The 51,381-nt window shown below is 38.7% G+C and carries 49 protein-coding genes and 2 pseudogenes; 35 read left to right on the top strand and 16 right to left on the bottom strand.

From position 1 onward, the window contains the following. The first annotated feature begins 494 nt into the window (after positions 1–494). The 12 genes from FS608_RS20505 to FS608_RS20450 all read left to right on the top strand — a co-directional run bounded on the left by FS608_RS20505 (position 495) and on the right by FS608_RS20450 (position 13,315). Positions 495–995, top strand: coding sequence for a protease inhibitor I9 family protein (locus FS608_RS20505; protein ID WP_144554432.1), 501 nt, complete (start codon positions 495–497; stop codon positions 993–995). Between the two features lie 84 nt (positions 996–1,079). Then, complete coding sequence (locus tag FS608_RS20500) at positions 1,080–2,621, top strand: spore germination protein (RefSeq protein ID WP_144554431.1); 1,542 nt, start codon at positions 1,080–1,082, stop codon at positions 2,619–2,621. A gap of 7 nt (positions 2,622–2,628) precedes the next feature. Next, on the top strand, positions 2,629–3,738 hold the full coding sequence (locus tag FS608_RS20495; protein ID WP_144554430.1) for a GerAB/ArcD/ProY family transporter: 1,110 nt from the start codon (positions 2,629–2,631) through the stop codon (positions 3,736–3,738). Next, on the top strand, positions 3,713–4,960 hold the full coding sequence (locus FS608_RS20490) for a Ger(x)C family spore germination protein (RefSeq protein ID WP_144554429.1): 1,248 nt from the start codon (positions 3,713–3,715) through the stop codon (positions 4,958–4,960). Before FS608_RS20495 ends, FS608_RS20490 begins: the two co-directional genes overlap by 26 nt. Positions 4,961–5,372: 412 nt before the next feature. Further along, entirely contained in the window at positions 5,373–6,527 is a 1,155-nt protein-coding gene (locus FS608_RS20485) for an ROK family protein (RefSeq protein ID WP_395947798.1), read from the top strand. A 30-nt stretch (positions 6,528–6,557) separates the two neighbouring features. Then, positions 6,558–7,526, top strand: a complete 969-nt coding sequence (locus FS608_RS20480) for a 2-hydroxyacid dehydrogenase (protein WP_144554427.1) — start codon at positions 6,558–6,560, stop codon at positions 7,524–7,526. A gap of 303 nt (positions 7,527–7,829) precedes the next feature. Further along, the gene (locus FS608_RS20475) at positions 7,830–8,537 is read left to right on the top strand and encodes a CAP domain-containing protein (protein WP_144554449.1); all 708 of its coding nucleotides are present in this window, start codon (positions 7,830–7,832) and stop codon (positions 8,535–8,537) included. A gap of 124 nt (positions 8,538–8,661) precedes the next feature. Then, positions 8,662–9,324 carry a hypothetical protein gene (locus FS608_RS20470; RefSeq protein ID WP_144554426.1) on the top strand — a complete coding sequence of 221 codons (663 nt, stop codon included), beginning with the start codon at positions 8,662–8,664 and terminating at the stop codon, positions 9,322–9,324. After that, positions 9,324–11,027 (top strand): GMC family oxidoreductase N-terminal domain-containing protein, encoded by a 1,704-nt coding sequence (locus tag FS608_RS20465; protein WP_144554425.1) that lies wholly within the window; start codon positions 9,324–9,326, stop codon positions 11,025–11,027. The genes FS608_RS20470 and FS608_RS20465 overlap by 1 nt, the downstream gene beginning before the upstream one ends. A gap of 54 nt (positions 11,028–11,081) precedes the next feature. Further along, positions 11,082–11,609 carry a DUF3231 family protein gene (locus tag FS608_RS20460; protein WP_144554424.1) on the top strand — a complete coding sequence of 176 codons (528 nt, stop codon included), beginning with the start codon at positions 11,082–11,084 and terminating at the stop codon, positions 11,607–11,609. 159 nt (positions 11,610–11,768) lie between these two features. Beyond that, a complete protein-coding gene (locus tag FS608_RS20455; protein ID WP_260871752.1) occupies positions 11,769–12,284 on the top strand; it encodes a TetR/AcrR family transcriptional regulator in 516 nt (171 codons plus the stop codon). A gap of 125 nt (positions 12,285–12,409) precedes the next feature. Continuing rightward, a complete protein-coding gene (locus FS608_RS20450) occupies positions 12,410–13,315 on the top strand; it encodes a hypothetical protein (RefSeq protein ID WP_186328830.1) in 906 nt (301 codons plus the stop codon). Positions 13,316–13,623: 308 nt separating this feature from the next. Here FS608_RS20450 and FS608_RS20445 read toward each other — a convergent pair whose 3' ends face one another. Continuing rightward, on the bottom strand, positions 13,624–14,103 hold the full coding sequence (locus tag FS608_RS20445) for a GyrI-like domain-containing protein (RefSeq protein WP_144554423.1): 480 nt from the start codon (positions 14,101–14,103) through the stop codon (positions 13,624–13,626). 506 nt (positions 14,104–14,609) lie between these two features. On the opposite strand from FS608_RS20445, the gene FS608_RS20440 reads away from it, so the two are divergent. Beyond that, positions 14,610–14,924, top strand: coding sequence for a hypothetical protein (locus tag FS608_RS20440; RefSeq protein ID WP_144554422.1), 315 nt, complete (start codon positions 14,610–14,612; stop codon positions 14,922–14,924). Between the two features lie 12 nt (positions 14,925–14,936). On the opposite strand, the pseudogene FS608_RS20435 reads toward FS608_RS20440, so the two are convergent. Further along, positions 14,937–15,954 (bottom strand): annotated as a pseudogene (locus tag FS608_RS20435) (S66 family peptidase). A gap of 204 nt (positions 15,955–16,158) precedes the next feature. Between FS608_RS20435 and kduI the strand changes: the two are divergent. From kduI to FS608_RS20415, 4 genes are all read left to right on the top strand, one after another. Continuing rightward, positions 16,159–16,989 carry a 5-dehydro-4-deoxy-D-glucuronate isomerase gene (gene kduI, locus FS608_RS20430; RefSeq protein ID WP_144554421.1) on the top strand — a complete coding sequence of 277 codons (831 nt, stop codon included), beginning with the start codon at positions 16,159–16,161 and terminating at the stop codon, positions 16,987–16,989. A 47-nt stretch (positions 16,990–17,036) separates the two neighbouring features. Continuing rightward, on the top strand, positions 17,037–17,813 hold the full coding sequence (gene kduD, locus FS608_RS20425; protein WP_144554420.1) for a 2-dehydro-3-deoxy-D-gluconate 5-dehydrogenase KduD: 777 nt from the start codon (positions 17,037–17,039) through the stop codon (positions 17,811–17,813). A gap of 169 nt (positions 17,814–17,982) precedes the next feature. Continuing rightward, the gene (gene kdgT, locus FS608_RS20420) at positions 17,983–18,975 is read left to right on the top strand and encodes a 2-keto-3-deoxygluconate transporter (protein WP_144554419.1); all 993 of its coding nucleotides are present in this window, start codon (positions 17,983–17,985) and stop codon (positions 18,973–18,975) included. Positions 18,976–19,036: 61 nt separating this feature from the next. After that, complete coding sequence (locus FS608_RS20415) at positions 19,037–19,987, top strand: sugar kinase (RefSeq protein WP_144554418.1); 951 nt, start codon at positions 19,037–19,039, stop codon at positions 19,985–19,987. 68 nt (positions 19,988–20,055) lie between these two features. Here the strand turns inward: FS608_RS20415 and FS608_RS20410 are convergent, their stop codons facing one another. Beyond that, a complete protein-coding gene (locus FS608_RS20410; protein WP_144554417.1) occupies positions 20,056–20,820 on the bottom strand; it encodes an IclR family transcriptional regulator in 765 nt (254 codons plus the stop codon). Positions 20,821–20,983: 163 nt separating this feature from the next. Here FS608_RS20410 and FS608_RS20405 point away from each other — a divergent pair, with 163 nt between their 5' ends. The 3 genes from FS608_RS20405 (at position 20,984) to FS608_RS20395 (ending at position 25,901) form a co-directional block, all read left to right on the top strand. Continuing rightward, positions 20,984–21,631, top strand: coding sequence for a bifunctional 4-hydroxy-2-oxoglutarate aldolase/2-dehydro-3-deoxy-phosphogluconate aldolase (locus FS608_RS20405; RefSeq protein WP_144554416.1), 648 nt, complete (start codon positions 20,984–20,986; stop codon positions 21,629–21,631). Positions 21,632–21,717: 86 nt separating this feature from the next. Continuing rightward, complete coding sequence (locus FS608_RS20400) at positions 21,718–22,560, top strand: aldo/keto reductase (RefSeq protein ID WP_144554415.1); 843 nt, start codon at positions 21,718–21,720, stop codon at positions 22,558–22,560. 137 nt (positions 22,561–22,697) lie between these two features. Further along, complete coding sequence (locus FS608_RS20395; RefSeq protein ID WP_144554414.1) at positions 22,698–25,901, top strand: DEAD/DEAH box helicase; 3,204 nt, start codon at positions 22,698–22,700, stop codon at positions 25,899–25,901. Positions 25,902–25,938: 37 nt separating this feature from the next. Here the strand turns inward: FS608_RS20395 and FS608_RS20390 are convergent, their stop codons facing one another. Both FS608_RS20390 and FS608_RS20385 read right to left on the bottom strand, forming a co-directional pair. Further along, positions 25,939–26,220: a YggT family protein gene (locus FS608_RS20390; RefSeq protein ID WP_144554413.1), complete on the bottom strand. Its 282-nt coding sequence runs from the start codon at positions 26,218–26,220 to the stop codon at positions 25,939–25,941. A 107-nt stretch (positions 26,221–26,327) separates the two neighbouring features. Further along, complete coding sequence (locus FS608_RS20385) at positions 26,328–26,900, bottom strand: HAD-IA family hydrolase (protein ID WP_144554412.1); 573 nt, start codon at positions 26,898–26,900, stop codon at positions 26,328–26,330. Positions 26,901–27,053: 153 nt separating this feature from the next. On the opposite strand from FS608_RS20385, the gene FS608_RS20380 reads away from it, so the two are divergent. Further along, complete coding sequence (locus FS608_RS20380; RefSeq protein ID WP_144554411.1) at positions 27,054–27,242, top strand: hypothetical protein; 189 nt, start codon at positions 27,054–27,056, stop codon at positions 27,240–27,242. A 174-nt stretch (positions 27,243–27,416) separates the two neighbouring features. On the opposite strand, the gene FS608_RS20375 is transcribed toward FS608_RS20380, so the two are convergent. After that, positions 27,417–28,226, bottom strand: a complete 810-nt coding sequence (locus tag FS608_RS20375; RefSeq protein ID WP_144554410.1) for an alpha/beta fold hydrolase — start codon at positions 28,224–28,226, stop codon at positions 27,417–27,419. A gap of 368 nt (positions 28,227–28,594) precedes the next feature. On the opposite strand from FS608_RS20375, the gene FS608_RS20370 reads away from it, so the two are divergent. From FS608_RS20370 to FS608_RS20330, 9 genes are all read left to right on the top strand, one after another. Further along, positions 28,595–29,842, top strand: coding sequence for a cation:dicarboxylate symporter family transporter (locus tag FS608_RS20370; protein ID WP_144554409.1), 1,248 nt, complete (start codon positions 28,595–28,597; stop codon positions 29,840–29,842). 197 nt (positions 29,843–30,039) lie between these two features. Then, on the top strand, positions 30,040–31,053 hold the full coding sequence (locus FS608_RS20365) for a glutathione S-transferase family protein (RefSeq protein ID WP_144554408.1): 1,014 nt from the start codon (positions 30,040–30,042) through the stop codon (positions 31,051–31,053). A 30-nt stretch (positions 31,054–31,083) separates the two neighbouring features. Then, positions 31,084–31,587 carry a GNAT family N-acetyltransferase gene (locus FS608_RS20360; protein ID WP_144554407.1) on the top strand — a complete coding sequence of 168 codons (504 nt, stop codon included), beginning with the start codon at positions 31,084–31,086 and terminating at the stop codon, positions 31,585–31,587. 290 nt (positions 31,588–31,877) lie between these two features. After that, positions 31,878–32,048, top strand: coding sequence for a YezD family protein (locus tag FS608_RS20355; protein ID WP_186328829.1), 171 nt, complete (start codon positions 31,878–31,880; stop codon positions 32,046–32,048). Between the two features lie 193 nt (positions 32,049–32,241). Next, a complete protein-coding gene (locus FS608_RS20350) occupies positions 32,242–33,312 on the top strand; it encodes a sulfate ABC transporter substrate-binding protein (protein ID WP_144554406.1) in 1,071 nt (356 codons plus the stop codon). Between the two features lie 83 nt (positions 33,313–33,395). Further along, on the top strand, positions 33,396–34,229 hold the full coding sequence (cysT, locus tag FS608_RS20345) for a sulfate ABC transporter permease subunit CysT (protein ID WP_144554405.1): 834 nt from the start codon (positions 33,396–33,398) through the stop codon (positions 34,227–34,229). 288 nt (positions 34,230–34,517) lie between these two features. Beyond that, positions 34,518–35,405, top strand: a complete 888-nt coding sequence (gene cysW, locus FS608_RS20340) for a sulfate ABC transporter permease subunit CysW (RefSeq protein WP_144554404.1) — start codon at positions 34,518–34,520, stop codon at positions 35,403–35,405. A 1-nt stretch (position 35,406) separates the two neighbouring features. Next, a complete protein-coding gene (locus FS608_RS20335) occupies positions 35,407–36,477 on the top strand; it encodes a sulfate/molybdate ABC transporter ATP-binding protein (protein WP_144554403.1) in 1,071 nt (356 codons plus the stop codon). Positions 36,478–36,553: 76 nt separating this feature from the next. Further along, positions 36,554–37,039 carry an HIT family protein gene (locus tag FS608_RS20330; RefSeq protein WP_144554402.1) on the top strand — a complete coding sequence of 162 codons (486 nt, stop codon included), beginning with the start codon at positions 36,554–36,556 and terminating at the stop codon, positions 37,037–37,039. A 21-nt stretch (positions 37,040–37,060) separates the two neighbouring features. Here FS608_RS20330 and FS608_RS20325 read toward each other — a convergent pair whose 3' ends face one another. The 6 genes from FS608_RS20325 to FS608_RS20300 all read right to left on the bottom strand — a co-directional run bounded on the left by FS608_RS20325 (position 37,061) and on the right by FS608_RS20300 (position 43,756). Beyond that, positions 37,061–37,369, bottom strand: a complete 309-nt coding sequence (locus FS608_RS20325) for a hypothetical protein (protein ID WP_144554401.1) — start codon at positions 37,367–37,369, stop codon at positions 37,061–37,063. A 134-nt stretch (positions 37,370–37,503) separates the two neighbouring features. Next, complete coding sequence (gnd, locus tag FS608_RS20320; RefSeq protein WP_144554400.1) at positions 37,504–38,907, bottom strand: decarboxylating NADP(+)-dependent phosphogluconate dehydrogenase; 1,404 nt, start codon at positions 38,905–38,907, stop codon at positions 37,504–37,506. 67 nt (positions 38,908–38,974) lie between these two features. After that, the gene (locus FS608_RS20315; RefSeq protein WP_144554399.1) at positions 38,975–40,321 is read right to left on the bottom strand and encodes a GntP family permease; all 1,347 of its coding nucleotides are present in this window, start codon (positions 40,319–40,321) and stop codon (positions 38,975–38,977) included. Between the two features lie 25 nt (positions 40,322–40,346). Beyond that, the gene (gene gntK / locus FS608_RS20310; RefSeq protein ID WP_144554398.1) at positions 40,347–41,891 is read right to left on the bottom strand and encodes a gluconokinase; all 1,545 of its coding nucleotides are present in this window, start codon (positions 41,889–41,891) and stop codon (positions 40,347–40,349) included. Next, complete coding sequence (locus tag FS608_RS20305; RefSeq protein ID WP_144554397.1) at positions 41,891–42,610, bottom strand: GntR family transcriptional regulator; 720 nt, start codon at positions 42,608–42,610, stop codon at positions 41,891–41,893. Before FS608_RS20305 ends, gntK begins: the two co-directional genes overlap by 1 nt. Before the next feature lie 297 nt (positions 42,611–42,907). Further along, the gene (locus FS608_RS20300) at positions 42,908–43,756 is read right to left on the bottom strand and encodes a hypothetical protein (RefSeq protein ID WP_144554396.1); all 849 of its coding nucleotides are present in this window, start codon (positions 43,754–43,756) and stop codon (positions 42,908–42,910) included. 136 nt (positions 43,757–43,892) lie between these two features. Here FS608_RS20300 and FS608_RS20295 point away from each other — a divergent pair, with 136 nt between their 5' ends. Then, positions 43,893–44,561 carry a hypothetical protein gene (locus FS608_RS20295; protein WP_144554395.1) on the top strand — a complete coding sequence of 223 codons (669 nt, stop codon included), beginning with the start codon at positions 43,893–43,895 and terminating at the stop codon, positions 44,559–44,561. A 24-nt stretch (positions 44,562–44,585) separates the two neighbouring features. Here FS608_RS20295 and FS608_RS20290 read toward each other — a convergent pair whose 3' ends face one another. Next, positions 44,586–44,927, bottom strand: coding sequence for a YqzG/YhdC family protein (locus tag FS608_RS20290; RefSeq protein ID WP_144554394.1), 342 nt, complete (start codon positions 44,925–44,927; stop codon positions 44,586–44,588). 110 nt (positions 44,928–45,037) lie between these two features. Between FS608_RS20290 and FS608_RS30445 the strand changes: the two are divergent. Together FS608_RS30445 and FS608_RS20285 are read left to right on the top strand one after the other, a co-directional pair. Continuing rightward, positions 45,038–45,559: pseudogene (locus tag FS608_RS30445) on the top strand (GNAT family N-acetyltransferase); the annotation flags it as partial. A gap of 9 nt (positions 45,560–45,568) precedes the next feature. Next, a complete protein-coding gene (locus FS608_RS20285; RefSeq protein ID WP_144554446.1) occupies positions 45,569–46,159 on the top strand; it encodes a GNAT family N-acetyltransferase in 591 nt (196 codons plus the stop codon). Between the two features lie 68 nt (positions 46,160–46,227). On the opposite strand, the gene FS608_RS20280 is transcribed toward FS608_RS20285, so the two are convergent. Beyond that, positions 46,228–46,458, bottom strand: coding sequence for a hypothetical protein (locus FS608_RS20280; RefSeq protein ID WP_144554393.1), 231 nt, complete (start codon positions 46,456–46,458; stop codon positions 46,228–46,230). A gap of 157 nt (positions 46,459–46,615) precedes the next feature. On the opposite strand from FS608_RS20280, the gene FS608_RS20275 reads away from it, so the two are divergent. Then, complete coding sequence (locus FS608_RS20275) at positions 46,616–47,071, top strand: DUF2269 family protein (RefSeq protein WP_144554445.1); 456 nt, start codon at positions 46,616–46,618, stop codon at positions 47,069–47,071. A gap of 79 nt (positions 47,072–47,150) precedes the next feature. Here the strand turns inward: FS608_RS20275 and FS608_RS20270 are convergent, their stop codons facing one another. Beyond that, positions 47,151–47,903, bottom strand: coding sequence for an alpha/beta hydrolase (locus FS608_RS20270; protein WP_144554444.1), 753 nt, complete (start codon positions 47,901–47,903; stop codon positions 47,151–47,153). Positions 47,904–48,437: 534 nt separating this feature from the next. Here FS608_RS20270 and FS608_RS20265 point away from each other — a divergent pair. Next, on the top strand, positions 48,438–49,682 hold the full coding sequence (locus FS608_RS20265; RefSeq protein WP_260871751.1) for an MFS transporter: 1,245 nt from the start codon (positions 48,438–48,440) through the stop codon (positions 49,680–49,682). A gap of 47 nt (positions 49,683–49,729) precedes the next feature. Here FS608_RS20265 and FS608_RS20260 read toward each other — a convergent pair whose 3' ends face one another. After that, a complete protein-coding gene (locus FS608_RS20260; RefSeq protein ID WP_144554392.1) occupies positions 49,730–51,241 on the bottom strand; it encodes an ATP-binding protein in 1,512 nt (503 codons plus the stop codon). Positions 51,242–51,381 lie beyond the last annotated feature (140 nt).

Raw genomic sequence — 51,381 nt, 5'->3', positions numbered from 1 at the left:
GTACACAAAAAATAAATCAGCTGCTTAACATTGTTTTTCATCAGGAATGAATTTACACATAATAATGGGCTTGACTAGATTTTGCTTTGCATAAGCGGAAAATCTCCCCTTATTTACCCCAAAACGAGCTCCATTCTGCATTTAACCGGAAAATCTCCGCTTATTCTACTTTCGCTGGTTACTCGATTAAAGACAAGACATCTTATTTAAAAAGAAGTGAGTTCCAAGAGAACCTCAATTTGCTGTATTACAGAGAGGTTTTATATACCAATAACGATGCCAATATGACTGTCCGAAACCATTTATAACGAACGGCAGGGTTCATTTTTTTGGAAAAATGAATATTTATCCCCACAGAAGAGGATACAACAGCTTTAATTGTGCTCTACTCGCCCCAACTACTCATTCCTCAATACCATGCGCCTATAAACCATCATAAAAGGTGAATACTAAAAGGTAAAATTCACTTTTTTTTCAAAGGAGCCCCAAAAATAATGAAGAAGTATCTTAGTAGAGCCATTTTAGCAGTGGTTATCCTAGCTATCATTTGTGGATGTAGTAAAAACAATCATCCCAAGGTTAAGCGAGAAGAGGTGAAAGAAACAATGAATCCTTCCGTCTATGTCGATCCTGCGGTTGACCTCTCAAGCGACCAAATCATTTCGGTTATCGTTGAATTTAAACCAAAACCAGCTAAAGTAGCCGTTATAGAAGCAGAAGCAAAGGGAATTCCTTTCACATTGGCGGAAGCGGAGAAACAGGTAGAAGAAAGTCATTTAATGTTTCAAAAGGAACTGCACGAGATATTCGATAAGAATCAGATTCCCTATACCGTTCGGAACAAATATACGACCGCCCTAAACGGTGTGTCGATGGAACTACCCGCAAATGAAATCAAAAGGTTGGCAGAATCCTCGTCAGTCATCTCAAAAGTATCTGTAAATCGAAAAGTCAAACTAAATCCACCACCCATTTTACCTTTTGAACAACTATGAAAATATAGTTGCGGTATTCTCATGATATATACATAAAGACCCCTAAAACTGGAAAACAATATAAAAATTAGGGGGTGGTTCATTTTGAAGAAAAAAATCTTAAAGACGTTTTTTAAGAAACTCAATGAAGAACCACAATTTAGCGAACAGTCCAATACACAGGATATTGAACTAAAAAAACAAGATATTAGCAGTAGTTATGATCAAAATTTAGCGACATTTAAGTCCATTTTTAGTGTACCTAAGAATATCGATGTCAAGGTACGCGAGTTTACGATCGGTTCACTTGATCTCCGTGCATTTATCATTTATATAAGTTCGATGGTCGATGTACAGAGCATTCAAGAAGGCATCCTGGAAAAATTAATTGGTAACGATCAGCCGTCAGGTAAGATTCAAAATATCACTTCCTACCCAACCGAAAGAACAGCAACAAATATTGGAGTAATTACAGAATTTATTACAGGTGGAGTCACCGCACTCTTTGTGGATGGCGATACTCAATGCCACTTATTTGAAACGACGAAAATTACAGGCCGTTCCATTGAGAAATCCGATAATGAAGTGATTGTAAAAGGGGCAAAGGAATCTTTTAACGAAAAGGTAATGGATAATATTGCCTTACTTCGTAAAAAGATAAGAAATGAAAACCTTATTGTTGAGGCTAAGGTTATTACGAAACGATCCAGAAACGATGTATTTTTGGTTTATGAAAAAGACCTAGTAAATGATGAATTGCTTCAAACGATTAAAGATAAGTTAGATTCGCTCGAAACGGATAGGATTCTTGATCTAAGTATTTTAGAGCAGTATCTAGAAGATCGACCAAGGTCATTATTTCCATCCATATTATATACAGAACGTCCTGACCGGGCCACCTCCTTCATCGAGGAAGGTCACATCGTTTTATTAATGACAAATTCTCCAAGTTGTCTGATACTGCCAGCCACCTTTTGGTCAATGTTTCATTCGCCGGAAGATCATTACCTACGCACACCCTATGGTAATTTCATCAGGTTTTTGCGATTTCAAGCTTTGTTTGTCGCCATGTTTGCTTCGCCCTTATATATTGCGATTACAAATTATCATGTGGGGATGATCCCGCCCGATTTGTTAATGGCCATTGCCGGGACAAGGGAACGTGTCCCTTTTCCATCAACCGTTGAAATCTTAATGATGGAGATCGCCTTTGAACTCATTCGAGAAGCGGGACTACGTGTACCAACCCCTATTGGGCCAACGATTGGGATTGTCGGTGCATTAATTTTAGGACAGGCTGCTGTTCAAGCGAATATTATTAGTCCGATTGTCATCATTGTTATTGCCTTAAGTGGCTTAAGCTCTTTTATTATCAGTGATGTGAGCATGAATTTTGCTATTCGCATTTCGCGCTTTTTATTTATTTTTGCGGCAACCTTTATGGGGATTTACGGCGCAGTAGCTCTATTTATACCGGGACTCTTTTATTTAGCTTCATTAAAATCATTTGGCATTCCTTACTTTGCACCCATGACGCCACATTTCACCTCTTCAAAAGACTTAATTATTCGTCATGTTCCTATGAAAGAAAGGTTTCGCCCAGGGTATTTAAATCCAAAGGATACTGTCAAACAAAGAAAGGGATAAAAAACATATGAAGCAGCAACCTGGAAAAATTGGTATCCGTGAATATATGTCCATCGTCATTTTAATGGTTGGTGCGAAAATAACTGAAGACACACCAACTGCTCTGTTTCTAAAGGCCCAAAACGCAGCATGGATTATCCCAATCATAACGGCCGGAATCTCTTTTATCCCGCTCTTTTTATTAATAAAGACCATGTCGTTGTATCAAAACAAAAATCTATTTTCTGTTATTCAAAAATTACTCGGAAAATACCTAGGATTTTTTGTCTGTTTTTTCATATTTATCATCAATTCCTTTTCTATTTCGTTCGATTCAAGAACGTATCCATCGATCATAAAGACGTTTTATTTTAATAGGACACCTATGGTCATCATCTATACCCTCTTAATGGGCGTTTGTGCATATGGTGCGAAGAAGGGGATTCAGCATATCGGATCGGTTGCCTATCTGGTTGTTTACTACGCAGTACTATTCTTGTTTCTTTCGTTCGTTTTAAGTACTCAAGATAGCAGTATTCAATCCCTTTTCCCCATTTGGGGTCCTGGAAAACTTGAAATATTGAAGCAAAGCTCACTAAGTCTATCTCTTTTTTCTGAATTTTTTCTGTTTGCCTTGATTATACCGTCTATCGCCTCATACCAAGATTTTCGAAAGGGTACGTGGATTGCCTTAGTTTACGTCTGCATCCAACTGAGTGTGGGTATTATTATTTTCATCTGTATGTTTGATTCATCCTTAAAAGGAATTGGCTATCCATTCCACACAGCGATTCGTTTTATTTCAATTGGAACTTTCTTTCCGAATATCGAAATTATATTTTTCGTCACATGGTTAATGGCGGCATTTATTCGTTTCACAGCATTATTGTACATAAATGCACTTATGTTCGGTCAGTTATTTAAAATTAAAGACTTTGAATTCCTAATTCCAGCCCTGGCAACGCTTTATTTATTAATTGGATCCATTCCGGAATCACCTTATGATCTCAGTCTCCAACTGAAACCGATTTTAAGAAGTTTTACAGGACCTACATTTTTGATTATTTCGATCACTTTATGGCTGGTTGCACTGCTAAAGGGAGAATTTAAACATGAAAAAAACAGAGGCAGTATGTAAAACATTGTTGTTTTTCGTCATTGTTTGTTTGTTGACAGGCTGTTGGGATCGTCAAGAAATTGAAGACAAAGCCTACGTGATCGGACTAGGATTAGATCGCTCCAAAGAAGAAGGGAAAATCAAAGTCACCATGTTACTTGCCAATCCGGAAGTAGGCAGTATGCAAGGTGGTGGCGGGTCAACCGAAAAGCCGCGGGAAATTGTCTCGTTTGATGCCAATGATTTCATTGCGGCGAAAGCTACAGGCAATTCCATCATCTCCCGGGATATTAGTTATGAACTATTAAATATTATTGTTGTCTCCGAGGAATATGCACATGACAAAGATTTTATTATGAAGTTTTACGACGTCTTAAAGGATAAAGACATTCGTTTAGATTGTCATTTAGCCATATCTAAAGAAAAGGCAAGTGAGTATTTTATTAGTAATCGGCCGAAAATGGAAACAAGACCACATAAATACTTTCAATTCATGGTTAATCACGGAATTGAAAATGGGTTCATCCCAGATTCCACCCTCTTTAAATTTTTTAAAACATTGGAAAGAGGGACTGATTTATATTTGGCGATGTACACAACAGCCAATAAGGAAAAGAATCCCGAAATAAGAAGTGAAGATGAATACATGGCAGGACAATTGAATGCTACAGGCGAAGTGGGTACTACACAGTTTATTGGGTCAGCTGTCTTCAAGAATGGTGTGATGATTAATACGCTAAACGGTCAAGAAACACGTAATATCAATATTCTAGATGATTCAACGAACATCCATGATATATTGGTTGATATACCTGATCCTTTTTCGGACGACCAGTTGCAGTTTGCAGCAAGAATCATGAAAACAGAAAATAATAAAGTGAAGATGGACTTAAAGGGGCAAAGGCCAAAAATTTTTATAACCATCCCTTTAAAGATAGAAATCATATCAAACCCATCAATGGTTAACTATACTGAGGAAAAAAATCAACAAATAGTAAAAAAACAAATAGCCGCTCATATAAAAACACTGAACGAAAAATTATTAAAAAAGACACAAACAAAATTTAAGGGTGCACCCTATCCATTATCCATGTATGCCCGAAAATACTTTGGGACGATTCAGGAATATAAAAAGTTCAATTGGGGAAAATCATATCAGAAAGCGGACATTCATGTGAAAGTAGATGTCGAAATTGTTGATTATGGTAAAAGAACAAAAAAACCTCCAAAGGTAGGGGTGTAGTTGCGATTATTTATCTACGTTAGTCTGTTTTTAATTACTGTGTATACCATAGGATTCGGCGTTTCCTTGTGGAGGGAAAAACAAAAAATGGGTGCAATGGCCATATTTTTTCTTTCTCTTTGCTTAATCGTCCTGCCTTTCTTCTCGATCCTTTAAAACTAATTTCAATTGGCAACACCGAGGGCTGATATTCAGTCCTTTTTTATTACGATAAAGTAACAGATTATTAGTTTGTTGTTTGGATAAACAAAATAACATATAATGTATCTCAAAAAAATTAATGGTTTTCATCAATCACATATTTTGAATTATTTAAGTATAATTCCCCAGAAAGTTGATTTATAATGGAATAATACTATAAAAATAATTGATACTTAATTTACGCATTATACAAATGGGGTGCAAACTATTGATGATAGCGGATCAAATATTAGTGAAAAAAATGAACCAAAAGGTATTATTGAATGAAATTGTTTCCAATTCTCCAATCTCGAGAGCGAGATTATCTGAAATAACAGGATTAAATAAATCGACTGTATCTTCCCAAGTAAATACTTTAATAGAAAAGAAGCTGATTTTTGAAATCGGACAAGGGCAATCCAGCGGCGGGAGAAAGCCTGTGATGCTTGTTTTTAATAAAAATGCGGGTTATTCAATCGGCATAGATATTGGTGTTGATTCTATCATTGGAATTCTAACAGATTTAAAAGGAAACATCGTTGTTAATCAATACCATCATCTAGAGAAACCTTCTCTTGATACCAACAAAGAGATATTGTTTTCAATGATTAAGGAACTAAGCAATCAAATCCCTGAATCTCCTTATGGTTTAATTGGCATCGGGATCTGTGTTCCAGGTCTGGTCAGTACAGAGCAAAAGGTCATTTTTACTCCTAACGTCGACTGGAATTATCAACTTGACTTAAAAGCTGATATTGAAAGGGAATTTCAAGTACCTGTTTTTATTGAAAATGAAGCCAATGCTGGTGCCTATGGGGAAAAAGTCTTCGGGGCAGCTAAAAATTACGAAAACTTAATTTACGTGAGTGTCGGGACGGGAATCGGGATTGGAATTGTCATTAATCATGATATATATCGAGGGGTCAATGGGTTCGCGGGTGAAATGGGCCATTTAACCATCGACTATAATGGACTCAAATGCAGTTGTGGCAATAAAGGGTGCTGGGAACTATACGCCTCTGAAAAAGCATTACTCCATACCTTTCAGCAAAACAATCGTGTCAATTCTAGTCAGGAACTAATCCATCTGGCCAACCAAAATGATCCAGAAATATTAATGGCATTACAAAACTTCGGCTTTTACCTTGGAATTGGAATGACAAGTATCTTAAATACATTTAACCCACAAGCCATTATTATTCGAAATGACATTGTTGAAGCTCTGCCTATGGTTATGAACTCAATTAGAAATTCTATTTCATCAAGAAGTAATGACCAGCTTAACAACAGTCAGGAATTATTTCTCTCTTCCTTAGGAAAAAATGCTCCTGCTTTAGGGATGTCTTCGATTGTTATTGAACATTTCTTAGAAATGTTTACATCTTAAAACAGGTACATGTGAAAGGTGGAGGTAAGTTTGAAAAAAACGATTTATATTACGAGAAAGCTACCCGGAGAAATTGTCGATAAACTTTCAAGTCAATTTCATGTAAAGATGTGGTCTGAAGAAAATGTTCCCGTTCCAAGGGATGTGTTATTAAATGAAATTGAAGAGATAGACGGGCTGATCTGTCTATTAACAGAAAAGATAGACGAAGAGGTCCTAAGTAATGCGAAACAGTTGCAGGTCATTAGTAATATTGCGGTTGGCTATAATAATATCGATATTCAAACGGCAACGGAGAAGGGAATCATCGTAACTAACACACCTGGTGTATTAACCGAAACGACAGCGGATTTAACGTTTGCCCTGCTAATGGCAGCAGCTAGAAGAGTCGTGGAGGGATCGGATTATTTACGCAGTGGGGAATGGGGCGCCTGGTCCCTCATGCAAATGACTGGACAGGATATTTATGGTGCCACCTTGGGGATTATTGGATTTGGGAGAATTGGCGAAGCCCTGGTTAAGCGGGCGCAGGGGTTTGATATGAACATTCTCTATCATAATCGGACACGGAAATTGGAAAAAGAAGAACAGCTAGGAATTCACTACAGAGAAATGAAGGACTTGTTACAGCAATCAGATTTTGTTTGCCTGCTGCTGCCGTACAGTCCTGAAGTTCACCACTTGATCAGTAAAGAAGAATTGTCACTTATGAAAAAAGATGCCATTCTGATCAATACAGCAAGAGGGGGCATTGTCGATGAAGAAGCATTATATCATTCATTGAAGAATGAAGAGATTTGGGGAGCTGGACTGGATGTGTTTGAACAAGAACCCGTATCATTGGACCACCCCCTATTGTCCCTGCCAAATGTGGTAACACTCCCGCACATTGGAAGTGCAAGTGTGAAAACAAGAATGAAGATGGCACATTTAGCTTCCGATAATATGATGAGTGTATTAACAGGCGGTGAAGCCCTTACTCCAGTTAATACTAAATAGTAAAATACGATACTTTTCTGAAATATTTGTTAAGAAGGATGTAAGTTGTAAGAGGTGTCAATATTGTTTGTTTTTATAATTATTGGTAATTATTCCGTTATTTAGTAGGTGTTGTAAAGAGAATCGTTTTTTCTTGATAGAGAAAGAGACTTAGAGTATCAGGAGTTAGCATGAAATGAAGTTTCTAATAGAATGGATCATACATTCTGCTGTAAAATCCTTCCTCAAATATGACAAAAATCATGTGTTACGATGAATTTGTGGAAAAACGGCAAATTGTCGAAATAGGAGGAAGAATCAATGATGAAGAAAAAAGCAATTCTTACTGTTGCAGCTGCAGCGGCATTAATGATGTCAAATCCGGTCTTAAATAAAGCCCATGCGTCCACTAATAGCCCGTCGGTACAGGAAAAAGTCTATGTATACCAAGGGACAAATTTGAATGAGCTTAATAGTGTCATTGAGAAATATCTTGCTAGTTTAGGATTTACATTTTCACAAAATACTGTAAAGCAGCCAACTCAGACTCAACCAAATCAAACGGTCGAAACACAGGAGCCTGCTCAAACCGCGCCACAGCCTGTCCAGCAGCAACCGGCACCTGTCACGAATACAGCCCAAACTACTAGTACCTTAAGTGCTTATGAGCAAAAAGTAGTTGATTTAACCAATCAAGAACGAGCTAAAAATGGCTTACCGGCCCTTAAAGTAGATGTAACACTTAGCAAAATGGCTCATGAAAAATCACGTGATATGTCTGCAAATGGCTACTTTAGCCATACAAGCCCAACATACGGTTCACCATTTGATATGATGAAAAAGTATGGGATTTCCTATCGTTATGCAGGTGAAAATATTGCCATGGGACAGCGAACCCCTGAAGAAGTCGTCAAAGCTTGGATGAATAGTGAAGGACACCGTAAGAATATCCTCAGCCCGAACTATAATTATATTGGGGTAGGATATGTCTCGCAGGGTAATTATTGGACACAGGAATTTATCGGTAAATAATAAGTGCTTGAGGCTTGAGGATGAATTGTCCTCAGGCTTTTTTCATGACATAGAAAAACAGAAACATAAATATTAATAGGAAGTGTATGTGATCATTCTTCAATCCTAAAAGGGGATGTTGAAAATGGCGGAACCAAACGGTATTGAGCGAACCAAAAATCAATATATCAAGTCGACATTTCAAGCACTAGTTCAGGCGATAATTCCACCCCATTTTAGATATAATTCAAAAGGAACTATTCAAGTCGCAGGGGCACTGGAATTAGATGTATATGAATATATCATTTGGATATTGGATCATTCCATTGCTCTCCCGGTTAAAGCGCAATTAAATTTGGCAGATGGCAAGTCCATGTCGAAAGCTACTGCTGAATTATTAGACTCAGGCGCTGCTCAATTAATCCGGACAGGGCAGATCCAATATCCACTTAATGTACATACATTCGCTGGTGGAGGTCCATTTTCAGCACTTTCTCCGATAGACAGGTTGAGGGCGATTACCCATATAGAAAAGCTTGAAATTAATCTTGAAACCTTGAGTATTCCATACAAAAATAACCCAGAACTTGTTCGAATTATGATAGATGCACTAAATGAACTCCCTATGTTTGGCATGTATTCGGAATGGACAGCGTATGGAACCACACGACTATTTTCTCCTGAGTACAGAAGGGTGGAATATTTTCCACATGGATGGTTACAGACCCAATATCCAGGTCCTTCTTTTGGATATCGTGATTTTCGTGGATTCTTAGCAACCATTCAACACAAGAAGGTGAATGACTAATGACCAAGCAGGACGTGATTGTAATTGGTGCTGGCGGCGGCGGAGCCGTGATAGCAAAGGAACTGGGAGAAATGGGATTAAAGGTGTTGGTTTTAGAAGCAGGTCCTTGGTACGGGAACAAAAAGTGGCCTAATCCAAATAGACAGCCTGGAGCGGAATCTAGTTCGACACCAGATGATTTGGATGTCCAGCTATATAAACAATTGTTGAACAAGTATGAAATGAATATGAATGATTTAGTATCAGGGAGGTTTCGTTGGGGCCCCGCGGATCGCAGTCGCCCACAATGGTATCGGCATGCTAATCAGAAGGGCGTCATTTGGCAATGTTCCGGTGTTGGGGGAACCACACAGACCTATACAGCTAATTGTCCCCGGGCATATCCCAGCGCCATAGACAATGTCTGGCCCCTAACTTATCAGGAACTTATTCCTTATTATGAAAAGGTTGAATCGACACTACCGGTTAACTTTGCCGCTACTACGGCAAAGGAAGAATTATTTTATTATGGTGCGAGGAAGGCTGGGTGGGATTTAATTCCTACACTGGATGTGACCGTTCCAGGGTATAGGCCGCAGCCTAATGCTATTTTGCCGCCTAATGATCACCTTAAAAATCCGAACATCTCTGTAGAGGATCTATCCTGGATGGAAGGATGCACGCTTTCGGGTCATTGTATCAACGGTTGTCCGCATGGACCTTCTGTAGATAGAATGGCCAAACGCTCCACAAATGTTAGTTATATTCCGCTAGCCTTAAAGACAGGAAATGTTTGTATAAGACCCAATGCCTTTGCTATAAAAATTTTAACAGAAAATACCCCTGCTAAAGGGCTGCATGCTGTTGGAGTAAAAATAAGGGATACCTGGACGGGGGAGCAGGAAGAGCTGAGGGCAGAAATCGTAGTGATGGCGTCTGGATGCATTGAAAGTCCGCGGCTTTGGTTAAATTCAGGACTGCCTGAGAATCCTTGGGTTGGAAGAGGATTGGTTAATCATTATATGGATTGGTTATCAGGAATCTTTGATGAAAAGGAATTGATTCCAATACTCGGAACTTCAGATATTAATCCCTTTGTAGGAAATACTTGCGGGGCAAGGCTAGATTATCCTGGATTTGGGACGCTGCAGACAGTTGGGATGAGCCCAGGATTAACTGCCTCTTTTTATGGGGTGAGTGAGTCCGGATATTCTTTCTTAAACCCGCCTAGTATAGACGATTCATGGGATATCAAGGGGCGTCTTTTTGGATATGATTTAAAAGAAGCCATGGATTCCTACCGTATAACGTTGAATATTTTAGTAAGTACAGATGATGAAGTTGATCAGCGAAATGGAATTACTCTCGACCCAGTACTGAGTGATGAAAATGGTTCAGTGCCTGTTGTGACCTATAAGCCTGCCAAAGCATCCAGAAGAAAACGAAACCACCTAGTTAAGATAGCGGCAGATTTGTTACGAAAAGCTGGCGCTAAAAAAATAATATGGACAAATTGGCCGGCCGGAATGATGATTCATATGGAAAGTACGATGCGAATCGGTTTTGTTGTTGATCAGAATTGCGAAGCATTTCAAGTAAACAGGTTATATATCGCGGACAACAGCGTCCATTATAATAGTTTAGGCGGAGTTAATCCTACCCTTACGACACAGGCTTTAGCTACCCGTACAGCAGAGAAACTATTTAATAAGTATTTTACTTAGCATGCTTGGAAATCCTACTTTTAAATAAATCAAAGTTTGGTGGGATCTTTAAACATGAAATTATTTGACTTAATTCAAGATGTTTTTGAACCATTTATGGACGGCGAAAAAAGACCATTAAATGTCATGGAGGTTTCCAACCTATGGTTTTTTCTATTAGGAACGGAAACGACGATGCGTAATGAGGAAATCGGTTACAATCTAGCTCAAGATCCGGAATTAAAGCAAATTTTAAAGGATATCAGAGAAACCGTTCATATTCCGATTAGAGACGAGCTGCAAGAGTTTCTCATGCAAGAAGGGGTTCCTTTTCCTCAAACTACACCGGAAAAACCGGTTGGAGATTTTAAGAGTATACCTGAAGGTGCTAAATTAAACGATGAAGAGATGGCTAACTTAATGTCTTACAATCTTGCTATGGGGGTTAATTATGCTTCCAGAGGACTTACTGAATCTATTCGTGCGGATGTTGGTTTAATTTTTTCAAAAATTATCTTGAAAAAAACTATGGCTGGCTTAACGGTAAAACAGTATTTGGATCGGCACGAGTGGCTGCGTATTCCGCCTTATTACAAAGCTTAGTTAATCTAGGGTATTAATAAATAAGATTTTCTAACCTACAAAGATAGTCAATTTGTAGGTTTTTAATATTTTTTAACCTATTGACATAAACAAAAGTTTTAATTAATATTTATTTATTAATCAATAAATAAATTAATGTTGAAAAGGATGGTAGCAGTAGTGGCAGTACGAGAAGATAAAAAAGAACTCATAATCGAAAATGCAGTAGGTGTCTTCGCAGAAAGGGGGTATTATAAAGCAACAACGGCAATGGTGGCAAAGGCTGCAGGAGTGACACAGCCCTATGTATTTCATTTTTTTGAAAACAAGGAAGAATTATTCAAAGCTGTTATTGATCGTGCATTTAGCCGCATTTATGAAACTTTTGCTGAAATTCAAGCGCCTGCCGATCAATTAATTGAAACGATGGGGCATGCATTTGAACAAATTATTCAAACACATCGTGATGAGGTATTGATAGTTATGCAGGCACATGCCATATCAGATACCGGGATTCGCGAACACGTCAGAAATTTATTTGTAACCATTTTTGAATCGCTCACTTTAAAATTTGAAAATGCAGGGATTCCAAATGCCAAAGCGACAGCCTCTCAGTTTATTGGCACAGGTTTATTAATTACACTTGCAGAAGTATTAAATTTGCCTCAATTAACACCAGGAAAAGATAATTGTTAAAATGGAGCTTACACGCTCTCTTTTTTTACAATTATATTTATTGACTAATAAATAAATATAATGAAAATTTTTTAGGGATTTATTTATTGATTGATAAATAAATTATTTGAAAGAAGGGACTATATATGTTGATGGGTAATCGAAATGAAGTTGGACCGTCTTATAAGGTTTTTGAAGGAGAAAGAGGTCTAGTCCTTATTGGTATAATCGGATTTATTCTTTCGGCAGGCATCGCTTTTTATATAAATTTCCAAGGACCGATTAAGTCGCCGGAAGGCAATTTGAGGGATGCCTTTTCCTTTAATGCCGCAATTGGCATGTTTATGCTGTCGATGGCTGCGCTTTTACCGCTTACAAGATTTAAAGCAGGGAAGCGGAAAGCGGTGCGGTGGTCATTTATCATAGCAAGCTTATATTCTTATACTATTGAAACGGTTCAGAACTTCAGAGGAATTAGTCCTAGATTTTCACGAGAAGGAACAGTTGTTGATATGCTGGCTGGAATGTTGTTTGGGGTTGTTTCGTTAGTACTGGTCTCCTTAGCAATTGTCCTTACGATTCATTTTTTACGAATGAAACGACCTTTTGAACGCCCCTTGCTTATCATGGGGATTCGATATGCCTTAATATCTGTTCTTTCAGCTAATTTTGCTGGTCTATGGATGATTGTCCTTCAAGACCGCCTAACAGGGGATGGAGGAAATGTCATTGTCCTGCATGGGGCTGGATTTCACGCGCTGCAAACATTAATCTTGCCTGCTTGGCTTTTGGAAAAAGCTCAGGTGAGGGATCGTGTAAAAAGGCGGCTGATTCATTCTGGGTGTATCGCTTGGATGCTCACAATCCTTTTGATAGGCATCCAAACTGCATTAGGGCGTACAGTATTTGAACTGACTCCATTACCCATTCTCGGCATCCTGTCATTACTCGTTTGGTTTGGAACGTTAATCATCACATATGTATTTTGGATAAATCAAAGGAAGGCTAACTTGTTATCCTCAAATCAGCTTCCCCTAATGAAAGGAAAGTAAATAATGAATCTCCTGTGTAATCCTCTTGTCCAAAGTGGTTTTAACTACAGTTAAGGGAGCATCATTTTAAACTGGTGCTCTTTCCTCAGTATCGGCTCCGCCTACGCCAAATACCATGATAGCCACGCATGCTATCCCCTCTAATCTGTACTATAACTCTCTATTGTTAATAAAATATGAACTAGATGTTAATCATCCATTAATTTATTGGCAAATAAACTAACCAAACGATTGATTAAATCGCCAGAATCATTGGTATATATGGCTTTGGGAAACTAACCAAACGTTTGATTAGAAAAAGTAACGTATCATTTTAAAGGAATCCAAATTTCGGAGTAGTAATCAGCGCTCCAAGGATCACCAGCGGAATAGACTTCTAAATCTAGCGTCCCTGCGTGTTTGTACTGGCTGGAGGGGAACCATTCTGTGTAAATTTGTTTCCATACTTTTTGAATTGCATCGGGCATTGCACCGTGCACTTCAAATACCGCCCACTTTGAAGCGGGTATCTCGAGATTCATTAAGCCTTCAAGAGTGGCACCAGTATGTTCCGTAGCAATCCAGTAATCCATTAATGGTGTCTGCGTGCCTCGTTTATCGACACATACTCCAAGGACACCCTTAATTTCCCCGTTATTCAACTTGATTAATAAATCTGTGGTTCCATCTTGATGAACATCAGTCCACATTTTTGGGATTTCTGTTAAGTTTTCACCATTCTCACATGAAATCTCCCGCTTGATTCCGACTACTTGGAAACTTTCTCTTTGTATGATTTTATATTTCATAGATTCAGCTCCTTTCATTGGTGGGTATGTGACTATATGATTATTCATAGTATAACAACTATACATTATGAATGCCTGTCAATTTCAAACCTTTAAATTAGGTAAAAGTTATTTTTAGAAATTGGCTCTGTTATAACTTAATGTTGATTTCACTGTGTTTGAAAAATAAACGGAAAAATTCCGTTTAAATTGGGAAATAGCCATATTTCCTTAAAAATAAAGGAAGTTTTTCCGTTTATACTATCCAAATCTTTGGATTTTGTCTTATTTAGAGCAGATAACCGGAATTTCTCCGCTTATATCTGCTTCTTAAGCTTCCTCTATACACATTAGCCGGAAATTCTCCGCCTATGAATTCTTATACCTGCACGAAAATCAACAATGAATAATAACCAAGCCTAGAAATTAAAAGTGAAGGAAAGATATTCTTCAAAGGAAATTTCCGCTCCATTTAAACAGCAAGGAGAGAAGATTAGTCGATACGTTACGTATAGGAAGCAGCAAATTTGTGGAATGACTGCTTAGATCTCCATTGGTGGCTATATGATGCCTATCAGGTTTGGACAAGTGCATCTGAAAAAAAGCAATGGTACAATGCCACCACCCATAAATTACATTCGCAAACGATTCAAGCAATCATTGAGTTACATGAAGAAACGTGCAAAAGAACAAGAGAGCTGCGGACAAAAGGTAAGAAACAGTGGCGTTATCCTTGGAAATACAAAAAATTTTTTTCGTTAAATAACCAGTCTTTTATGTGGATAAGATTAACTTCTTTTTATAAATTGGGGCTGCCATTCTGGCAGCCCTTTTTTGCCTAGTTTCCGGTTAAATTATGTTCGGAAAATCTGTTTAACCACTCCAATACCTTCTGAGACATCTGCCTCCGCATATGCCCCATTGATGAAGGTGATTTGTGGTGGAAGGTGCCCGCAATCAATATCATAAATTATTGGTAATTCAAGTTCATTAGCAAGGTCTTGATAAACATCTTCCACCGTATAGTTTTCAACAGGCTTATTGGCATCACTCCGGCCAAACATTAGTCCGGAACAGTTTTCAAACCAACCAGCTAATTTCATTTGGACCAAGGATCTCCGCAAATCAGCAGTATTCATTTCACAATTCTCTAAATACCAAATGATGGGCTCTCCATTTATATGTTTTTTCCTAAAAGAATCTACATCACCGAATGGTGTCCCGATAAGATGCCTAATAATGTCAATACACCCGCCGAGCAAGCGTCCTTCAATCTTAACAGGTTGGTTACCAACAACTTTCCAAACAGTTTGTTCGGTTAAATGAAAGATACAGGGTGAGGGATTCGCATGCTGCCATTCTTTCTGATAGTGGTCAGAGGAATACTGAGTAACTGACTCCCCCATGTTCGTTGCTAAAACAGGCACCCACATGGCTGTTGTTTCATCCATCAATTCTCCTCTTAAATCTACGAGATTTGTCCCATGAGCGGTAGCGATACCTGTTTTCAAGGTAATCGCAAGCAATAGAGCACTTACCATCAGAATAGCCTAAAACCCACTTCTTATTAATATTTTCAAAGTCTATATGTTCGAGAATCTCGATTAACAATTCCCCGCCCCAAGGTGGAATGATAATGTCAATGGCACTGTTCCCCATCATTGAATTAAATTCAGCTGCACGGATTAAAGCTGGAGCTGATTTAGCCTTGTCTTGGGTCCACGTTGTTTCTCCGCAAATCACCGTGAATCCTCTCTGCTCCAGCCGGCTGCATGCTTGTTTAATGACTTCATGTAATGGTGCGGGCACACCTGAAGAAGGTGCGGTTACTCCAATGGCAGCTCCCTTTTTTAAATTCGGATAGGTAATCATAATAAAAATCCCCCAAAAATACTTTTACATGATTTTACCAAAAGTCTTGGTAATATTCATCAAAATATAAAATTCATTTTTTTGTCAAATTACTACTAGCGATTTGAAGATGAAAACGCTATAATTAAATTATGAAACATCGTACCACAATGTGGAACAGAAAAATCCAAGATAAGACCAATTAAATATAAGGAAGTGGATATTGTGGAAACAAGGTACTCAACACACCCAGACCATGCAAAGACATTTACAACCGAGGAACTTCGCAAACACTATCTAATTGAAGAATTATTTGTGCCAGGCGAAATCAAACTCGTGTATACGATGGAAGACCGTGCCATTGTTGGTGGCATCACACCGATGGGAGAGACGATTTCTTTAAAAGGATATGATCAAATCAAAGCTGATTACTTCTTAGAGCGCAGAGAAGTTGGCATTTTCAATGTCGGGGGAAGCGGGAAGATTACCGTTGATGGCGAGACATATGAAATGGAAAACAAAGATTGCTTATATGTTGGATTAGGAAAGAAAGAGTTACTGTTCACGAGTGAATCCACTGTAAGTCCAGCAAAGTATTATTTATTCTCTGCACCAGCTCATAAAGAGTATCCTGTTCAACACGTAGCCTTTAAGGATATTGAAGGTGATCGATTAGGGTCACTTGAAAATGCAAATGATCGAGTGATTCGCCGCATGATACATAATGAGGGAATCCAAAGCTGCCAAGTTGTGATGGGCTTGACGCAATTAAATACGGGAAGCGTATGGAATTCGATGCCAACTCATACACATGACCGCAGAATGGAAGTCTACCTATATATTGATTTGGATGAAAATGCAAGAATGTTCCATATGATGGGCGAGCCAACAGAAACACGTCATCTTGTGATGAAGAACGAACAAGCAGTCATTTCACCGCCATGGTCGATTCATTGCGGCAGTGCAACTAGTAATTATACTTTTATCTGGGCAATGGCAGGAGAAAATAAAACCTATAACGATATGGATCAAGTAACCATGGACCAATTGAGATAACTTGTAAACTGCAAAATTAGAAGACATAAAAGAAGAGGTGTATAGAAATGAGTTTAAGAGATTTTTCACTAGATTTTTTTACAATAACAGGTAAGGTTGCGATTGTGACAGGAGGAAATACCGGTCTTGGCCAAGGGTATGCAATCGCCTTAGCGAAAGCAGGAGCAGATTTATTTATTGTTTCCCACGATACCAATTGGGATGAAACGAGAGCTCTGATTGAAGAGACTGGGCGCACAGTTCACTTTCATCAGGCCGACTTAACGGTAAGGGAAAATATTAAGAATATCGTAGATGAGTGTCTGAATGTCTACGGAAAAATAGATATTCTCGTGAATAATGCAGGAACCATCCGTCGTACGCCATTACTAGAATACAAACAAGAGGATTGGGATGCGGTTATGGATATTAACCTGAACGCAGTCTACTTTTTAAGTCAAGAGGTTGCTAGAGTCATGGCTAAGCAAGAAAGCGGAAAAATCATCAATATTGGTTCGATGCTCTCCTTCCAGGGTGGAAAATTTATTCCGCCTTATACAGCAAGTAAGCATGGAGTGGCTGGTCTTACAAAAGCATTTGCGAATGAATTAGGCCATTACAATATCCAAATTAATGCGATTGCGCCAGGGTATATTGCTACTGCTAATACAGCGCCAATTCGTGAGGATGAAGAACGAAATGCGGAAATCCTCTCTCGTATTCCAGCTGGAAGGTGGGCCGATCCATCAGACCTGATGGGGGTAGTTGTCTTCTTGTCTAGTAAAGCCTCCGATTATATGAATGGACATATTCTAGCAGTTGACGGTGGTTGGTTAGCCCGTTAATCCGGAAAAGGAAATAGAGATTCAAGTGTCAGAGGCGGTTTACAATAATAATGCTTATATAGGGCCGCCTTTGATATTCAACATTTGATATAGGAACATAACACAGCATGTCTCAACTTTTTTGCTAAAAAAATTACCCATTAAATCTGAAAGGTAAGGTATGCAAATTATGAAAATTATGAAGACAATGGAAAAAATCCCTGGTGGTCTAATGCTGGTTCCATTATTTCTAGGTGCAATTATTCACACGCTCGCCCCAAAATCTGGTGAGTATTTTGGTTCATTTACGAATGGGTTAATGACCGGTACGGTTCCAATTCTAGCAGTCTGGTTTTTCTGTATGGGTGCAGGAATCAATATTAAAGCAACAGGTACCGTTTTACGAAAATCAGGAACACTTGTGGTAACTAAGATAGCGGTTGCATGGATTGTTGCCATGGTTGCTGCTATGTTTATCCCAGATGGCGGGATTCAAACAGGGTTTTTTGCAGGGTTCTCTGTTCTCGCTTTAATTGCCTGTATGGATATGACAAACGGCGGTTTATATGCTTCCATTATGCAGCAGTACGGAAGTAAAGAAGAAGCTGGTGCGTTCGTACTTATGTCACTTGAATCTGGTCCACTCGTGACTATGTTAATTCTTGGTTCAACTGGGTTAGCAGCATTCCAACCGCAAGCTTTTGTAGGCGCTGTCTTACCTTTCCTAGTAGGGTTTATTCTTGGTAACTTAGATAAAGATTTCCGTGAATTTTTCAGTAAAGCGACACATACCATGATTCCATTCTTTGGTTTTGCTCTAGGTAACTCGATTGATCTGACTGTAATTGCGAAGACGGGTTTGGCAGGAATTTTATTGGGCATTCTTGTAATCGTTATCACGGGTATTCCATTAATGCTTGCAGATAAGTTTATCGGTGGCGGAAATGGTACAGCAGGACTTGCAGCATCAAGTACAGCAGGGGCTGCAGTGGCCAATCCTATGATCATTGCCACAATGAAACCTGAATTTCTTCCAGTTGCACAATCAGCAACGGCTTTGTGTGCAGCATCTGTGATCGTCACATCAATCTTAGTTCCGATTTTAACTGCCTATTGGTCACAATATATGAAAAAGAAAAACAAAGGATCAGTTGTGCCGGACGGAAGTAAAGCCACGGCTTGATAAGTAAATTAAGGGAGACATATTCAGCATATGTCTCTCTTTCAATTAAGGAGAGGATCGTATGAGTAGAATTATGACTGTAGGGGAACCGATGGCACTCTTTGTAGCCAACCAAGAGGGTTCCTTAGAAAATGTTGAGCGATTTGATCGTTTTGTTGCAGGAGCGGAGGTCAATTTTTCCATTGGGATGTCACGCTTGGGACATGAAGTTACTTATATTACCCAACTAGGACTGGACCCGTTTGGCAAAAATATTGAAACGTTTCTGAAGCAGAATGCTATTGATACTACATATGTGACGTATAATGCAAATTATTTAACTGGAATGCAGTGGAAGGAAAAGGTCGTGAGCGGTGATCCAGAAGTTTTTTCAGCCCGTAAAAATTCAGCTGCTTCACAAATGGACTTGGAAACCATCGCTCATTTGAACTGGGACGGTTTTGACCATATTCATTTAACAGGTATTCCACCCGCGTTATCGGCAGGGTGTCGAGAGATGGTATACGGACTCATGAAAGTGGCACGTGAGCGCGGTGTGCAAATTTCGTATGATCCTAACTTACGTCCGGGCCTTTGGGCAGACAAACAAGAAATGGTTCAGATCATTAATGACCTGGCCTGCCGTGCAGACATTGTTCTTCCAGGCATTGAGGAAGGGAAACTATTAACAGGTAAAGAAGATGTACATGAGATTGCTGCTTATTATCACGCTGTTGGTGTAAAAACTGTTGTGATTAAGCTCGGAGCTGCAGGGGCATTCACAAGTTCACAAGGTGAGCAATTCTACACCGAGGGATTCCCAGTAAAGAAAGTTGTTGATACGGTAGGTGCTGGTGACGGATTTGCCGTTGGAGTGGTCAGCGGGATATTAGAAGGTTTACCATTGGAGGAATCGGTAAAACGCGGAGCAGCCATAGGTGCGCTTGCGGTAATGTCCCCTGGAGATAACGACGGATTACCTAATCGAGCCAACTTAGAAGCTTTTATTGAAGAATCATTGGAGAAGCGTTAATTGTAGAAATAAAAAAAGGTAAAGAAGACCCGCTTTATCTGGTTTTCTTTGCCTTTGAATTATCTCGTTTAAGAACCTGTATACCCAAGGTTTCTTGAAATGGCGATACTATAATGTTTCATTTTGTCTATTAATGTATTGTTGATCAGATCCATCGTTACTCGATTATTAGGTCCAGAAATACTAAAACTGGCAACAATCTTGCCTTTATGGTCGTAAATAGGTGATGCAATACATCTTAATACTTCTTCATTCTCGGCATTGTCTAAGGCATAACCTTGGACTTTCACCGTTTCAATTTCTTTGATGAGTTCTTCTTTAGAAGTAATCGTTGTAGGTGTTTTTGGAATAAAGGTAATATTTGAAACGATGTCTTCAAATTTGTCCGGATTCATATCGGAAAGTAATATTTTTCCAACAGCGGTGCGGTACATGGGGGCTCTGCTTCCAATGCGCGAGTACATCCGGATGGTTTGATTGCTTTCAATTTTATCAATATAAATCACTTCGCCGCGGTCTTCAATGCATAAATGAACGGTTTCATTCACTTCTTGTACTAATTTTTCTAAAAATGGCTTTGCGATCGTGACAATGTTCGATTGATTTAAAAGGTTTCTAGAAAGAAAGAGGACTTGTAAGCCAAGTTTATATTTGTCGGTTTCTTCATCTTTCACAACATAATTCATATTCGATAATGTAGATAATAATCGATGAAGTGTACCTTTTGTCAGTCCAACCTGCTCCGCTAGCCGCGTAATCTGGATGCCGTCGGGATATTCAGAAAGCTTGTTTAATATGGTAAGAGCTCTTTCAAGGGATTGAACATTAGACATGATTTCTACCTCTTTTAAGTGTTTTTCAGTTCATATTTTTGGAACGCTGTTCTATTATATGATACGATAAGAGTATGATTTTGTAAATTTAAATAAGAACAATGAAAACTATTTGAAAATATTTTTTGAAAAGAAAATAAGTAGAAAGAAAGTGACTGCGATGATGAAAAAAATCAATATCTTAACGAAAATTGCGGAATGTGGTGTGGTTGCGGTTGTAAGGGCAGATTCAAAAGAAGAGGCCGTAAATATTTCAGAAGCCTGTGTAGAAGGCGGTATTCAAGGAATTGAAGTTACTTTCACCGTCCAAGGCGCAGAAGAAGTGATTAAAGAATTAGCAACCCTTTATCAAAATAATAATAATGTAGTGATTGGCGCAGGAACTGTACTTGATGCAACCACCGCACGAATTGCAATTTTGGCGGGGGCGCAGTTTGTTGTGAGTCCAGCCTTTGACCAGGAAACGGCAACATTATGTAATCTGTACCAAGTACCTTATATGCCTGGCTGTATGACCCTCACCGAAATGAAACGTGCATTAGAAGCGGGAGTTGATATTGTGAAACTGTTCCCTGGCAGTGCCTTTGGTCCAGATTTTGTTAAAGCAGTAAAAGCCCCTCTTCCGCAAATAAATATTATGCCAACTGGTGGAGTCAGTTTAGACAATGTCGAACAGTGGATTAAGAATGGCTGCGTAGCCGTTGGAGTAGGCGGTAATCTAATGGCGCCAGCTAAAACAGGGGAATTTAACAAGATTACTGAATATGCAAAACAGTATATTGAAAAAGTTCAAGCAGCCAGAGGAAGATAAACTGTATCCCATAGAGCTGTTTCTAGTATCGAAACCAAGACCCTTTAGTCTTTGTTCCGATCTTTAATAAAAAGGAGGAATAGATGATGCCAACAAGTTTAAAAGACACAACTACATTACATAATGGTGTAAAAATGCCATGGGTAGGGTTAGGTGTATTCAAAGTAAATGAAGGAGAAGAGGTAGTTCAATCCGTTAAAGCAGCCATTAAGAATGGATACATTAGTATTGATACCGCCGCTATCTATAAAAATGAAGAAGGCGTTGGCCAAGCCATTAAAGAATCAGGAGTTCCACGTGAAGAATTATTTATCACTTCCAAGGTATGGAATTCTGAACAAGGATATGAATCAACGTTAGCAGCCTTTGAAACCAGTCTTAACAAGCTTGGACTTGATTATTTGGATCTTTATTTAATCCATTGGCCTGGAAAAAATAAATATAAAGAAACATGGAAGGCGTTGGAAAAGCTCTATAAAGATGGCCGTGTCCGCGCCATTGGTGTAAGTAACTTCCTTGTTCATCATCTAGAAGATTTAATCAGTACCGCAGAGATTAAACCAATGGTAAACCAGGTAGAATTCCATCCACATTTAACCCAAAAGGAATTACTTGCTTACTGTAAAAAGGAAGGCATTCAAATGGAAGCGTGGTCGCCATTAAAACAAGGGCAGCTTCTAAATGAACCAGTTCTAGAAGATCTTGCCCATAAATATAATAAATCTGTTGCTCAAGTGATCTTGCGCTGGGATCTACAGCATGGTGTGGTGACCATTCCAAAATCAATCAAAGAACATCGCATTATTGAAAATGCGAATCTTTTTGATTTTGAATTATCCGCTGAGGATATGGACAAAATCGATGGATTAAATCAAGATAGCCGCGCGGGTTCTCACCCGGATACAATGAGAGTTGGTTTTGAAGAATAGATTTCCATAATTAAGCGTCTGCCCTCCATTCTATCGGGCAGGCGTTTTTTCTTTCATAAGAAAAAATAATACATATGCTATAATGTTGTATACCTTTATGGACAGCAGATCTTAAACCTCAGGAAGGAGCAGGACACTTGAACATAAGTTTAACTCATAAACGCATTAAGGAAATGTGTGGTGCTGCCTCCTTCAAACGAGGAGATTATTTTTATCAAACGAATAAAGTAATTTTTCAGCAATACCTCCCACATCATTGTCAAGCAACCGTGACAGGTGATGAAGATTTTCATGTGACCATCGAGACAGGTCCCAATGATGACCTTCGAACGGAATGCAGCTGCCCGAAGTTGGCTTCTTTTACGAAGGAGTGTCAGCATATTGCAGCCGTTTTATTAGCTATTTACGGGCACCAACAGAAAGGAACGATCCCGAGAGCCGATCATTCAACCAATAAGGAACTCACTGAAGGGTTATTGACCATTTTTACCGACCAGCCGGTCCGATCTAGTGGTCATCAATTGCATTTTGAAAAAAGAACCGTGCTGGATATTGAGTTTACCTTGAAACCCGTTGATATTGGAAATGGAAGCCACTTATTTGCGATCGAACTAACACTCGAATCCATCATAGTACAAAACATCCGTGCCTTTTTGGAACAGATTAAAGCCGGAAAGACCTTCAAACTTTCTAATTCATTTACATTCGACCCAAGTCAGCACTGCTTCCAAAAAGAATACAATAACGTACTCGAACAACTCATCCAAGTAGTCCGTGATGAAAAGTTGTATATGGATGCGGTGCCTGACACCAATAACAATATCAATACACAACTTATGCTAATTATTCCATCATCCGCATGGGGACGCATGCTTACTTTCCTCCGAAAGATACCTAATGTGCTGGTGGAGTATGAGGGCCAAATTTTTCAAGGATTGGATGTGTCTGACGAAGGGCTGCCTTTACAGTTTGATTTTGCTAGAGCGGATCGAAACGGCTATCAGCTGAAAGTAAAAAACTTGCAGCGAATGATTTTCTTTGAAGCTTATCATTCTGTTCTATTTGAGGGGAAAATGAAACAACTGGAAGAGCAGGATTTCAAACGGCTTTTCGACTTGAAAAGGATGCTTGATGCCTCAGGAATGAGCCAAATACCGATTCCAGAAGAGCAAATTCAGTTTTTTTTGGAAAAAGTCGCGCCAGGCTTAAAAAGACTAGGCCAAGTTACGATAGCCGAAGCGATCACGAAGCAATGGATGACCACACCACTAGTGGCCAAACTCTACTTGGATCGTGTGAAAAATCGCTTACTTGCTGGGCTCGAATTTCAATACGAAAATACAATCATTAATCCATTGGAAAATCGAGATCTCCCGACGGAATCGTTAGTGATTCGTGATGTAGAGAAGGAAGAGGAAATTCTGCAGATTTTTGAAGAAAGTTCGTTCGCCAAGACGGACGGAGGATATTATCTTCATAATGAAGAATTGGAATATGATTTTTTAACGTACATTGTTCCAAAATTGCAAAAGCTTGTTAGAATTTACGCAACCACGGCTGTTCGAAATCGTATTTCGAGAGAGAATTTTCGTCCGCAGGTAAGGGTAAGGTTCAAAAGGGAACGGACCAATTGGCTTGAATTTAAATTTGAAATGGACGGTATTCCTGAAAGACAAATACGTGAAGTTTTGGCGGCTCTAGAGGAGAAAAGGAAATATTATCGCCTGCCGAGCGGGTCGCTGCTCTCGCTTCAGACAAGAGAATTCGAAGAAATCCAGCGTTTTCTTTATTCACCGCTAACCAAAAATAAGGACCTCGCTAATGGACTAGATTTACCAATCGAACAGAGTCTTCAACTCCTTGATACGGTTGAGATCAGTGATACATTCAAACTAGAAGAATCCTTTCGGCAGTTCTTGGATCACCTACACCATCCTGGCAAGTTAGAGTTTGAGGTGCCAACCAGTTTAGATCCTACGCTCAAAGAATACCAAAAAAACGGGTTTAAATGGATGAAAACTCTGGCTTACTATGGATTCGGAGGAATTTTGGCGGATGATATGGGGCTTGGAAAAACAATTCAAAGCATCGCGTATATCGTGTCAGTCCAGTCTGATATCCGAAAAACTAATCAGCCGGCCCTTGTTGTTTGTCCTTCATCATTGACCTATAACTGGCTTAGTGAATGCAGGAAATTCGCTCCTCAGTTAAAAGCAATTGTTATTGATGGAGCGAAACAAGAGCGGTCCAAACTGCTGAAAGAGCAGACCAATGTTGATGTCGTAATCATCTCCTATCCGTTATTGCGTCGTGAGATCACCTGGTTTGAGAAACAATTGTTTCATACCGTGTTTTTCGATGAGGCCCAAGCCTTTAAAAACCCATTGACACAAACTGCCCGAGCCGTAAAAAAACTGCAGTCCCTGCATCGGTTTGCGCTTACGGGTACACCAGTGGAAAATGCCTTAGAGGAGTTATGGTCGATTTTTCACGTTGTTTTTCCAGAACTGTTCCTTGGGTTAAAGGAATATAGCAAGCTTTCAAGAAAAACGATAGCGCGTAGAATCCGTCCTTTTTTACTGCGCAGGTTAAAGGAAGATGTCCTCGCTGAACTTCCTGAAAAAATGGAGTCTTTGGAATCGGTTGAACTGTTCCCTGAACAAAAGAAATTGTATGCTGCTTATTTGGCGAAATTAAGGCATGACACGTTGAAGCATCTCGACAAAGACACGATTCGCAAAAATCGGATTAGAATTTTAGCAGGATTGACGCGGCTGCGGCAGATTTGTTGTCATCCTGGTTTGTTTGTAGAAGGATATCAAGGAAATTCGGCAAAATTTGAACAGCTCTTGCAGATTGTTGAAGAATCAAAGCTCTCTGGAAGAAGGGTATTAATTTTTTCCCAATTTACGAAGATGCTTGAATTAATTGGAAGTGCGTTAACCACAAAAGGGACCAACTATTTTTATCTGGATGGACAGACCCCATCAGAAGAACGAGTAGAAATCTGCGAGCGTTTTAATCGAGGTGAAAGGGATTTGTTTCTCATTTCCTTGAAAGCAGGAGGAACCGGTCTAAATTTAATGAGTGCCGATACCGTCATTTTATATGACACATGGTGGAATCCCGCTGTTGAGGAACAGGCCGCGGACCGTGCCCATCGAATGGGTCAGAAAAATGTCGTCCAGGTCATCAAGCTGGTAGCCCGAGGGACGATCGAGGAAAAAATGAATGAACTACAAGATAGGAAGAGACATCTCATCGAAGAAATCATCGATTCTGATGAAAAAGTTATATCTACCCTTACGGAAGAGGATATAAGGGAGATATTGATGATATAGAAAAAGGAGCCGCTGCGCAGCTCCTTTTTTTGCCCTATTAAACACCAATGACATTCAGTGATTGGCGAAGACCTTCGATTGCAAATTGCCTGATAAATTGAAAGGCAAATAATGCGATAATTGGTGAAAAATCAATAGGACCAAGTGGTGGAATAAATCTTCTGAACAAGCCTAAATAAGGTTCGACCAACTTACCAATCCAGATCCCAAGCTTGGTTTCTTGAAACTTAGGAAACCAAGAACCAAAAATGGATATTAAAATTAACCAATAATAAGCCTCAAAAACATAATGTCCAATAAGTAAAATATTAGAGCCCAATATAGATCTTCCGTTCTATCATAATTTTTTTTATTCTGCCATTCATCGTACCTATATATACTTGTACGATTTAACTTCAATTAAGTTTCAAATTTTTTTTTAAAAAACTAAAGGCGGTTGAGAACTTCAGGAATAAAATCAGTGTAGCTATCAATATGGAAATCCGCTTCGATGTTTTGATTTTGAAAGGCACATGTTTTAATATTTAATTTGCGAGCGGGAATTAAGTCTAAATCACGGTCACCAACAACCAAATCAATATGGTAACTTTTTAAAACATATTCATAGGAGGAACTGTGTGGTTTTCGTGTAAATCCTTGTTCTTCCACAGAAACAATGTCTTTAAAGTATTTACTTAACTGGTATTTTTCAAGCAGAAATACCGTGGATTCCTTATCACGATGTGTCACAATAATATTGTTATCCACTGAAGATAAAGCTTCTGTTAAGTGTTCAAATGGCTTGCTTTCTGTTTTTGAATAAAAGTTATGTAAAGTTTGATACTCAAGTCTCTGCTCCTCACCGATTCCAAAGTGTTTAAAAGCAGTTTTGGAATCAATTTTAAGCCATTTTAGAACTTCATCACGGTCTAAATCTTGTTTGCTTAAACGGATGAATCCAGAGACAAGTGCTGGATAGGTATCAAAAAGAGTTCCGTCAAAATCCCATAATACGTTCATAATAATCCCTCGTTTCCGAAACGTTTTAATTTTCTTTTAAGAGAGTACCATAATTTGAAAATAAAGAAAAATCATTAGGGCACTGGATGGAGAAAGTTTGTTATACTTTACATAGGGTTTGTACATCTTAATAGATAGAAATGAGGGATAACCATGCCATTTGATATTTCAACACTTGGATTACCATATTTTAGTCTAGAAGCAGCAGCTGTGGACAAAAGTCCAAGTGAATTAGTGATTAGTGACGAAAGTAAGGAAAACTATTACATAGTTTCTCGCGAAGTATACGAGAACGGCCCGCAGCAAGATGGGTATATTATTGTTGTAGAAGAAGGAGAGTAGAACTACTCCCCTTTTTTTTGTGTGAAAAAGCAACGGAAAAGCAGAAAAGGAAGGATTGAAAGAGTATTAATTAATCCTTTAGTTGGGGAGGGCATTTTTCCTCTTTACGGGCTATGAAACGGGTCTCCATTTACCGGCTTTTCACCACGTAGGGCAAAAATTAGTTTGTATATTCTATCCAATGAAATTAGCCAATTCCTGGGTAAACTTCTTCTGCTCTTCCCAGAACAAACCATGACCACTATGCTCAAACCAAACCAGCTTAGAATTCTGAATGCCTTGATGAAGGACGGAAGCCAGCGGCGGTTTGCAAATTTGATCATGATTCCCATGAAGAATTAATGTAGGCACTTGAATTCTTTTGAGATCAGCGAATAAAGTTTCGTCTCTTAAAGAGTTAAGTAAACCTGCCGTGGAATGGCCTGCAGCTTCAAGACCTAATTGAAAAAACCAATCTGAGAATGGCTTGGTGAGTGCCTGATGAAAGAACATATTCGTGAAGTCTGCGAGCATTTTTGGACGATCGTTATAAATCTGCCCAAGCAGGGTATTGACATCCTTCGCCTCTAACCCAAAAGGAAAGCCAGGCCGCTTGATAAAACTAGGAGCCGCTGCACCGAAAAGGGCTAATTTCGAGACACCATAGCCGCTATGACGCCCCATGTATCTAATAACAATCGCTCCACCTACTGAATGGCCAGCGAGTGTAAAATTTTGTAAGCGTAGCGCCTTAACTATTTGGCGTATATCATCTGCCATTCTATCGTAAAAGTAGCCGTTCCAGGGTTTATCTGATTTGCCAAATCCTCTAAGATCTATCCCAATACACCGATACCCCATGGAAGGAAGGACATTAAACTGATATTCAAATAATTTATGATTCGCAGGCCAGCCATGGACAAAGAGGATGGTCTTATGGCTCTTGGAATTAATATCTTCAACATAAATGTTGACTTGAGAAGCAACTTTTACATAATACCCCATTTTGACCCCTCCTTTACAAAAGTATGGAAAACCATCTACAACTAGGCTATTCATCAATAGCTAGGCTAATACGTAGGGAACCTTTTCGTACAGGTTGTAAATCTCCACTATTCTTATACCTTTCAGATAGGAATTTTCCTCGCTCTTTTGATTTTATTAGGTAAAAAGTCTTGGTAAATAAGGAATATTATTATTCTGATATTATAAATAGGAGTAATTTCCATGAAGAAAATTGTTGTTATATGAGAAAAGTTTCTATAATATTAACTAAGTATAACTGTATGGAAAAGAGAAAAATTCATTTTTATAAGTCAAAGTTGATTCATTATAGTAATCAACTTTTATTATATTGAAAAGGAGAAATGCAAATGAAGAAGATTAGTTTAGCGTGGCAGATTTTCATTGGACTCATTCTCGGTGTCATTGTTGGTGCGATTTTTTATGGTAATCCACATGTGGCAAGTTACCTGCAGCCGATTGGCGATATATTTATTCGTTTAATTAAAATGATTGTTGTTCCCATTGTTATTTCTAGTTTAATCGTGGGTGTTGCTGGTACTGGAGATATGAAGTCATTAGGGAAACTTGGTGGTAAAACCCTTCTTTATTTTGAAGTGATCACTACGATTGCGATTATTTTAGGACTTCTCTTTGCAAACGTATTCCAACCGGGTGCAGGCGTAGATAAATCGAAACTTGCGAAAACAGATATAAACAGCTATGTAAGCACAGCGGAACAAACTGAATCTCATTCAATGATTGATACTGTTGTTAATATTGTTCCTACAAATATCATTCAGTCTCTCGCAAACGGGGAAATGCTGCCAATCATTTTCTTCTCCGTTATGTTCGGACTTGGAGTTGCGGCAATTGGGGAGAAAGGGATTCCAATCATTAATTTCTTCAGAGGAACTGCCGATGCGATGTTCTATGTTACAAACCAAATCATGAAGTTAGCGCCATTCGGTGTGTTCGCATTAATTGGTGTTACTGTATCAAAATTTGGTGTTGCTTCATTAATACCATTGGGTAAACTAGTCCTTGTTGTATACGGAGCTATGTTTTTCTTCATTTTAGTTGTCCTAGGTTTAACAGCAAAAATTGTTGGATTTAACATTATCCATCTCATTAAGTATCTAAAAGATGAATTAATTTTAGGCTACTCAACAGCAAGTTCGGAAGCAGTTCTTCCAAAGATCATGGAAAAAATGGAGAAACTTGGCTGTCCTAAGGCGATTACATCTTTTGTTATTCCAACTGGATATTCCTTCAATCTTGATGGATCTACCCTATACCAAGCGATCGCAGCGCTGTTTATTGCGCAGATGTATGGTATTCATATGAGTATTGGCCATCAAATCACTTTAGTACTTGTATTGATGTTAACCTCTAAAGGAATTGCGGGGGTACCTGGCGTATCATTTGTAGTTCTTCTTGCTACATTGGGAAGCGTAGGAATCCCTGTAGAAGGTTTAGCGTTTATTGCCGGGATTGACAGGATCCTTGATATGGCACGTACTTGTGTTAATATTGTCGGAAACTCTTTGGCTGCCATCGTTATTACTAAATGGGAAGGCCATAAGCTTAAAAATTATAAAGAACAAAAAGCAGCATAATAGCGTAAAAAGGACATCTTCAACAACTTGGAGATGTCCTTTTTTGTTTGAACAGGGTCACTTTATGGAGGGATATTCTGAATTTTAAATGTAGTCAGGTAATATCATTGACTTATAAAGATTAATCATACTAAAATTAATAAAACCGATAGAATTACTTAGATTTTATTATTTTATCAATAAGAGGGGATTCATTCATGTCACGAGATGATCAGGGAATAAATAGAAGTCCAAATGCTGTTCAAGAGATTACTGCGGATGGTTCGTTTAATCGTCAAAAAAATAGATTTACTACGCCCTTCGGTCAAAACGATGGGGAGCTGCCAGTTGAAGCCGGGCGTTACCGATTATTATGGTCTGCCGTTTGCCCATGGGCCCATCGGTCGGTTATTGTCCGTAGTGTTCTCGGGTTGGAAGAAGCAATCAGTTTAGGGACAGCTAGTCCTATGCGGCCGAAACTTCCCCATGTGGATTGGGAGTTTTCTTTAGATGAAGCCGGCGTTGACCCAGTATTAGGAATTAGATATATGAGTGAAATTTATTTGAAAACAGCTGCAGATTATACTGGCAGGCCAACGGTGCCTGTTTTCGTGGATGTGAGGGAACAAAAGGTCGTTAATAATGATTATTTTAAACTGACGAACTATCTCGAAACGGTCTGGGCTCCTTTTCATAAAGAGCAGGCACCTAATTTGTATCCGGAGCATTTACGTGCGGAGATTGATGCTCTAAACGATATTATTTTCCATGAGGTCAACAATGGCGTCTATAAATGCGGATTCGCCCAATCACAAGAAGCCTACGAACAGGCATATGACACTTTATTTGCAAGATTAGATGAGTTGGAAGAGCGTCTGTCGAAACAGCGGTTTTTATTTGGTGATTTTATAACGGATTCTGATGTTCGGTTGTATGCAACGTTAATTCGCTTCGATGCTGCCTATTATTCTGCTTTCAAGGCCAATCGAAATCGGATTGTGGATTTTCCCAATCTATGGGGATATTTAAGAGATCTTTATCAAACCCCTGGATTCGGTGATACGACTGATTTTGATGCAATCAAACGGCATTATCATCTTTCGAACCATATCGCGAGTAATGATCAAAAGGGATATACTATTTTACCGAAAGGCCCTGATCTATCTGGTTTGACATCAGAACATCATCGACAAGCTTTAAGTAATAACGCCGAGAAATTTTTAATACACTGAGAGAAAAATTGATTAAAAGCAGGTGGAAGAATGAATATACGTGATGCTAGAACGGATGAGTTCCCATTTATTCGCAAGCTAAGAGTTCACTCCTATGAAGAACATGCCCATAGCATCCCACAAGAGCACTGGCAGGCTCTTAAACAGGCCATCTCGTCAGAAGCAGATTTGCAGGAAAATGTGGAACGGATTGTTGCGGAGATTAATGGGAGCATCGTAGGCAGTGTTGCCTTATTTCCAGCCAAAACGGATGCTTATGAAGGATTGGTGGATGAGTTGGATTATCCAGAGATCCGGATGCTCGCAGTCACACCGCACGCTCGAGGAAAAGGAGTAGCAGCTGCTTTGATCTCAGAATGTATGAAGCGTGCAAAAGCACAGGGATTTCAAGCGATTGGCCTGCATACAGCGGATTTTATGGTAAGTGCGCTGAAACTGTACGAACGAATGGGTTTCGAACGGTTACCCCAATACGACTTCGAGCCAGCCGATGACGGTATTATCGTAAAAGCTTTTCGACTGATTTTAAAATAAGTCAAATGGTTTTTTAAAAAACCTACTTGACAGGTAGGAAAAGTCAGAATAAAATGTAAATAATTCAAATAAATTGTAAACATAAAATTAAGCTGATTGGAAAACCAAAGGCTTATACTCTTAGTTATAAATATAGGGGTATAGGCCTCTTTTGTTAGGAAGGGGACTGATCATGAATTTCCCGATTAGTAAGTGCAGCCCACATTGTTGTCTGTCATTGGATCGTTTTTTTATTACAATAAAACCAAGTATTCTTATGTGAAATTGGTAGATTAAGAGAGGATGATACGATGGCATACGTGGATCAAGCAAAGGCAAATTATATTTTATCGTTACTTAAAGGATTAGAGTATGGATCTGTGGTGATAACAGTTCATGACGGCACCATTACCCAAATTGATAAAACAGAGAAAACTAGATTTGCGCAACAAAAAAAGTACGTCCCAAAAGAACAAAAGTAACCACACTTATTATTGGGTTCATTTAAAAAAAACAGCCGATCAGTCCACTGAAGGCTACTTATTTTCTAGACTATCCGAAAGATGAGCATTTCTGACGGGTCTTTTCCTAAGGCCGAAACTCAGATACTCATTCTAAAAGGAATGGTCTAGGGATAGGTAGTCTTTTTTGTTTGAAAAAAGGAGGAAATTACTAATGAAAATCGCTTACAAATTCACAACAGTACTCATTCTAATCGCTCTTATTTTGTCCGGATGCGGTACACAGGCAAACAACCAAAGTTCTGAGAAAAAGGAGGGAGGAACCAAACAAGAAACTGCAAAAACAAAGGAACCTGTCCAATTATTAAATGTTTCATATGACCCAACCCGGGAACTTTATGAAGAATTTAACGGGGAATTCGCTAAGTACTGGGAAAAGGAAAAAGGGCAGAAAGTGACGATTCAACAATCACATGGTGGTTCCGGGAAACAAGGCCGAGCTGTTATTGATGGACTTGAGGCGGATGTGGTGACTTTAGCGTTGGCCTACGACATTGATGAAATTGCGAATCTTGGTGGATTACTTTCCAAGGATTGGCAAAAGAACCTGAAGGATAACTCCACACCATATACGTCGACGATCGTGTTTCTAGTTAGAAAGGGAAATCCTAAGGGAATTAAGGATTGGGACGATTTAACGAAAAAAGGTACTTCCGTCATCACCCCGAATCCAAAGACGTCAGGTGGTGCCCGCTGGAATTACTTAGCTGCTTGGGCCTATGCAAAAGATAAATTTAATGGTGATGAAACGAAAATTAAGAAATTTATGAGCCAACTATATAAAAATGTTGAAGTTTTAGATTCTGGTGCCCGCGGGGCAACTACGACGTTCGTGGAAAGAGGAATAGGTGATGTCTTGATTGCCTGGGAGAACGAAGCCTTTTTGACCCTCAATGAATTAGGAAAAGACAAATTTGAAATCGTCGTCCCATCCATAAGTATTCTTGCCGAACCACCAGTTGCTGTTGTGGATAAGAACGTCGAGAAAAAGGGAACAAAAGAGGTAGCTGAAGCCTATTTGAACTATCTATACAGTGATGTGGGGCAGGAAATTATCGCGAAGAACTATTATCGTCCTCGCAATCAAACGATTCTTGATAAGTATGCAGATGTCTTTCCAAAAATTAATCTAGTCACCATTGACGATGATTTTGGGGGATGGAAAAAAGCACAAGAGACGCACTTTAATGATGGCGGAACGTTTGATCAGATTTACCTGCCGTAACAGTAGTTCAGTGAGACGGGTGTCTTCCATCAAGTGTGATGGGGGGCGCCCTACATGTATATTATTCGGAAGGGGTCAACCTCATGGCTCGTTTAGCAAGTTTGAAAATGAAAAGAAATAGTGTCCTGCCGGGATTCGGCCTTTCGTTAGGGTTTACAATGTTTTATATAAGCATCCTTGTCATTCTGCCATTATCGATGATTTTTATTAATTCAGTGACTGTTGAGTGGTCAAAAATTTGGGGGACGATTTCAGATCCGAGGGTGGTTGCCTCTTATAAATTGAGCTTTGGTACAGCTTTTACCGCCGCGTTTATTAACGTTATTTTTGGCGTATTAATCGCATGGGTGCTCGTTCGTTATCCGTTTCCAGGCCGCCGAATTATCGATGGATTAGTTGATTTGCCCTTTGCCTTACCGACAGCGATTGCCGGGATTGCCTTAACGACATTGTATACAGAGAATGGCTGGGTCGGTCAGTTTTTAAGTTTTAAGGTGGCGTTTACCCCGCTCGGAATTACACTTGCATTAACCTTTATTGGGCTCCCCTTTGTGGTACGTACCGTCCAGCCCGTCCTGCAAAGCTTGGATAAAGAAATAGAAGAAGCATCGGCAAGCTTAGGGGCAAACCGTGCGCAAACGTTTGTGAAAGTAATTTTTCCAGAATTACTGCCGGCTGCGTTAACAGGTTTCGCGCTCGCCTTTGCTCGTGCCCTAGGGGAATACGGTTCGGTGGTTTTTATTGCAGGAAATATGCCGATGCGGACAGAGATCACCCCGCTTTTAATCATGACGAAACTAGAACAGTATGACTATGCCGGAGCCACCGCGATTGCGGCCGTGATGTTGATTTTCTCTTTTACGATTTTACTTATTATTAACGTCTTGCAGTGGTGGACGAATCGGAAATTTATTTAGAGTTTACTAGTTTTAGAAGAGATCTAATAATGCGCAAATAAATGGGCTCAATCTGCAAATAAATGGCCTCAATCCGCAAATAAACATGCTTAATCCGCAAATAAAGCCCTTTTTAACGTAGTGATACAGAAAAATTTTTGTTATTTTAGGTGTAAAATTACACATATTCGGCGATTCTAGATTGCTTATCAGCGAATCCAGCACTTTTATCAGCGAATTTACCGGTTTTATCAGCGAATCTAAAAAATAAAACTAGAGATAAAAAAATAGGTCCAGAAGGAGGTCCTTATGGCAGGAAATGTCTCATTGCAGTATTCAACAGCACCGGTCCAAGTTGCGTCCAGCAACTCTGAACCTCGTCTTGTACGCTGGGTACTCATCACGCTCGCATTAGCATTTTTAGGTTTGTTTTTGGTGTTGCCACTGGTGGCTATTTTTATAAAAGCCTTTGATAAAGGGGCAGCAGTTTTTCTAGAGGCCATTAGCAATCCAGACGCATTATCGGCTATTAAGCTAACATTGATTATTACCTTAATTACTGTCCCCCTAAATGCCATCTTTGGGGTCGCTGCGGCCTGGGCCGTTACCAAGTTCAATTTTAAGGGCAAAAGTCTATTGATTACCATTATTGATCTACCATTTGCCATTTCCCCAGTGATTGCGGGATTGGTGTTTGTATTATTATTTAGTGCACATGGTTTATTTGGACAATGGTTAATTGATCATAATATCAAAATCATCTTTGCAGTACCAGGAATTGCACTGGCCACGCTTTTGGTGACACTGCCATTCGTCGCCAGGGAACTGATTCCATTAATGCAAACGCAGGGAACGGCCGATGAAGAAGCTTCTCTAACGCTGGGGGCCAGCGGCTGGAAAACATTCTTTTTGGTAACTTTGCCGAATATTAAATGGGGACTTTTATATGGGGTTATTCTCTGTAGTGCACGAGCAATTGGGGAGTTTGGTGCCGTATCGGTTGTTTCGGGACATATCCGCGGCTTGACCAATACCATGCCGCTCCATATTGAAATTTTATACAATGAATATCAATTTTCCGCTGCCTTTGCGGTGGCTTCCTTAATGTCATTGTTCGCCATCATCACGCTTATTGTAAAAAATATCATTGAGTGGAAAGCCAGAAAGTCATTTGAATCTGAAGAAGGAGCGCACTAAGATGAGCATACAAATCCAAAATATCTCGAAATCATTTGGAAACTTCCAAGCCCTTGATCAAATTAATCTGGATATTCAAACGGGGGAACTCGTTGCCTTGCTTGGTCCATCCGGTTCTGGAAAAACATCGTTGCTCAGAATTATCGCAGGCTTAGAAGCAGCCAATGAAGGTGTGATTCTGTTTGGGGAAGAAGACATCACGCATATCAGTACTAAGGAACGGAAAGTAGGATTTGTGTTTCAGCATTATGCTTTGTTTCGTCATATGACTGTTTTTGATAATGTTGCTTATGGATTAAAAGTAAGGCCCAGAAAATTACGGCCTTCCAAAAACGAAATAAAAGAAAAGGTCATGGAATTACTAAAGTTAGTAAAACTAGAGGCCTTTGCCGATCGATATCCATCCAATTTGTCTGGGGGTCAACGGCAGCGGGTCGCATTAGCACGGGCATTAGCGGTTGAGCCTAAGGTGCTATTGCTAGATGAGCCATTTGGAGCCTTAGATGCTAAGGTACGGAAAGATCTTCGCAGATGGTTAAGAAAACTTCATGATGATTACCAGATTACCAGTATTTTTGTGACCCATGACCAAGAGGAGGCGCTGGATGTTGCCGATCGTGTGGTCGTGATGAATGAAGGGAAAATTGAGCAAATCGGAACACCAGAAGAGGTTTATGAAAACCCAAACAGTCCTTTTGTCTATCACTTTTTAGGAAATGTAAATTTGTTTAAAGGTCGTCTGCATAACGGGAAATTAAGGCATGGGCATTTTGAAGTCGATGCCCCAGAATTTTCGGGGATAGAGAATACAGAGGCAGTTGGTTATGTCCGTCCACATGATATTAGTATCGAAAGGGAAGCAAGCCCGGATTCAGTTTCTGCCAAAATTAATTATATTCATTTAGTCGGAGCTGCTGTCCAACTTGAGCTGATTCGAAAGGATAATGGGGACTATCTGGAAGTGGAATTAAGAAAGGAGCAATTTCGCAGCCTCCATCTAAAAACAGGAGAAGAAGTGTTTGTAAAACCTAAACAATTAAAAGTCTTTATCCCCCAAGATTATTCTATTTAATAGTATAGTATTATCGGTAAAAATCAGATACGATTACTGTCAGTATTCGTATCTGATTTTTACAGGGGGAGTAGATTTGAGAAAAATTACTTTATCCAATGGAAATACAGTCGAGGTGGAATGTTTAAGCTGTGCTTTAATAAGTGGTTTAATCGAGCCCGATGGCGGAGTCGTCTATGAAACAGAATATTTTCATGCCCATCAAGATGTCGCCTACCCGATTAAGGGATTAATAATCATAGCCTCCAAACGGCATATAACATGTCTTGATGAATTAACGGAGGCCGAAAAGACGGATTACATAAATATTCTCACTAAAATCAGAAAAGCCCAAAGAGAAGTCCTTGGGATAGAGCATGTGTATTATTTTTATAATGAAGATACCACCCATCATTTTCACATCTGGATGGTCCCGCGCTATGAGTGGATGTACCAATTTGGCCGGTCAGTTGAATCGGTGCGGCCTGTTTTGCTCCATGCCAGAAATGAAATGAATCATGATGAAAATCTCCAAGAAGTGTTGGAAGCTATTAAACAACTGACGATTGAGCTAAATAAATAGTGAGGCAATCAAGCAGGAAGATTAGCTTCCTGCTTGATTGCCTTCTGCTTTAGCCGCATCAACCATTAGAATAATCGCTGAGATAATATGCATAATCATTCCTACAAACGGAATCCAACCTATACAAGAAGTTATAATTCCAAGAACACTACCTGTGATGGACCCGCTGCCCTCTTTTTTGGTAATCACCAACGTAACAATATGTAATATTAACATAATTGCTAGAGGGGTCCATACAAGACTGAGAACGATCGAACCTCCAAGTACAGGAATTCCTAGTAATGCTTCAAGCCCACCTGAAACCCATTTCAGTATTCTCGATGTTGACATAAAATCCCTCCCATAATTTGTTGGTTTTTCTTTCCATAATCCTTTCGTTTCATTCTATTCACACTCTATCCAAAAATAGAACAAAGTCCTATACTCAATGCAAGAGTATAGGACTTTTATGGTTAAAAGGCCGCTTAGTTCCAGTTGGTGTGAAATACACCTTCCATATCGGTTCGCTCATACGTATGGGCACCGAAATAATCCCTTTGAGCTTGTAAAAGGTTGGCATTGGAATGGCCTCTTCGATAGCTATCGAAATAAGAAAGGGAAGCACTTAAGCAGGGGAAGGAGATCCCTGAATTAATTCCCTCGCAGACAATTTTCCTTAAGCCTGATTGATACTCTTTTACTTTTCCAGCGAAAAATGGAGCGATTAATAAATTCTTCAGATTTGCTTGTGTCCGGTAGGCTTCACTTATTACGTTTAAGAACTCAGCACGAATGATGCAACCGCCTCGGAAAATAAGTGCAATTTCCTCTAATGGCAAGTTCCAGTCATAGAGGTCAGAAGTCATTTTATATTGTGTAAACCCTTGGGCATAGGCACATACTTTACCCATATATAATGCTTGTCTAATATGCTCAATCCACAAATCTTTATCTACTATTGCCTGATCCAATTCCGGTCCAGTTAAAATTTCTCCTGCCCTAACACGTTCTTCCTTTAAAGAAGATACATAACGGGAGAATAATGACTCGGTAATGATGGATAAGGGAATCCCGTTATCAATTGCTTGCATACTTGTCCATTTTCCAGTTCCTTTTTGCCCTACTTTATCAAGAATAACATCGATCAGTGGTAAACCTGTTTTTTCATCCTTTTTCTTTAAAATTTCCGCAGTGATTTCAATTAAATAACTTTTAAGCTCCCCCTGATTCCATGTTTCAAAGATATCGGCAATTTCATCCACAGATAATTGTAATCTTTCTCGTAAAAAGGTATAGGCTTCAGCGATCAATTGCATATCAGCATATTCAATTCCGTTATGAACCATTTTCACAAAATGCCCGGCACCTTTTGGTCCAATATACGTACAACATGGGGTACCGTCCACTTGGGCTGCTATTTTGGTGAGGATGGGCGCTACTTTTTCATAAGCTTCTTTCTCTCCGCCAGGCATAATTGAAGGGCCATTTAACGCACCAACCTCTCCTCCAGAAATTCCAATTCCTAAATACTCAATTTCTTTCGACTTCAAATCTTCGAATCTTCGGGCAGTATCATCATAATGGGAGTTTCCGCCGTCCATAATAATGTCACCTGGCTCAAGAAAAGGTATTAAGGATGAAATTACTGAATCAATTGCTGCTCCAGCGGTCACCATCAGAAAGATCTTTCTAGGGGTTTCCAAGGATTGAACAAAACTTTGCACGTCGTAATACGGGCTGATCGATTGATTGTCAATTCTATGTAAAAGCTTATCTGTTAGATCTCTCGTGTAATTATAGACAGCTACTTTTTCCCCTTTATTTGCCATATTTAAGGCAATGTTACTGCCCATTACACCTAAACCAATAACTCCAATTGTATTGTTCATTTCACTTTCTTCTCCTTTTAACTGCCAATAGTGGGGGACATAAATCCCCCACTATTGGATATTCATCTTAAACAAATAAACTTAGTAATAGAATGAACCCTAATCCAGCTACGGAAATAATCGTCTCAAGTAATGTCCATGTTGCGAATGTTTCCTTCATGGTTAAACCAAAATACTCTTTAAACATCCAAAAACCGGCATCGTTAACGTGTGAGGCAACTAAACTACCCGCTCCAGTGGCTAGGACGACTAAGGCAAGATTCACGTCTGATTGACCTAACATTGGAATCACTAACCCAGCAGTGGTTAAAGCAGCAACTGTTGCAGATCCTAAGGCAATACGTAAAATAGCTGCGATGATCCATGCTAGAATAATTGGTGATAATGAAGTTCCTTTAAATAATTCAGCTACATAGTCCCCTACATGACCATTAATTAATACTTGTTTGAAGGCACCGCCGCCACCGATAATTAATAGCATCATCCCAATATGTGAGATGGCTGTTGAACAAGAATCCATCACTGATTTAATAGGAATATTTCTTGCTAACCCCATTGTATAAATAGCGAATAATAACGAGATCACCATGGCAGGGGATGCACCGCCGACAAAACGGATAATGGCTAGTAAATTGTTATCTGCAAATCCCATTGTTTTTTGAAGCAAAGTAATAATTGTAGCGATGGACATTAAAATTACAGGAAGCATTGCAGTAAATACACTGATTCCAAATCCAGGTGTGTCTTCCATTTTGAATGTTTTTTGCTCACCTAAAGAGGCGATATCTCCAGTTCTTGTAAAGGATGCAGGAACCAATCTTTTCGCTATCTTTGTAAATAAAGGTCCGGCAAGAAAGACAGTTGGAATAGAAATAATAAAACCGTAAAGTAATACTTCCCCAAGATCTGCACCATATTCACCAGCGATGGTTGTTGGTCCAGGATGTGGCGGTAAAAATCCGTGTGTTACAGATAAAGCTGCTGCCATTGGAATACCAAGATATAGAATAGAAACCTTTAATTGTTTAGAAATCGCAAATACGATTGGAATTAATAAAACTAGTCCTACTTCAAAAAATAAAGCGATTCCAATAATGAATGAAGATACTACTACTGCCCACTGAATGTTTTTTTCGCCAAATTTATTAACGAGAGTCATCGCAATACGCTGCGCGCCTCCTGAATCTGCAATTAATTTACCCAGCATTGCACCAAGTCCAAAGATTAGTGCTATATGTCCAAGTGTTCCACCTAACCCGGCTTCGATTGTTGCAATGATCTCATCTAATTTCATTCCAAGTGCGATGGCCACACCGAAAGAGACAATGATAAGTGAAACAAAAGTGTTTAATTTAAAGCCCATGATTAAAATCAGTAATGCTATAATCCCTATTGCAACTATAACTAATGGCATGATAATTCCCCCAAAATTTATTTATTTATTTATTATTATTAATTAATCCCCTTTGATAATTAGCGATCCGTGTATAATCTTCTTCTAAAACTCTCGATAAGTTTATAAAGATCGGCAGTAATTCTCTATACTCTCTTGCTGCATCTTCTTTAGGTGTATGTTTGTGTGTACTTCCAACCATTTCAGAAACAACATCAAACGAATCAATTTTTCCTGTAGCATAGAGACCTAAGATACAAGCACCTAGACATGAACTTTCATAACTTTCTGGAACGACAACTTCCAAGTCAAAGATATCGGACATCATTTGACGCCAAACCTCAGATCTTGCGAACCCTCCCGTTGCTTGGATTCGGGTCACGGGACCTTTCATGCATTCAATTAAAGCTAGAAATACCGTGTATAAATTGTAAATAACCCCTTCAAGGGCAGCACGTATCATATGTTCTTTCTTGTGCGCCATTGTTAAGCCGAAAAATGACCCCCGTACGTCTGGGTTCCATAATGGCGCCCGCTCACCCGCAAGGTAGGGATGGAATAATAATCCATCAGCGCCCGGTCTAACACCTTCTGCTATTTTTGTTAGTACTTCATATGGATCAATGCCTAGTCTTTTGGCGGTTTCTACCTCGGAAGCGGCAAATTCATCCCGAATCCAGCGGAAAATCATCCCACCATTGTTAACTGGCCCGCCAATTACCCAATGTTTTTCTGTTAATGCGTAGCAAAAAATTCGGCCTTTTTCGTCGGTTTGCGGCTGGTCAATAATGGTGCGAATCGCACCGCTTGTCCCAATAGTGACCGCAATCTCACCTTTTCGAATCGCATTTACCCCAAGATTGGAAAGGACTCCATCACTGGCACCAATTACAAACGGAGTTTGTGGGTCAATCCCCATTTGGTTTGCTAATTCAGGATTACAGTTAGAGAAAATTTCTGTCGTTGGCACGAGTCTTGATAATTGCTCACGGGAAATTCCGGCGATTTTTAATGCTTCCTGGTCCCAATCAAGTTTTTTGAGATCCATCATACACATCGCTGAAGCAAGTGAGTAATCGACAACGTATTGATCAAAGAACTTTTTAAAGATATATTCCTTTATCCCGATATATTTTTTCGCTTTTTCAGCTATCTCTGGACGATCATTCATAATCCAAGTAATTTTACTTAATGGCGACATAGGGTGAATCGGCGTTCCTGTGCGTTTGTAAACCTCATGTCCATTTAATTCATCTTTTATTTTATGAGTCCAAGCTTCACTGCGATTATCTGCCCATGTGATACATGGTGTCAGCGGCTGATCATTTTCATCCATAGCAATAAGACTATGCATGGCGCTGCTAAAAGAAATAAACGAAATTTCTTTTTGTGGATGATGTTTCATGATATTTGAAATCGCTTTTATTACTGCTGAAAAAATCTCTTCTGGGTCTTGTTCAGCTGTTGAAATGTCAGGTGTGTAAAGTGGGTAACCGATATTCTCTTGTTGGATGACTTCGCCTTTTTCACTAAATAAAACGGCCTTTGTGCTTGTCGTACCAATGTCTAACCCTAACATATAGCTTGTCATTATTCTTGCACGACTCCTTTTGAAAGCATTTGTTGAGACCTCCAAAGGTCTTCTACTTTAACTTGTACGTCATCAAAGTTTTGATGTAATGATAGAATCATGAGGTCTCTATTTTTTGCTTCGATGGCATCAATGTAAAGTTGATGATTATCGATAATCCGTGGAAAGTCATTATATTTTTCCTCGAACCGAGCCCGCATGGCTAAGAGGATGAAAGCTTCCATGACCGGTTTTGCATTATTCCAAATCATCATGATGTAGGAATGATTAATCGCTCGAATAATTGTTTCATGGAAGATGACATCTTGATAAGCAAACTCATCGGCATCATGATATTTGATGGCTATTTTCATCATCTCGAGTATTTTACTCAATTCTTTAACTAATGATGTATTGTCTAGTTTTACAAGACGTTCATATACAAACGTTTCAATCAGTAATCGGACATCATAAATTTCCACTATTTCTTTAACGGTGAATCCGATTACAACTGCACCCATTCTTTCTAGACGAATTAAATTTTCAGAAGCCAGTGTTTTTAATGCTTCGCGGATGGGTGATCGACTCACATTAAAATCAGCGGCTAATTTATTTTCTGACAGGATGGTATCGCTTTCAATCAAACCAGAAATGATCTGCATCCTAAGTTCACATGCGACACGATCACCAGCAGAAGCTTTTGAGAGCCATTTGGAGGGATACAATAATTCTTTCATCATTTCACCTTCTTAATAAAATACGAGTATACTTGTATACAAGTATTATAAAGTGAATTTGAAAAAATGCAAGCGCTTTTTTTATATTTATTAATGATAGGAAGGTGAATTTGAATTCTTAAAGAATTTAAAAATAATCACAACTATGTCTATTAAATATAGGTATCATAAAGAAAGCACCAGGTATGAGAGATACATTAGCAAAAAGAGCGGACAGGATGGAAACTCCGGATATACAGAGCAGGGTATTTGGACCTGATGAATAGAATGAGAAAAGGCAGCCAAAAAGAGTATCCATGGCTACCTTAAGTTTGGCGGTTGAGACAATCTTTTATCAATAATTCCTGTTATCAGCAGGAGCAGAATCGATAAAGTGACATAAAAGGGCAGGTCCCACCAGACCAAACTACGAAGAACTCCAGCAATAATAAGCATTAAATTCAATACATACATAAGAAAACCAGTGAAAATATATTTGATCCAATTCCTTTTAAAGTTCAGTTTTGTCATTAGACAATAGTAAAGACTCTCACATACATAGAAAATGGCACCAAAAGCAATCGAATCACGACCAGAATTTTCAAACCAGCCAGGGGAGTAAATTCGATTTGAGAAAAAAATGATGGGCAAAATATGTGCACTAGCAGAGATTGAGCCAGTTATTAAATATAGAATCCAATAATGTTTGAATCCTTTGGAAGGATGTAAAATCCATTTATAATAAACTTTAGCAGTAGCAAAATATAATGGGAGTCCTATACCCGTATAAGCTAACCTCCACCAATTATGGGAGTAAATATGAAGCTTTAAAAATAACCATTCAATTCCTACAAATAATCCTGAGAATGAGATCATCCATATCCAATTTAAATGAAAAACAGCTATTAGGGTGGCTGCGATTGGTAAAGCGAAGGCATTTGACACAAAAGCGCCCAAATTGTTGTCATAGAATTCATTACCCTTGATAAAATTCGGATTGTAATTATAGCTGGCTAAGAAATTATGGATGACAGTCTCAATCAGAAAAGCTCCACCTATCTTGGTTAATAACAAGTATAGTGATTGAGTGTTTCTTTTTTTGAATAGTATAAAAATAAATAAACTGATGCTTAAAACAAGTAAAGCATAATACCAATATGAATTATGCATAATATTCACTCCGATTAACTGGATTGAATTAGTTTGTTCCTAAGAATAGAAATTATGCTAATCCTGCCAAAGTATCAAAACCACTATGGAACATATTTCGAGTGGTGAAAAGAAGAAATCAATGAGGTGATGAGGAGTGTATCAATCTAAAGAAGGACAAGTGATTAGAAATGAATTTTCAAGCATTCCGTATACGTGGATCCGTCGTGAGAAACTGAATAAGAGTATTTGCATCATGCTGCCGGGCCTTGGATATACGACCCAACGTCCGCTGTTTCATTACGCAACCGGCATGTGTTTGAATAACAATATAGATATTCTCCATGTTAATTATCAGTTTGGTAAGAATAAACATTTTACATCGCTTAGCCAGGAAGCTCAGGAACGTTGGATGTATGAAGACGTACAGGCTGTTGTCGAAGAAATCTTAACTGACACGAACTATGAGCAATGTTTTCTCCTAAGTAAATCGATTGGAACCATCCCAATGGCCATGGAGTGGGTCCACAGGAATTTTATTCGACATCCATTTGGAATCTGGTTAACCCCATTATTAAAAGAGAACTTTGTGTTCGAGACTCTTTTGAAAACGGAAATGCCGTCTTTATGTATCATTGGCGACATGGATCATCATTATATTGATGAGAAAGTTGATTCATTGAATCATAATCAACTTGTCATCACTGTCATTCTTCCGGGTACTGATCATAGTTTAGAGATACAAGGTGACGTTTCAGCTAGTATAGATGCAATAAAAATAATCATGCAATCCGTTCAGGAATTTATCCGGATTCATAGAATTTAAAGGGCTATCCTTTGTTGAAAAAGGTTATCTTGATGTTTCCTGAAAAGTAATCTTGACGACCTTTTCCGTTTCCTTGTTAAATTCAATATTGACGAAAACACCGAATTCTTTATTATTATCTTTTAACCAAAGCTTGAACTTTTCGGTGGAGGTTTGTGATCCGCTTGTTCTCCCAATGTGAAGATAATCAATGATCTTGGCTCGCGGATACTTTTTATGGGTTTCCTTCAATGCCAATGTACCCCACTTTGCATATGGAGGAATCGGCTTTTGTTGGGCAGATACTCTACTTGTGGCTGTCAGTGGGCTTATACTTCCTGAGAAGCAAAGGATAGAAATAAATAAACTAACTAGAAGTTTTTTCATGATATTACCTTCTTTGTTTTTGCTCTTATCATTTCTTTTTAGATAATAACTTATGTAGAATTTTATTAAGCACTAGTTGTTAAATTTCAACAGATAAGTACTGAACCAGGATGTGGACGAGTTCTTGGCTTTTTATATTTGCGGAGGGGATTATTATGGAGATTAAATTACTAGCTGCTTCTGATGCAGAAAGCTATTGGGCGCTAAGGTTGGAAGCACTAAAGCAGAATCCGGAAGCGTTCTTAACGAGTTACGAAGATGCTTTAAAAAGAGAAAATCCGATTGAGCAAGTTGTCCGTAACTTTAATGCTGAAGGAAATTATACATTTGGTGCATTTGAACAAAAGAATCTAATTGGAGTTGTCACTTTATTACATGAGAATGCGGAAAAAATTAAACATCGGGCCAATATTTTTGCGATGTATGTTACCCCTAAGAAGCAAGGTTTGGGTGTGGGGAAAGCATTAATGACTGAGGCCATTAATAAAGCCAAATCGATTCCGGCGATTGAAAAAATAAATTTATCTGTGATGGCAAGCAATGAAAAAGCAAAACAACTTTATCGTAAATTAGGTTTTCAAGTATATGGATTCGAGGAAAATGCCTTCAAAGTTAATGGCATCGATTATAATGACGAACATATGGTATTGCATTTGAGGTCAGTAGAAGAAAAGTCTTTTTTTAAAGGTGATAAAATCTACATTAGACCGTTCTCTAAAGAAGATGCCGTGCCACTCCTTCAATTACATACAGATAATCGCCGTTTTTTTGAAAAGTTTTCAATGGAGCGAAGTGAAGATTTCTATACAGTCGGAAATCAACTGCAGCGAATTCAGGTTTTTCAAGATGATATCAGCCATGATCAAAGCTATATGTTTGGAATTTTTACAAATGAGAGTAGATTAATTGGAATAATTAATTTATTCCAAGTGCTAAGAGGCTCACTTCAGAGTGCATTTATCGGATATTTTTTAGATGAAAAGCATAATGGGAGGGGCTATACGACTGAGGCCGTCAAACTGGTACTCAATTATGCGTTCAATGAATTGAATTTACACAGGATAGAGGCTGGCGTTATGCCGCATAATTTGGGATCTATTCGTGTGCTAGAAAAATCTGGATTTCATAAAGAAGGTTTAGCTGTGAAGAATGTGAAGATTAACGGGAAATGGGAGGACCATCAAGTATTAGCCATCATTAACCCGAATGACTTGGGGGATATTACTCCTTAAAAATGGTTTCAAACAGGTCATCAGATGTGTTCTGATGACCTTATGTACATGGTATCAGTTTTAGTGGATCAACATATTCGGTTCTTTACATCTGCTCTAATTAATTCAATTATATCCTCGGATAAATTAGCAGGAAGTGAAGTACCATTACTAAAAACCCAGGTGTTTACTACTTCGAGATCTCCTTTTTTAAAAGTAATACTATAATCTTGATTCTGATAAGTAAAATCAGCGGTTACTTCTTCTTGATCATATGCCTCTTTATCAACAATCATATTAGAAATTTCATAAGGTTTCACTTCGCAGGCTCCTTTTGTTTCAATCTTCTATGTAAATAGGGTTAACTTTAAAAATTTGTTTATTCAAAAGTATCCACAAAAACTACTATATTTCACTTTAATATATTAATTAAGAATATGATAAAATGGGGATGGAGTGAATGGAGGTTGGCAGCAATTGATTACTATCTATAAAATCCTTGTTTTCATACATATTTTTTCTGCCATCCTAGGGATGGGGCCAGGATTCATATTAACCACCGTAGTCAAATCTGGAAAAAACATGACTGAATTAAGACATTCATATAAGATTAGACATAAGTTGCATATTTTTGTCATGATTGGCGGCACGCTTTTATTAATTACAGGGCTAAGTATGGGGTTCCTTAACCCTAGCCTATTCAAGATGGGATGGTATGTAACAAGTCTGATTCTCTTTTTGGCAGCCCTTGCCATTGGTCCGCTTGTCCTATCACCAAGGTCAAAACCCGTAAAGGCACTTTTAGAATCTCATAAAGGCGAAGAGATCCCAGCGGAATATTGGCGTTTATCAAAAATACTGTTTCAATTTGAAAACCTTGAAAATATCATCTTTTTAATCATCATCTCCTTAATGATTCTGAAACCGTTCTAGAATGAATGGAAAACAATTTAAAGTGTAACGAACAGGAAAGGTATGGCACACAGTTTGCCATTCCTTTCTTCGAGTACAATCATACATCTGAATATAAATAGGATAGTACGGCAGGAATTCTTTTTCTAAAGAATAGGTAAGCATGTTCCGCATCTTCGATTAGTTGAAAGTGGAGGTCAGTTATTTTCTCGTTCAATACCTCATACACACGATTAGTAAGATTAAGAAAGACTTGATTCATTTCTTCATCTGCACCCACTTCTCTTGTGCCAAAGTCCAGATAAAACTTTTCGATTTTAGATAAGTCTGAGATTCTCAATAGGTTTTCGATTTCCTCTTGATTTCGATAAAATCCAGGTGATAAAGCTGCGATTCTTTTAAAAATATGTGGATAACGGCAGGCAGCATAGGTGGAGATTAATCCGCCTAATGATATTCCGGCCATCGATGTATGATTTTCAATGGTTCGGTACTTCTTATCAATTAAGGGTTTAAGCTCGTTCACAATAAAATCGATATATTCTTCACCTCGGCCTCCAGATGGACTAGCGTAGCCTAAGATTTGTTTGCTTACCTCTCCATGCCCCCATGGACAGTATTCGTTGACTCGTTCTTCACCCTCAGGATTTAGAGCAATCGCAACGACAATAATCTCAAGCCCACTCTTATCCAAGTAATCTTTCATTCCTAAAGATACTCCTTTAATGGCCCCCTCATCTTCAAAGACATTTTGTCCATCATGCATATACAGTACTGGGAAACTTTTATTTTCCTCTCTGTAACTATTAGGCAAGTATACACGAATCATTCGTTCTTGCTTGAAAGAAGTCATATAAACAGGGAATTTTTCTAGCGTGATCTCCACCTGCTTCCAGTAATTTCTATATTAAGAATTTACCATAATTTCCATTAAATTCGTTAAACTTTTATTGAGAAACTGAATCAAAGTTTTTCGGTTGAAAAGGATTTGGTTATAGTCAATAACAAGTTTTGAAGTCTAGAAGATTTCTTTAGACATATTATATTTTTTATTGTTCCTATGAGTTTAGAATATTGCAAATTTACCCAAACTAATAAGAGGTTCATGTGATTTTCGTTGGTTTACACCATATGACAAACTTCGCTATTGATTCTTAGAATTGAATCGAGTAGTATGGAAACTACGATAAATGAAAGGGTGACCATCAAGCCAATGATTCACTAAACCTATTAAAAGAAAGAAATTCGGATAATCATACGAACATATTTCTGGATAGGGTTAGTGCGGGCTTTTATAGACAAAGGGGAGTAAAAGGTACTTGGTGTACTGTGCCCTTTTGCTGCATAAGTACCTCCTGTCCAGATGAATGGATGAGGAGGTTTTTTTATGGAAGAAACAAAAACAAACATCACCATGGGGGACTTATTTAGAAATCGAGTCATACGCACCATTTTGCTCTCGACATTATTCTTACAAATTGGTATATGGGTCCGTAACTACTCCATTTTATTATTTGTAATTGAACAGACAAATGAAGACCCCGTTGCGGTTTCACTGATCTCTGTTGCAGAATTCGCGCCAATCTTTCTATTTTCCTTTATTGGAGGCACTTTCGCAGATAGATGGAAGCCGAGACGGACGATGATTTGGTGTGATTTCCTCAGTGCGGTGTCTATTTTTATTGTTTTGTTAACACTGGTATTTGGGGGCTGGAAGGTTATTTTCTTCGCAACACTCGTGTCATCGATCCTTTCACAGTTTTCACAGCCATCTGGAATGAAACTTTTCAAGCTTCATGTAAAGGAAGAACTAATTCAAATGGGTATGTCGATGTACCAAACGGTTTTTGCTCTCTTTATGATTTTAGGTCCAATTATCGGAACTTTTGTGTATCAGCATTACGGTATAAATGCAGCAATTGCGATTATGGGGATTGCTTTTATGCTTTCAGCAGCGATTTTGTTTATGCTTCCACCTGACCGGGAGATTGAGGAAAACACTGAGAAAACGACACTTATGGACGAAATGAAAGCAGGATTCCGCTATGTTTGGAATAGTCGGGCGCTAACCTTGCTTGGCGGCTGTTTTGCAGCAGCTGGTTTAGGGCTTGGACTGACGCAGCCACTTTCTGTTTTCCTTATTACGGAAAGACTTGGTTTGCCAAAAGAGGATTTGCAATGGTTGATGGCAGCATTTGGAGCGGGGATGATTTTAGGTGGGGGCCTAACGATGGGGTTAGCTAAAAAGACTCCTCCACAAATCTTGCTTGCTATTGGAATGAGCGCGTCGGCACTGGGATTTTTTGTGATGGGGCTATCAGAACAATTGTGGCTGACATTGACTGCACAATTCATTAGCGGCTTGTTTATGCCTTGTATTCACATTGGAATTAACACAATGATATTGAAAAACACAGAAGAAGCATTTATCGGGCGAGTCAATGGCATATTAAATCCGATGTTTATGGGGACCATGGTTATTACCATGACAGCGAGCGGTTGGCTGAAGAAAACCACTTCTTTGGTAACGATGTACGAATTATCGGCCCTGCTTTTTATCGTAGGGGTAATTATCCTCATTCCACTCTTCAAGAATTCTGTTAATCTTTTGAATAAGAGCGAGGAAGTATAATTTTTAAAGCTGCCCTGTTTTTGAGGGCAGCTTTTTTACGCTTCGCACTATTCACCCTTTACTAATGGGAGTGTAATGTCCACTTTTGTTCCTTCATTTGGAATACTGTTGATTAAAATCTTCCCGCCATAGGAGTCGATAATCCGTTTGCAAACGGTTAATCCTAATCCAGATCCATCTTTCTTGAGTGTGAAGAATGGGTTAAATGCTTGGTTGATTTGATCTTGCTTCATTCCCACTCCGTTATCCGTGACGGTAATTAAACATTGTTCTGCCTGTTTCTCAAGAGCGATAGAAAGTTTGCCTCCAAAAGGCATGGCTTGCAAAGAGTTCTTCGTTAAATTAAGAATCACTTGCTTTAACTGGTCTTTGACACAAGAAACGGGTAGATTTTCCTTAGAGTAATTAATGGTTAACTCCACATTCATAAAATTAGCTTCAGAATGAATGATCGGCTCGATTTCAGTCAGAATTGTATTGACATTATCAGTTTTAAGCGTGTGTGCAGTGGGTTTCCCTAGTACGAGCAATTCACTGACAATGACATTGATTCGATCGATTTCTGTTTGAATCACTTCGAAATAGGATTGAGCCTTTTGATCGTGATATTCCTCGCTTAAAAGTTTTATTAAGCCTTTTATTCCGGTTAATGGATTCCGGATTTCATGAGCTGTACTTGCCGCAAGCTTCCCAATTAATTCTAGTTTATGATGTTCCGTTTGAGCATTTTCCCTTTGCACTTTCTTTTTTAAAAGAAAGTATTGGGCCCATAAAAAGACGATATTGGAAATGGTTAAAAAAATCATCAAATATTTAACAAACGGTTTCCAAAAAGCTAGTCCATTTTCCGATTGGACAAAGACTGTAATTTTCCAATGAACATTGGCTATTTTCATACTGGATTTTACCGAATTCTTTTCAGGAAGTGAACCTGCTTTAAATAAAACCTTGTTTGAATCATCGGTGATAATGACCATTTCACCATTAACCAGGTTTTTAATGGCTGCTTCAATTTTATCTGTACGTAAACTGGCAACAAGCACACCCTGAACTCTTCCATGATCGACAATCGGAGTAGCAATTGTGATGATTTGCCTGCCTGTAACTCGGCCAATATGTACATCAGAAAAACTTGTTTTCTCTGTCTGGATGGCATGTTGAAAATAAGGTTGATCGTTTACATTCACATTTGTAGAATTAGTATTCGTACTAATTAATAAGTCACCATGGCTATTTGTCCAAAAGAAACCAGATAGACGAGGATCTTTCCCTTTTGTTTCCTGGAGCACTGCTTTCAATTTAGTTAGGTTGGTGTTCTGAAACTTAAGTGAAGTTGCGAGCATCTCTAATCTGCCAACCGTTTCGTTAAATAAATTTTCTATGTTCATTGTGTGGAAGGTGGCATATCGTGAGGCTTTATTTTTATTTTGTGCTTCCAAAATTTTTACTTGGTGTTGTGCTAACATCGAACTAACGGCCAAAGCAGGGATCAAAGTGAGAAGTAGATAAAGTAGAAATTTATTTTTTAGGATTGTCGATAGAACGCGAATGAAAACCAAGTGTAATCTACTCCTCAAGTGTTGTATATCATTATTCTACTATTTTTTAAAGTACTGGAATATACATTTTGTTGTTCATTATTCGTAATATTATTTCCTTATTATTTTGTAACAAATTCCATGTAAAAATTATTGGAAAA

The sequence above is a fragment of the Bacillus sp. X1(2014) genome (assembly GCF_007678255.1).
Note: the sequence above shows the minus strand (reverse complement) of the source record. Positions and strands in the feature narration are given on the sequence as shown.

Excerpts from the sequence above, each read along its gene's own strand:
- FS608_RS20505 (WP_144554432.1), top strand. The coding sequence starts at position 495 with ATGAAGAAGTATCTTAGTAGAGCCATTTTAGCAGTGGTTATCCTAGCT.
- FS608_RS20495 (WP_144554430.1), top strand. The coding sequence starts at position 2,629 with ATGAAGCAGCAACCTGGAAAAATTGGTATCCGTGAATATATGTCCATC.
- FS608_RS20490 (WP_144554429.1), top strand. The coding sequence starts at position 3,713 with ATGAAAAAAACAGAGGCAGTATGTAAAACATTGTTGTTTTTCGTCATT.
- FS608_RS20485 (WP_395947798.1), top strand. The coding sequence starts at position 5,373 with ATGATAGCGGATCAAATATTAGTGAAAAAAATGAACCAAAAGGTATTA.
- FS608_RS20475 (WP_144554449.1), top strand. The coding sequence starts at position 7,830 with ATGAAGAAAAAAGCAATTCTTACTGTTGCAGCTGCAGCGGCATTAATG.
- FS608_RS20470 (WP_144554426.1), top strand. The coding sequence starts at position 8,662 with ATGGCGGAACCAAACGGTATTGAGCGAACCAAAAATCAATATATCAAG.
- FS608_RS20465 (WP_144554425.1), top strand. The coding sequence starts at position 9,324 with ATGACCAAGCAGGACGTGATTGTAATTGGTGCTGGCGGCGGCGGAGCC.
- FS608_RS20460 (WP_144554424.1), top strand. The coding sequence starts at position 11,082 with ATGAAATTATTTGACTTAATTCAAGATGTTTTTGAACCATTTATGGAC.
- FS608_RS20450 (WP_186328830.1), top strand. The coding sequence starts at position 12,410 with ATGTTGATGGGTAATCGAAATGAAGTTGGACCGTCTTATAAGGTTTTT.
- FS608_RS20445 (WP_144554423.1), bottom strand. The coding sequence starts at position 14,103 with ATGAAATATAAAATCATACAAAGAGAAAGTTTCCAAGTAGTCGGAATC.
- kduD (WP_144554420.1), top strand. The coding sequence starts at position 17,037 with ATGAGTTTAAGAGATTTTTCACTAGATTTTTTTACAATAACAGGTAAG.
- kdgT (WP_144554419.1), top strand. The coding sequence starts at position 17,983 with ATGAAAATTATGAAGACAATGGAAAAAATCCCTGGTGGTCTAATGCTG.
- FS608_RS20415 (WP_144554418.1), top strand. The coding sequence starts at position 19,037 with ATGAGTAGAATTATGACTGTAGGGGAACCGATGGCACTCTTTGTAGCC.
- FS608_RS20410 (WP_144554417.1), bottom strand. The coding sequence starts at position 20,820 with ATGTCTAATGTTCAATCCCTTGAAAGAGCTCTTACCATATTAAACAAG.
- FS608_RS20405 (WP_144554416.1), top strand. The coding sequence starts at position 20,984 with ATGAAAAAAATCAATATCTTAACGAAAATTGCGGAATGTGGTGTGGTT.
- FS608_RS20400 (WP_144554415.1), top strand. The coding sequence starts at position 21,718 with ATGCCAACAAGTTTAAAAGACACAACTACATTACATAATGGTGTAAAA.
- FS608_RS20385 (WP_144554412.1), bottom strand. The coding sequence starts at position 26,900 with ATGAACGTATTATGGGATTTTGACGGAACTCTTTTTGATACCTATCCA.
- FS608_RS20380 (WP_144554411.1), top strand. The coding sequence starts at position 27,054 with ATGCCATTTGATATTTCAACACTTGGATTACCATATTTTAGTCTAGAA.
- FS608_RS20375 (WP_144554410.1), bottom strand. The coding sequence starts at position 28,226 with ATGGGGTATTATGTAAAAGTTGCTTCTCAAGTCAACATTTATGTTGAA.
- FS608_RS20370 (WP_144554409.1), top strand. The coding sequence starts at position 28,595 with ATGAAGAAGATTAGTTTAGCGTGGCAGATTTTCATTGGACTCATTCTC.
- FS608_RS20365 (WP_144554408.1), top strand. The coding sequence starts at position 30,040 with ATGTCACGAGATGATCAGGGAATAAATAGAAGTCCAAATGCTGTTCAA.
- FS608_RS20360 (WP_144554407.1), top strand. The coding sequence starts at position 31,084 with ATGAATATACGTGATGCTAGAACGGATGAGTTCCCATTTATTCGCAAG.
- FS608_RS20355 (WP_186328829.1), top strand. The coding sequence starts at position 31,878 with ATGGCATACGTGGATCAAGCAAAGGCAAATTATATTTTATCGTTACTT.
- FS608_RS20350 (WP_144554406.1), top strand. The coding sequence starts at position 32,242 with ATGAAAATCGCTTACAAATTCACAACAGTACTCATTCTAATCGCTCTT.
- cysT (WP_144554405.1), top strand. The coding sequence starts at position 33,396 with ATGGCTCGTTTAGCAAGTTTGAAAATGAAAAGAAATAGTGTCCTGCCG.
- cysW (WP_144554404.1), top strand. The coding sequence starts at position 34,518 with ATGGCAGGAAATGTCTCATTGCAGTATTCAACAGCACCGGTCCAAGTT.
- FS608_RS20335 (WP_144554403.1), top strand. The coding sequence starts at position 35,407 with ATGAGCATACAAATCCAAAATATCTCGAAATCATTTGGAAACTTCCAA.
- FS608_RS20325 (WP_144554401.1), bottom strand. The coding sequence starts at position 37,369 with ATGTCAACATCGAGAATACTGAAATGGGTTTCAGGTGGGCTTGAAGCA.
- gnd (WP_144554400.1), bottom strand. The coding sequence starts at position 38,907 with ATGAACAATACAATTGGAGTTATTGGTTTAGGTGTAATGGGCAGTAAC.
- FS608_RS20315 (WP_144554399.1), bottom strand. The coding sequence starts at position 40,321 with ATGCCATTAGTTATAGTTGCAATAGGGATTATAGCATTACTGATTTTA.
- gntK (WP_144554398.1), bottom strand. The coding sequence starts at position 41,891 with ATGACAAGCTATATGTTAGGGTTAGACATTGGTACGACAAGCACAAAG.
- FS608_RS20305 (WP_144554397.1), bottom strand. The coding sequence starts at position 42,610 with ATGATGAAAGAATTATTGTATCCCTCCAAATGGCTCTCAAAAGCTTCT.
- FS608_RS20300 (WP_144554396.1), bottom strand. The coding sequence starts at position 43,756 with ATGCATAATTCATATTGGTATTATGCTTTACTTGTTTTAAGCATCAGT.
- FS608_RS20290 (WP_144554394.1), bottom strand. The coding sequence starts at position 44,927 with ATGAAAAAACTTCTAGTTAGTTTATTTATTTCTATCCTTTGCTTCTCA.
- FS608_RS20285 (WP_144554446.1), top strand. The coding sequence starts at position 45,569 with ATGGTATTGCATTTGAGGTCAGTAGAAGAAAAGTCTTTTTTTAAAGGT.
- FS608_RS20270 (WP_144554444.1), bottom strand. The coding sequence starts at position 47,903 with ATGACTTCTTTCAAGCAAGAACGAATGATTCGTGTATACTTGCCTAAT.
- FS608_RS20265 (WP_260871751.1), top strand. The coding sequence starts at position 48,438 with ATGGAAGAAACAAAAACAAACATCACCATGGGGGACTTATTTAGAAAT.